Below are 57,671 nucleotides of genomic sequence, written 5' to 3' on the forward strand. Positions count from 1 at the left end.
GCCAAAATAACGGCCATTGGCTATGGCCATCTGTAATAGCCTGCCCTTCCATTCCCAGTCGCTGCCATTGCACAGGACTTCCTTTTTATTGTATTGAAAAAACCCTTTCAGGATATGCCAGAAATAATTGAAGGCCGGTCCGAAGACACTTTTGGATTGTGCCATGGATTGCACCACTTCGGCCCCAAGCCCAACCCCCGCTATATTGATAAAGTAGCGGGTTTCCCGGGTCTGATGTAGGATTATTTTTCCGAGGTCTGTTTTTTGGATGCTTTTAGATTTAATCATTCCCATAAGGTCTTCAATGGAATTTGTGATCCGGGCTGTCCTCGCAAAATCATTCCCTGAGCCACAGGGTAGCAGCCCCAGGGTTGGATATAAATTTGAGGGCAGGTTGCTTTGAAAAACCCCATTGATAACCTCGTGCAGGGTGCCGTCGCCCCCAACGGCAATGAGGTAATCGCAGTTGTTTTCAGCAGCCTGTTTGGCAAGTTGGATAGCGTGTTTTTTGCGCAGTGTTAACAAAAATTGCGCGCTGCCCGGGCTCACTTTTTGGCAATACAGTTCCACCCTCCTGAGATAGGCCATGCGGTTTTTCCTGTTGTTGACTATAAAGACAATCTTCATTGCGGACGGAGAATTGTGGAACCGGATCTCAATTTATCAGATAGCTGCCCTCAAGCAGGTTTTTTCAATTCACCCTGTATGATTTGAAGAACTCTTTTAACTTCTTCAAGGCTATCCTCAATTGATTGGTTATACCAATTCCTGGAATTCTTAATAGTGCGTAACCAACTATAGTAAATCTCATCCTCCATTAAAAGTTCAGAATCAAATGGTGCAAAATCGAAACCATTCTCCCTGAGAAAGTATTTCTGGCGTAACCTGACCAATTCCATGTTGAATTCCATGATTCTGGCCTTTCTGGCCAGGGGCAATTGAACCGTCTCCTCAAAAAGATAGATAATTTCCTTCCTCAGCTCCTTGTTAAGGATAATCTCAACCCCTGCCTGTTTTAAGGACTCATACCCGACAAAAGAGATCATGCTGCCGGGGTCTTCCACAGCCAGGGACCAACCGAAGTGCTTGTTAAGCGAATCGTTATAGGGCAGTTTGTTTTCTATGGTATTGATTACAATATCACTAGCTCTTTCACAATATTCATTCGCATCTATATGGACCTGCATTTTCTGAATGGTAGCCTCCAGGCTTTCGGCCATATTTTGCAAGATTTCTTTCTCAACAATCCTTTCCTTGCGGTACTCATTCCAATTATTAATACTCAAAGCAATCAAAATCCCGATAACCACTAATATTATCTCCCCAACCGCATACAGCAGGTATTTATTGAATTTATTGTCGGTTAGCAGACGGTGTCGGAGTTGGCGGAAGAAGCGAAGCATGGGGTTTGGTTGGTAAACTACCCTTAAATATAGAACATAAAGTCATACAGTCCTGGCAAAGGCCTTGAAGGCTGCTTTCCTCTAGAAACTCCGGATGATGGTTTGGGTAAGGGCAGGACGCTTCATTGAAGGGTTTAGACTACGCTCAATAAAGAGAATACTTAATACAAGGTTCTTTATTGCTGTAATAAACGTAATCCACTGAAAATAAATAAAATAAAGCCTTCGAATGGTTAAATATTGAGTACCTTTTAAGGAACAACAACCTAAAACCAATAATTATGAAACGAATTTTATGTGCACTGGTATCAGTGCTGGTATTCGGGTCCGCTTTCGGACAAACAAATCCCAATTGGGAGTATTACCGGACCATGCGCTGGAAGGCCAAACCCGGACAGGCAGAAAACTTTAAAAAAGCCGCAGCCAAGAAAACCAAGATGTTCAACAACACGCCGGAGACAGCCATGGTAACCTACCAGATCATGACCGGCTCGGACCAGGGGAAATTTGAGCGGGTATACGTTAACAAAACCCTCGCCCAACTGTATAGTGAGAACCCCCAGGAATTGGAGTATTGGGGTAAAAACGTTTCGCAATACGCGGAAGAACCCAGCGGCGCCAAAGTTTGGTGGCGGATAAAGGGCTGGAGTGTTAATTGGGACCCTACTACAGCCACTCCTAGCAAGTACATGGACGTACAATCCCTGGTCATTAAAGATGGGCATGGGGCTGACTTCAGACGGGCTATGAACCGGAGGATGTCGATTATGAAGGAGCACAGTACCCGCCAAATGGCAGTTTTCAAATTGAGCTCGGGGGGGCAGTCTATGGAATTCAGGATCATTACCTTTTTTGATGACCCTATGAAGGCCATGGGGGAATGGAAATCAGAAGATTTTAATTACCAGGATGCCTATAACGAAAAATATGGATATGATGCCCGCGATACAGACAGGGCAGCCTTTTCCAATGCCATTGAAATTTATGGAAATGCGATAGAGACCCACAAACTGGTGCCTGAGATGTCTTTTATGGGCAACTAAGTGCCTTTAATATTCTAAAGAAAACCCGCCAAAAAGCGGGTTTTCGTGTTTAGGTGAACCGGTATACTGCAAACGCAACCTATTATTAGAACCCGTTTTTGAGACAATTGTGTCAGGCCCGGGGTTTTGCCAGTCCATAACTTATTTTTTTCCAGATATACTCCAGCGGCCCCTGGGAATGCCTTTTTAACCATAGATAACTCAAGCCTGTTTGAAAAACAAACAGCAACAGGGCTATCAGGAAGGTTTGCCCCCGGGTCACTTTCCCGAATAATTGGAGGAAGGGGGTACAGTGGTAAAACAAAGTCACGTAAAAAACCGATTGCAGGATGTAGTTGCTCAGGGCAGTCCTCCCCACGGGTTTAAAAAACCGCAAGACCTTTTTGATTTTGGGGTGTTGGTAGGAGCGGATAAACAGGCTGATATAAAACAGGCTGTGCAGGACCATGCCGCCGGCAAGTACGAAGGGCACCCAAAGCAGAGGAAGGTCCAGTTCAATTTCCCCAACCATTATTTTGTGGTAGAAATAGCTGGCCAGTAATCCGATAGTCCCACCAAGAATGATAAAATAGAATGATAGTTTGCGGGCTTTTTTGGAAAGCCGGAAGAAATCCAGCTTGCCCAGCAGTAGCCCCACCAGCATATTGCCGAAGGTAAAGACGAAAGTAATAGGGATGTCTTTCAGGAAATTGCTCCAGGGGTTCATGGTGTAATTAATGCTCAGGTACCTGAGGAAGGAGGGGGTAATGGGGTACTCCGCATCCAGGGCGTAGTCGTAGTCGTAGATGCGCCATCCCAGGGCGTCGTTTCCTATAAAAAAGATACCGGTTAGCAGTACATTGAAAACAATGGCGAGGATAAACAATTTCTTTACGGACCAATGGCGAACCAACAACAGGAATACACCTCCCAGGGCATAGGTCATAATGATATCCCCGTTCCAGATGCCATAGGAGTGGATCAGCCCGATTAGGAAGAGCAACCCCATGCGGACCAGGAAATAACTCCTGAAGTTGATCTTTTTTTCTTCCGCCCGGGAGAGTTGTATATAAAAGCCGAAACCAAATAGAATTGAAAAGGCTGTAATGAATTTCTGGGAGATCAGGAAATGGGATAAAAAGGTCAATAGCTCATCCCAGTGTCCTGTTATGGTATCCGGCCCGGCAACCGGGATGTTGGCCAACAATACCCCCAGCAATGCGAATCCCCTCAGGGCATCCACAGCTTCTATTCGGGCCCCTTTAGATATAGGTTGTAGTTTCATAATCGTATGGTTTAAAGATTCTTTTAAACAATGACGTAATGATACAAAGGCTGCTACAGTAAGGAAGCGGTTTTGATGTCCTGAAAACAGGATTCAGGACATTACTCATGCCGAAAATTTCCCGGGCTGCTCCCAGTGTGTTTTTTGAAGGCTGCATACATGGCAGAACGCGACTTGAATCCGGACTCCATCCCAATACCCTCCACTGAGAGGTGGTTGAAGGCGGGATCCTTTAACATGGATAGGGCAGCCTCTACCCTGAAGTTGTTTATCCATTCGGCAAAATTATTCCCGATGTTTTGGTTGATACACCTGGAGACCAGACGGGGCGAAACATCCATGGCCCTGGCCAGGTCGTACAAAGTGAGGTCCTGACGCAGGAAAATCTTACTGGAGGCTACATAGGAAGTCAGTTCCTTTTCCAGTTCCGTATCAGGATGGGGTACTGATGGTTCAGCGATTGAATCTGTTTTGTTTGCCCCGGTTGGTCCCGCGATATATTCCAGCAGATTCTTTTGCTGATATGCCTTGAAGCTGATGTAGTAAATAAAGGCAATTATGAAAATCCAGGTAAGGGAGGCAAATACAGATGGCCCTTTACCGCCCGCGGCAATCCGGGTCAATTCCAGCCCCCAGAGCAGCACAACAGGAATGATACCCAGTACAAAATGCCAGAGCCAGCGTATTTGCAACATATCCAAATCGGAATAGTTGTTTTTGACCAGGGCTTTGTATTTCCCGATTTCACGTATGGAGATTGTAATAGACGCAATAGTCAGAAAGAAGGCATAGTACTGCATGATCATAAAAACAAGCTCAATGCTATGGAAATCAAATGCCTCATGAAGGTTTTTGCCTTTAAAAAGAAAAAGAAGCACACTGAAAGGCGTAATACAGAGAAAACCAAATGCAAGCAGATAATGGACCTTCAGAAAGCGATGGTAGCGGGTGGATTGCCCCAGTTTCTCCAGCACATAGTGTAAAAAGAGAACCGGTAGCAGCAGTTTTGCCTCGGGCAGGGTGAAGTAGCCGTTTGTGGAGTATCCGCCAAGGTCCTTCAAAGGCACATTGGTAAATGCCTCCACCACAAAAGCGAACATAAAAACCCCAAGCAGGTTATTGGCTGGGCTGCTTCGTTTCCGGGAAAAAATAAAAAGGGACCCCAGCAGTACCCCCTGCAGGATAACGGCCCAAATTAGGGTGTTTACAATTAGCTCCATGAAATGGGAAGTCACATCTTAAAAATACCAGCAGCCCTCATCAAATACAAATTTGATTGGAATGTAAAGATCATGAATATTTTTTAAGCGGTTCAGCCCTAAAATCCTCAGGTAGTTTTGTGGCGAGTCCTCAGGGGGTTGATGAGGTTTTGCCTTAAAACGACATCCAATTACCAGATTGGCAAACGGCAGGGTATGATTGCGAAGCGGATTTTAGTATCTTGGCTATAGGATGGACTTTAAAAATTATTTTGAGGAGCTCAAAAGGCGGAAGGTTATCAAGGCAGCTATTGCCTACGGGGCCGTGGCATGGGTGCTTATTGAAGTAGCCTCGGCCGTGTTGCCCGCTTTTGATGCGCCCCCGGTGGTGCTCAAAGCACTGATCATCCTGCTGGCTCTTGGGTTTTTTGTTATGCTGGTTTTTTCCTGGGTGTATGATGTAACCCCGGAAGGGATCCGAAAAACTGATGATCTGGACGATGGCCATGAAATGTCCCGCATCAAAAACAGACGGCTCAACTGGGTGTTGATTACATTCTTGTCTGTTGCAGTTATCCTCTTGCTCTACAACCAATTCAGGCGATCAACTAATCATAATCCTGATACTTCCGGGGAAGTAGCCCTCGCGGAACCCACTTCGGCCTCCATTGCCGTCCTCCCCTTTAAGAACTGGAGCGGGGACCCTTCCCTGGAATATGTGAGCGATGGGATGGCGGATGAGATCTCCACCAAGCTGGAACGTATAGATGCAGTGGAAAAAGTGATCCCCTTTGTGGATATGCTGAAATTTAAGACAATGGATATCAGCCTCCGCTCCCTTTGCGATACCCTGGGGGTACAATATGTTTTGGATGGAAGTGTACAGATCTCGGGCGACCAGATACGGGTTCGGGTACAATTGCTGAACGGGCAGGCCAATGACTATGTATGGTCCGATGATTTCACGGGTAACTGGAACACCAATGACCTTTTTAGTATACAGGCTAAAGTTGCTGAGAATGTGCTCAGGAGGCTTACCGACAACCTGGATGCGGAGGAGCAAACCTACCTGGATTATATGTCCACGGATAATATGGAGGCCTATACCTATTATTTAAAAGGGGTCCACCAGGCCAACAAAGCTTCGGCAGATGGGATCAGGCAGGCAATAGCCAACTTACAGACCGCGGTAGAGCAGGATCCGGGTTTTGTGGAGGCCTGGATCAACCTTGGGTCGGTTTGGATGAACAGCGGCCTGTATTTTGGGATTTACCCGGAGCAGGAAGCCTGGCAGAACGCAAAAAAAGCCTATCAGCAGGTTATAGAAAGGGCCTCGGGCAAAACAGAATACCTTAAAGTCTTTGTGGAGGGCAACCTGTTATGGTATTCTTATTTGTATGACTGGAACTTTATGGGGGTTGAGCAAGCGTACAAAACAGAAGTGGAAGACGAATCCCTGAAGACCTTGTTTGAGGTACAAACCGGCCGCTATGAGGAGGCCCTTGAGACCAATAAAAGGATTACCAAATATTTTACAGACCGGGGGGACATCCCTTTTGGACGCACGGTGGGCTATCGGGCCATGACGCTTTATTACCTGGGCCGCTATGGGGAGGCAAAAGATAAACTCGAGGAATACGCAGATTTGCTCTGGGACGACCCTACCTACCTGATGGAGTCTGCCAAATGGTATTATTACCTGGGGGCTTACCCGGAATCCCGTAAATCCCTGGAGCATCTGAGAGAAGACTTTAAAGACGAATCCCCTATTGTCTGGTTCCTGACTGCCGCTTATGCCCACGACGCTTCTGACGAACAACAACTCCAGACAGCCCTAACCGAACTACAACAAAAATACGAAGCCCAGAAATCCGGCTCCCCGGCCTGGAACCTTGCCCTTTACTACGCCCATGTCGGGGATTACAATACCTGCCTGGATTGGCTGCAGCGCTCCTATGATCGACACGAGATCGAAATGATCTGGCTGCGGGCCGAACCCTTGCTGGCCCCTATCCGCAACAACCCCCGCTACCTTGCCATGTATAAGGGGGTAGAGTATCCTGTGCCGCCATTGGGGGTTCCGGAAGGAGAGGCAAGAAAGATAAACTAGTTTCCCGGGTTATTTCTTCAGTAATACGAATTTTCAAAAAGGCATTTACAACTTCACCCTGCTGATCTCTACCCCCTGTGGCATGGAAACGCCGGCTTCGGCCTCGGCGGTAATAAAGAATTCAGTGCCTTTAAAGGAGGTAACGGTTTCCAGTTCGGAGTCTTCCCCGTTTTCGTTGTAGAGGGCGCCCAGGTTTTTGATACCGTTCTCCTCGGTCACTAACCAAACCACAAAGGCCGTGGCATCGCTTTTAACCCGCTCCGGGCTGGCCAGATATTTGGCTTTAACAGAAATCTCGTTGTTGTCATTGTTATTGGTCTTCTGCTTTACCTTGATTTCCGCAGCGGGCACAATATCCGATACTGGGAAAGTTTTGGTTGTGGCGCATGAGGCCAGGAATATAAAAAGGAGTAGTAAAATTGCTTTAGGTTTCATTTTCAATTGCATTTAATCGTTCTTCTAATAAGATAAAGAAATTTTGGAAGAGAGGATTTTAGAACTATCTGAAAACAGTAGTGGCTACTATTTCTTGTGATATGTGAGCTCCCTCAACATCTCCACCGTCTCCCCCTTGATGATCCAGGAAACCCCAAAGGGGATCAGGGCCATTACTTCCATCCAGAAAACAAAGTTCCGGATGTTTGCCCCTGTAATGAAGTAGAGGAACAAAGTCCCGACAGCCACCCAGGTAATGATACCGCAGCTGCGGTATAGTTTTACCTGCCAGCAGTCCTTGTTGGGGATGTCCCGGGTAAATTTGTAGAAAGACATCCAGCCCATAAGTGCTACAAAGATCCCGGCTGCGACCAGGTGAATCGTATCGGCTGTGTTGTTTAAATGCCCGCTTAAAGGGAAGAGGCCGCTGCGGCAGATGGCATCAATATCGCCATTCCCGCTCCCGTTACAGGCGGTGGGGACCAGCACCAAGGCTAACACCGCCAGGCCGGCGAAGTTGGTAAGCCAGTCGTCATTGATGTAGTCTTTTTCCCCGAAGGCCCTGGCCGAAAACCCCTTATAGGAGATCAGGAAGAGCCCCAGGGATGAGAGGACGATTATAAAATACAAAGAAGGGGCCGTGAGGTAGTAATAATGACTGATGGAAGAAAGCACTTCGCCTCCGGTGAGGGCCGGCAACACAAAGGGGATGGAGATCCCCAGGAAGCCGATCAGCTTGCGGATGCGGAAGTCGGAATGCCGGAGTTGGTCGGACACAGCTTGCTTTTTTAGTTATAAAAAGATATGTAAGAGATATCCATAAGATAATGATAACTTATGTTTTGCGGCTATATAAAAACCATAGGATCATTAAGGTTCCTCCACAGTAGCAGAGGCAACGCCTTCAAGTCCGTCCAATGGCAAAAAAAACCAGGCTGTAAGGAGCCATCCATTGTGGTTCCCAACATCCTGGTTCTTAAAATGCAGTGCTTACTGCAGGGAAGCTGTTACTCCTTCAGGTATACCAGGCGCTCCAGCCTTTTCAGCTCCTTGTCGTCCACATACTTGCCAATTTCGGTTCGGAACTGTGCCATACTGGTGTAAGGGCGGTATTCTTCAAATTCGTGGGCCATACGGTCGCCTACACCCGGCAGCGCCTTGATGTCTGCCTCCGTAGCCGAATTGAGTTCCACGGGGACAAAGACGTAGTTTTCGTATCGCGCTACCTCGTCCTCGTCCACATATTTCCCGATTTCCCTTCTGAATTGCTGTATGCTGCTATAGGGCCGGTACTCCTCAAATTCGTGGGCCATACGGTCGCCTACCCCGGGAATCATTTTAAAGTCTGCCTCAGGGGTGGTGTTGAGGTTGAAGGGGACAAATACCTTTTTGTAGAGTTCAGACTTGTTTTCGATCTCGCCCAAAATGGAATCCAATTCGTTCATACTTAGAAAAGGGCGGGCGCTCAAAATTTGAGTTACGGTTTCGGCAGTCAGCCCAATCCCGCCCAGTTCGGCTTCAGTGGCCAGGTTAGCATTCAGCACGGCAGGGGACCCCATGCTTTCCGGGGTGGCCGCAGCTTCTGTGGCCGTTTTTTCAGTGGTTTCTGCTTCGCTTTCTTTTTCTTTGGTTTCCTTACAGCCAACAACGGCCAGGCCTAAGAAGGCACATAACAGCAATAGGGTACTTGATTTTCTCATGTTCTTGGTTTTAATAGTAGTATATATGAATATCCGATTAATGCCAGTACAATCATGCTGGCCGGAGCCAGGGCCGGCAGGGCGCCCGACAAACTTTCTATAAACAGATCCCAGGGCCTGGCCCCGGGGGTCATTTCCTGTTCAAATTCATAGTTGGCCACCAGGTGCAAATAAGTGCCGTAGATCCCGCTAATAGCCATCAGGCCGAGGACTGATTTTAAAATTCCCAGGATGAGGCGCGTCTGATTAAAAAATAGGACCAACACCAGCAAGATTGCGGCTGCTATGCAGAAGATGGGAATCAGTTGTTGGGTGTCTTCGTAATGCCCCAGCAGGTACAGCTCCATCAGGATGCCGCAGGTCATAAAGAAAAATGCCGTCGTGATGACGCCCTTTAACGGAAGACCTTTCGCGTTGCTCATTTTACCTGCATTGGAGACCAAAAATAATCAGGCAGGGCGGATAATAAAAATTATTTAGAAAAATTCTAAATAGAATTTAAAAGGTATTAGAACAATCAATGAGACGTCCATTTTAATAAGTATTTTAACTTAGAAAAGATAAGTTGGGGATATCCAACAGATAAGTAAACCTTATCTTTTCGCTTATAAAAAACCAAAGAAGTCCTTGGGTTTTCCTGCCATTTCGCAACCCAGGCCCTTCTCCTTTATCTAATTAAAAAAACTTCATGAAAAAGCTGGTTACAGTACTGTTTGTCCTTTCAAGCCTGGTCTATTCCTGTTCTAATTCCATTGACCCACTGCAGGTGGAAACCTGGCGCCTTGCCAGCACTTTTGCCTATATGACCGGGACAGAGGCAAGTGCTGAAGAACTGGGTATTGACGAACAGATCTACTTTGAAGAGGGGGGACGTTTTATAAAATCTCGCGAACGCGATAATGAAACCAACAGCGTTGAAGGGGTCTGGCAGGAAATGAGCCGAAACGGGCAAAACGGCCTTTTGGTGAACTATCCGGAAAACAGCCCGCTGGTCTTTAATTGCTTCGGCAGCCCGGAAGAATTCTATTTTGTACGGGAGGGGATACTGATACAGGATGGGGCCACCCCCTGTGACGGGCCGGAGTACCGTTATCTTGCCGTGGACTAAGTTTTGGCAAAAGACAAAACAAAAAAAGCCCGGCACTAAGGCCAGGCTTTATGATTAAGTGGTCTCGGGAGCCCGCTTAATAAACAATATATCCTTCACCCGCATTGGAATAAGTGCCTGCGCCTGTAGATGGATCAAAGAAAAATGCTGTAGTAGCCAGGTTAAATTCCCCTGAAGCACCTTCAAAGCGCCCGGAGCCTCCGGTTACAACGTAATCTACGGAAGGTCCGTTAAAGGAAGTGGACTCGAAGTCAATTTCATCACCATTGGCAGCTGTTATGGTACCGGCAATAAAATTAACCGGGCTGGCCAGGTCTGCATCCACGTTGGTACACCAGACTAGAGAAACCTCGAAAAGGCCTATATGGGAAGCATTTCCAATACCGGAAAGTAATATCCCAATGGGTTTATCTTCATCGGGGCAATTTTCGGCAGATGGGCCGATAGCCTGAAACGCTCCTGAACTGTTGATTTTCCAGGGCCGTTGCTGACTGTTTTTTACCGAAACTGCATTGAGTTCTTCTCCCTGAATAAGCTCATCAGACAAATTTTCCTGTGTACAGGAAAAAAATAGCAAAAGCACACCCGCAAGGGCCATGGTGCCAACTGCTCTGATGGTTGATAGAATACTGGTTTTCATATTATATTGGTTTAAAGATTACGCGCTATTGGGGAAACTCGGATAGCACCAACAAGGCATTGCTTCAAATGCATTGAGATATAGGAGGGGAACAAAATTGCGGATTGATTTCAGGGAAGAAAAAGGTACAATTATTATTTGATATTCAAGGGGTTGCGACAAATTATTTTGGGATTGGCTTTTTGTTTGCAGAGGGAAATGTTTCGTAAGAATAATAAGACTACTTAGTAAGTAAGGCAACACCTGCAAGACATGATAGAAACCTCTTAAAAACTGAATAATCTTGTATCCCTGAAAAAAATATACCCGGCCTTTTGGCCGGGTATTGATTTTAAGGTGATGGGCGAACTACTCTTAATAGGTGATTTCTCCGACCAGCTCCCAGAAAGATCCGTCCGGGCCAAAAGTGGCGTCTACGAAATCCATATGACCCGATGCCCCGGCAAACCTGCCGGTTCCCCCATCGATGGTTATGGCGTGTTCAAACCCGGCTGATCCTCCAAAGTTTCCGGTGGTGTAGTCTATTTGGGTAACGCCATCCTCGTCTACAAAGGTGTTGGGGAAGTTAATGGTCACCTGTTCGGTGGTTTCAAAATAGTCCCCGTTGGCCGCCACATAAAATACCTTATAAACCGTAAAGAGTTGGTTAAAGGTTTCCAGGTTGATTTCACAGCTTATAGGCACGCCAAAGCTGCCCGAAAGCCGTTCTCCGGTAACCGGATCTGAAATACCTTCCTGCAGGCTTCCCAGATGGGTCATATGGCCACTGATCGTATTACGGGTAAGCGGGAATTGAAATTCCTGGGGAAAACAGATCAGCGTCTCTTCGGGGAGTTCGTTTGGATCCGGAAAGTTGACTAACCGGCCGGAGATTTTCTTGGTAACCTTTTTGGCCTGGCTTGCTTTGGCCGCCTGTAGGTTCAGGTTATCCGCCTCGTTCAGGTCTGAATTCACGGACTCCTGTGTACAGGAAAAAAAGAGTGCCAGCAGGCCCATTAGTGCCAGCCCGCACAGTGTTTTAAATTGGTGTGGTTTCATTGTTTTCATGCTATTGTGGTTTAATGGGTTACGCTTTAACGGGGGAACCCAGATAGCAGAAAACACGGTATCCTATTAAGATGCGTTGAATTAAGGGGGGATTATATCAGGATATGGTATTGAATCATTTTAAGATACGATTATTAATTGATAACCAGCCAATTAAAGGGAGTTCTTTTTAATTAGCATCAGAATCATCCCTTTTCTGCAAATCGCACCAGTTGCCAATAGGGAGGCACATAGCCCTGTTCCCTTTCAAAAGCTGCCGCCCTTAAAGCCGTTTGTTCTTTTAGTTGTTGAAACCGGGAAACAAAATCATTGTTTTTTAAAGCCGTAACCGCACTCATTCCTTCCGGGATAATCCCTTCTTTCCCGAAAGTTGTCTGTAAAAAGGAATAGGCCTTCAATACCCTGGCTACCGGGAGCAGCCAGATGTTGTAATCGATTTGTTCCCCTGAATTGGCCCGCTCGATCAGCGCATCCATTACGGCATTGTCCAGGTGGTCTTTAAAAAGGGTCTGCTGGTCGCGCCATTCGGCTACCACGCTAAGCATAGGGTCATACTCCAGATCTGAGGGCATCTGTGTTACAAAATGTTCCACCCCAAAGCTGTGCAGCCAGTTAATGATCCCGTCAGAAGATATGGTTGACGGGTACTCCCACAGGGGCATTCCGAATTGCTTATAGGCAAAGGACCCCACCTCTGAGCAGAACATGGCGGAAGGATCAAAATAATCCATTTTAAAATCATAGGGGATATGCCGGGAACGGGATTCTTCATACATATAGGCGGCAGCCTGGTGCGGGAGCATCGGGTTAGCCCTGAGTGCTTCCAGGTTGGCTCTGGGGCGCATCACCATAAACCGCAGTTTTTTGTCTTTTAAGTATTGTTCTTTGCTGGCAATGGCAACCCCTTTTTCAATATGCGCTTCCACGAAGGCGGGTTCCCCGCTATCAGCATCTATATAGACCAGGGCAACATGTGAAAAATTACCCGGGTAATCATTTCCCCTTGAGATAAATGCAGATACCTCCGCCCCCCCACGGCTTACCAGCAAGTCCCCGCTGTGGACCTCAATCCCGAGGATATTTGCAGATGGGGTAACCGAAGGCTCTTTGGAGACATACTGGGTGGCATTAAACTCTTCTGGCGTAGATTGCAGCATAATTTCTTCCACCCCGGCTCGAACGCCATACAGCACCCTATAGGCCTGCTGCCGGGCTGCTGCCTGGCCCATATCCCAGTTTTGGGAATCGGATTTGAGTTTTTTGCGCAATCGGTTATAGAAGCCGATATACCAATCAGATTTGTGCTGCTGTGCAGCTATAAGCGGTGCGACCCGGAAAAAGCGATCCAGTACCAGGGGATAAAAGGGGTCTTTCGGGGCCATTGTTTCATGGGAATGGTTATTAACGATACTGTCCAATTCGAGAGTCATTTGGGTTACCAGGGTATCCAGATCCGCACTGTCCATATTCCTGCCCCTGACAAAGGTTTCTTCCAGCTGCTCCCAAAGGGCATCCTGATCCCATACAAACGGGGATTCAGCAGCCAGTTGCAATTCGTCCTCAGCTTCAGGAAAGGGGATCAGGAGCAGGCAATAGAGCCCTGCCAGTGCAAGGATAATCTTCAACAGTTTTTTCATTTCGGGTAGTTGGCCGGGCAAGCGCCCATTACTGCAAGATAGGGATACTTCCGCTGTCTTGTATTCTCACCTTAATATATTGGCCGGGCCGAAAGGTAAATGTAATTGAAATCCCTCATAACCAAAACATTACAGATAAATTTTGTAACTTACAGGAAAGCCAATAGCCTTATGAAAACTACCTTTCCATTACTTTTGGCCGGCGCTTTTATTTGCCTCACTGCCTGCCGTGAAAAACCCAAAGATATCCCGGAAGCCAACCCTGAACCAGTAAACAGGCTCAGTGCTGCCGACTACGCCCAAATGGGCCAAAAGAAACTGTACATAGACTGGGAATACGAAGCCGCCAAAGAAGCCCTTCTAAAGGCTGTGGAATTAAACCCTGAGGATGCCCTTTCCCATGCTAACCTTGCCTGGTACTGGATGCTCGAAGGCAAAAAAGAGGCTTCCCTTGACGAAATCCAAAAAGCCCGGGAGGCTGCACCTGATAACCCGCTCTGGGCACAGTGGCATGGTTGGCTCTGCTATTTTTACGATGACTTTGAATGCGCAGAAAGGGAACTGAAAGCCTCCATTGCCATGCAACCTCAGCAGCGGGACGCCTATTTTACGCTTGGGCGGATGCATTACCGGAACGGCAATACCAAAGAAGCCCTTAAATGGCTGGACCGGGCCGCAGAGGATTCCACCGGGCGGGTAGCCCGCGCCATGTACTGGATCATCAGCGGAGACAGCCTGAAGGCAAGGAAACTGGTAAATGAAATTAAAGCCAATCCTGAGAGCTTTGAGCGGATGGTACTGGTCCCTTTGCAAAATATGCTGGGCCAGCGGGATTCCGCCCTGGCCTGGCTGGAACAAAACTACAAACTCCGCCAGCCGCTTTTACCCTGGCTCCGTTTTATGCCGATTATGCGCCCCTTCCATGGAGATGCTCGTTTTGAAGCACTGGTAGAAAAGATCGGGAAGCCCTGAATCTATTCGATTATCACAAACCCGTCCAGCAGGGTGCGGTATTTAGCCAGGCAGGTACTATCCTTCCCAACCATAACCCAGCGGTTTTCGGCAGGGGCACTTCTAATCAGCACTTCCCCCGGAGCAAGGATGTTTATCCCGGCAATATTTTCTGCTTCAAAATTCCAGTATATTTCCCGGGGTTCTTCGGTACTGTTGTAAACGAGATTCCAGAAAAGGAATGGGTGAATGCTATCAGTAGGATTCCCTGGCGCATCACAGGGCATCAGAAGGCTTTGTTTTAACCCGAAATTTTCCAAATCCGGGATCAACTCTGCGAACCCCTTCCCTTCATTGATTTGTTTAAGCTCCGCCCAGATCAGTATCTGTAACATCTGGAAGCGGGCAGTCTGCCCGCTGAAATCGTGCTGGTACCTCCTGAAAATCTGCAGGCGGTTCCTATAGGCCGTATTGGTGTAATAGAAACTTTTCCGGGCCTCCCAGGCCGTTGAATCTACCTCGAAAAGCCAGTTGTATTCAGCTAAATCCTCCAGGTTCTGTTGTTCCAGCGCTTCCAATTTCGAGGCTCCTGTAACCAGGAAGGCATCCCGGATGGATTTCAGGGTTCGGATGCGCTGCAATACCTTTTTGTAACGCTCCGGGAAAATGCGCTCCTGGTCCAGGATGGCCTGTATGCTTTCATCCCAGTAGAAACCTGTGAAATCCACAAACGATAATGGGTTGGTAACCCGGGAAGGGCCGGCAACCTCCGGAATATTTTTGTCCAGGATGTAATTCTGGATGCTGTCCCTGTTAAGATAGGGGTCCAGCAGGAACCCGTAACTATCAAAGCGATTTTCAATCGAAGCTGCAAGGTCCTGCATTACCCTGAGGGCTTCCTGTTCCCGTACCCGCTGCTCATTCCAATTGTTTACTTGCAGTGCGATCAAAATCCCGATCACCACCAGCAGGATTTCGCCAATGGCGTACAAAAAGTATTTGCTAAGCTGGTTGTTGTTCATAAGTTGTCTTCTGAAGTTGCGTAAAACAGGAATCATAGGGTTAGTCCAGGTAAGGGGTTAATCCGTCAATTACGGAGCGGATCTGCAGTTGCATCCTCTCCAGGCGGCCCACTTCCCGGCTATACATCACATTGTAGGCACCGAGGACAACAGCCACCCGGGGTACAAAATGGTCAGGATCAATGTTTTTCCAGTTGGCATTAAAAAGGTAGCTATCCCTGTAATTGGGGTCGTGTATCCGCCCGATGATGTTGTAGTGCTGTACAAATTCATCAAGGTGGGTGCGGTATTGGTCCGTGTGTAGGGCGGCCATTTTTTGGTAGTCGACAATAGTAGTGTAGTAATCAGATAAGCTTGCCTTTAAGCCAGGGGGTAAAATTTCAAAAGCCCCCGTGGATTTAAGGTTCTCAAAAGTGTTTTGATTAAAGGGCAGACTGGAAATCCAGTATATGGGAAAATCCTCTTTCATGATCTTCACCAGTGTATCCAGGGTGGTTTCACTGGCATAGGCTTTTCGGAGGAGAGTTTGATTAAATTGGGATCGTTCCCTGAGCGGGGGCAGATTATCATGGATCAACAGGCTATCCTGAACAATATCGTTATGAATGGACTGTAAAGCCACCCTCAATTGTTTGGCCTCTTTCCGATCCTCATTCCAGGTATTTACCTGCAGGGCCAGCAAAATCCCGATCACTACCAGAAGGATTTCTCCCAGGGCGTATAGCAGGTACTTCCCGCCCTTGTTTTCTAGGAGCAAGCCTTGCCTTATTTTTTGTAAAAATCTAATCATCGGCCAGTTCTTTTTGGACCAGGGCGCTAAGGCTTTCCAACTTTTCCGGCATGGGTTGCAGTAAGCGTAGCGTAAACCGAATACGGTCTGAAATATCATCGAGTAGTAACAAAAAAGCTTCCTGTTCCAGCAAGTCCCCTGGCAACTCCCGGGTAACCCGGTAGGTGTTGTTTACCATTCTTATTTCCGAGGGACCAGTTCTTAGATTACTTAACTGTTCTACCTGATCAGTATAATTTCGCTCTGCCCATTCTACAAGGTCGCGATTGCGGAGGATGGTAAAATCATAAAAGGAAATCAGCCTGTTTCTCAATGTTTTGTTCGATAGCCGGTCTAACCCACTTGCTTTTATGGCCTCGTAGGGCCCTGGATTAAACTCGTACTGAATACCTGTAAAGAGCCAGTTATAAGTAAATTTAAGTTCATCTGAAAAGACGCTGTCATGGGCAATGGCCTGGAAGAATTTCTGGGCAGTGCTATCGGCATTTTGAAGGCGCCTGATCATACGGTTAAAATAGGCCTGGTCTGCTTCCAGAGCACTTTGTACCTCTGACAACATTTCCTTTTCAAAGGCCCTGTCCTTTTCAGATTCGTTCCAGTTATTAATTTGCAGGGCGATCAGGATTCCGATCACCACCAATAATATTTCCCCTGTGGCGTATAACAGGTAGCGGCTGGCATTGTTTTTACCCAGCTGGCTTTGCCGGAGGTTGCGGAATAAGCGGATCATTCTATGTTGCTAGTTTGTGATGCACAGTATATTGGATTGACAATTTTTAATCAATTTTGGTAAAATAGAGATTTCGGTTGTTGCAGGCGGCATATTCCAGGGAGATACCGGTAGAATCCCTGTGCACGAGATGCATAAACCATCCTGTTGGGGATATTACCGATTTGGAATCCAATACCACCCATTCAATCTTCTGATCTCCCTCCACGTTTTTTTGTTGGGCCGGATCAAAGGTGCTATATGTAAATAACCTTCCGTTATCCTCAAAAAGGATATATTTTCCCATATCCAAGGTGTCGCTGTTAAAAGCTCCTGCCTTACTCCACACCTGATACGTGCCTGTAATTTCGGAAAGATCAAACCTGAATTCCTCCGGGGCCTGATAACTGAAAGTTTCGTTTGGAGACAGATAAGCTGAAACGGACTCTAAATAAGCGATCATAGCTTGTCGAAGGATGATTAAGTCCGGTACCGAATTCCGTGCCATGGAATTCCAGTATTGGCCCAATTGATTCTTAAACCTCGGGTTCTCGAATATGTACTCCAGAATCAACTCATTAAGTTGGGGATCTTTTTCCGGAGACCAGTTCCATAGTTTATGCAACCAACTAATATTTTTAGCCCTGTAATCTATCTCAGTCCTGGAAATTTCCGCAAGCCTATTATTATTGTCGGTTATTTCGTCATAATTGGAGTCCAGATTTCTTAGTTCATCCTTCATACTCGTTAAGGCTTCGGGTAAATTTTCGAGGTTTGTGAGAATTTTATCCAGTATTTCCCGGGCTGGCGGAAAAGCCAAATGATTGACACCAATGTAAAAGTGCCCTGCAAACTGATTGTTTATATCTTCCTTTGAGATGGCATTGCAAAGGTGCAGACGGATCAAACGATCTTTTATTTTGTATTGCTGCAATACCCTGTGAGATTGAATTAGGTTGGACTCCAATTCCAATCTCAACTCTGACAGCATCTGCTCCATCTCTGCCTCCTGCTTTTTTTGGGCATTGTAATTATCCAATTGCAGGGCAATCATAATCCCCACAACTATCAAAATGATTTCCCCAATGGCATACAACAAATACCGGCTGAAGTTGCTTTCAGGGAGCAATCGCTTTCTTACGTTGCGGAAAAAGCGGATCATATGTGGTTCTGGTTGGTTATGGACAAGTTAAGGATTTTGTAGCATGTTGAGCTCTCCTTCAATATCACTCAAAAGAGAAATTAAGGCCTTTCGGTTCCTTTCGTAAAAGGAGATGGCCTCGTCGTATTCATAAGCGAGGTGTGACACAAAGTTCAAAAATTGATGATCCTCTTTAAATGCCAGGGAGTCGGTGGGGTATTTGGTAAATAAGTTGTCGCGCGTCTCCAGGCGTTCCCATAAATCAGGGTTGGAATCCACCAGCATATCAAATTGAACCTGTATATAGTCGTCCGTTCGCTTGTACTCATAGTCATAGAGGTTTACAATGCTTTGGCGCAATGCCTCATTCTGGATAATATCGATGCCGGCCACCTTTAAGGATTCATAGGCAAACCGCTGGGGGTTGAAGAAATAGACCCGGTTGATGCCTCCCAGCAGGTTGTAGACCAGGGTTCCATTTTTCCGGACCTTTGTGGCCCCTGCCAGGTTGCCAGCGCGCAGGTACGCCAGCAGGTCTTTATTATTGGCAGACACAAAAGAATCCACCATTATTTTCCGGCTCAGGTTCGCCAAATCTGTATTCAGGTCTTCCTTCAGGCTCTTGAGGATGCGGATCTCTGTATCCAGGTTCTTGTTTTGTTCGCTCCAATCATTTACCTGCAGGGCAAGCAGAATCCCGATCACGACCAGTAAAATTTCCCCAATAGCGTAGAGGAGGTAGCGGCTAAGCTTGTTTTCAGCGAGCAGGTTCTGGCGGAGTTGGCGGAAAAATCGAAGCATATGCTAGTTTGTGTTTAACTCTATTACAAGGTCTTCGGCTTCCTTAAGGATATTTTCATAAACGATATTCCGGGTATACAGCGTGGAAAGCCTCCGGGTGAGGATCCGGCTAAAAGAGGAATCAGTAACGATGGCCAGGTAGGCTTGCTCAATCAAATCCGTATCTGGGGGGGGAGCCTCGCAGGGAGCGAAATCCTGTATGTCCAAAACGCTGATCGTATAGCAGGAATCCCACATATATTCCTGCAGGGACATTGGGATTATGCTCCTTATAAAGTTCCTGTATTCCATTGTGCCCCCTGTTAACTCCCCTAATTGCAGGGGCCATTCCGTATAATAGCGCTGCAGGGAATTTAAAAGTTCCGGTCGCCCCAGTAATTCCAGGATATCCGGGTTTTGGGCTTCATTATAAGTAGCGGAAAGTTGTGTAAAATTCCAGATCTGGCTCACGTGGAAGGAATACACCAGGAACTGCCAGTGATCTTCTTTTGTTAGGGCTTCCCGATTTTTCAATTCGTTTTGTACCAGATATCCGAAATCTATCGCACTGCGGAAAAAATCGAGGCGTGTTTGGATATTTTCAATATCCCTGGATACGCTTTCCGTAAGAAGCCTCCTGAACTCCTTTGCCTGGGTTTTATTGTTCCTGGACTCATTCCAGTTGTCTACCTGGAGGGCCATTAAAATACCGATGATCACAATAAATATCTCCACCACTACATACAGCAGGTACTTGCTGAATTTATTTTCAGCGAGCAGGTTCTGGCGGAGTTGTCTGAAAAAGCGGATCATGGGTTTTGATTTTGGTCTATTTCTTCTTCAATTCGACTTAAAAGCATGGCGGTCCTTTTATAGACTGAATAGGGCTGATAATAAAGCTCTTCCAATAAACTAGTAGTTAGTTTTAAATAATTTTCAGTTGCCGTGATCAGCTGGTCCGCGGAGACCATTCTTTCCTTTATGTCCGCAAAATTGTCCTCGCTGAACGAACTGATAAAATTATCGGACAGGGCGTAGCGATAAGTCTTCTGCACTTCCATTACAATTACATTCTGGAATCGGTCTGTTTCCTTTACATCCGGATAATGGTATTGTAATGAAGTCTTCAGGGAATCATTGGACAGGATATTAATTTTCCCGGTACTGAGCAATTCCTGGAAGGTAATGTCCGTTGGAGAAAAGTGAGCTATTGCCAGGACGATAAAAAACTTTCGTCCCATGCTCAGCGTATCGGGAAGCGGATTTAACTGGTAATTTTTGACGGCAGTATTAAAATGATCCCATTTCCTGATAATGGAGCCGTTGTTTTTCCCCAGGGAATCCAAGAGCTCAAGCCCTACAATCAGTCGGGTCTCATAATTCTCACGGATTCTTTCCAGCCTTTCTATATCCCGTGTCAGGTCCAGACTCAGACGTTTCAGGTATTTTTGTTCCTCAATTTTGCTAATGCGCTCTTCGTTCCAGGTATTGATTTGCAATGCCAGTAAAATTCCAATGACCACAAGAAGGATTTCTCCAATGGCATATAGCAGATACTTGCTGAATTTGTTTTCAGTGAGCAATCTTTGTCGCAGGCTGCGGAAGAAGCGGATCATTGGTTTGGTTAACTATGCCTAAGTTAAGCAATTAAGAGCTTTGAAGCGCCAGGCGTTTTTCCATTGCTCCCAAAAGAGAAATCAGGGCGTTCCTGCGGAGCTTTGAACCGGCCTCCGGCCTCAAAGCCCAAAATAGCAGGCTAACGGGATCAGGCTTTACTCATGCCAAAACTCCAGGATTTCTTTAAAAGCCGCTGTCTTGATATAGGGGGTGAAAATAGGATCGTTATGAAAAGTGCTATTGGTGTAACGCTTTCCGGCAGCCACTGCTTTTTTAAGGTAATCCATGGATTGCTTCTCCTCCCCGGTGGTGGCATAAAATTGCGCCAGGGCATAATCGATATCCCCGAATTGATACCCGGATCTTTGCTCGTTTAGGGCTTGTAGCTGTTCGCTGCCGCCGCTTTCTTTCCCATTTTTATAGAGTGTAGCAGCGAAATAAGCCCTTTCCGAGGCACTTAGGGAGGTTTCCTTCAAAAGCTGGCTGTACCATTTTTCGGACCTGGCATAATCTTGCTTGTAAAAAGCGGCTTCAGCACGGATTTTCTTCTGATAGTTTTTGAGGGGCGCCGGTTGTTCGGCGTAGAAGCCGATCAGGGCATCAAAATAGGCATTTGCTTCAGCTGTGTTGCCAACTTTTAGAAATTCCATTCCTGTAACCAGCATATTTTGTTCCCAGTAATCGGAATCCCCCACTAATTTTACGTATTCCAGGACTTTTTTGGCAGCTTCCGTATCTCCTTCCTGCACATAGGCTTTGAGCAAGGCCCTTTTTATCCATTCCAAACCTTCGGACCGGGCAAAAGGCTCTAATAACGCTATAGTTTCCCGGGCCCTGCCCAGTTCGATATTGCTCATGCCTTTGATAAAATATCGGTACTCACATTGTATACAGTTCCCCAAATCCATATCCTTCATGTCCATAGCCTCGAAAATAGGATCCACATCCTGTGGCCGGTTTACGAATTGCAGGGCCAGGACCATCAGACTGCTGTTGAGCTCCAGGTCCATTGGCGCATTGTTATATTCTTCCCGATAGGTTCTGTAGGCCGTCTTGTTATCGCCTTTCAGACAGGCTTCCAAATGTTTCAGCATGTTGAGCTGCTGTTTGTTGGTGCCAATTTCTGTAGATAAAACCCGTACCAGCGAATCTGCCACGGCAAACCTGTCCCGGTTGTAATAGTAAAGTACCCGGTCCAGTTTGGGTTTAAAGTAACTGCTGTCTGCAGCAATGGCAGCGTTGATCAGGTCTAAGTAGTTGGGTTGTTCCAGGGCTTCCTCTGCCTCCAGCCAAAGCTGATATGCACTGAAACTCGGAGGGGTATCTTCCAGCATAATTTGGGTATCCCCCCGGGAGCGGAAATAGCCAAGGATTTCCTGTTTAAGAGCCTCTATACATACCAGTGGGCTGTCGGCCTTACATTCGGTTACTTCGAAGGAAATTAATGTGGTATTCATGTTTCCGTCCAGGATAGAACACTGTAAGAGCAGCCGGTCTTTGTCCAGGTAATAAGACCCGCTAATTACTTTGGATGGTTTTAAATAGGTTTTCAGAACCCCATTATCTCCAGTAGGCAGGATGGAAGCCTTTAAAATATTGGAATAGTTCTCCACTATTTTGGGCGAAATTACCTGCCCCAGCTTATTTTCGGTAATGCCGTGCATAATCCAGTCTACAGCCATCTTCCCGACAATATCCAGGGAGGCATCGGCTGTATTATTGTCAAAGGTCAGGACGGCAATTTTATCGTTTCCCTCTGCCTCTGAAAGGGGGTCTTGAGGTATTGATAATGTTTCGTTATTCTGCTTGATAACCAAAAGGACAACACTAATGCCGAGCAGGCCAATCACACTCAGGAAGGAGAAGTACAATTGTTCAAAGCCTGTTTTTACAAATTTGCCGGGCACCACATCCCCATCAGGGCTTTTAAGGGGTTTTTTGCGGATCTTATGACGTAATTCAAAATGCCATAATAAATAAAGGTATACCGGAAAACCGACTAAAAGGATAATCAGGAGGTAGGTAAGGGTAGCTTTGGGCAGGTTAAGGGGTTCGGCAACAAGGTCTGCTACCTGTAGGAGTACCCAGGCCGAAACCACATAAATAGAGAGGTTTTTAAAAACATCATTCTCACGACACTCGGCAATGAATTTTTTGAACTTCATAATTATTGGGCCCTGGACAGCAGTCCTGGTTTGGCGGTTTGGATTTAGAAGGGATCAATCCCTGGAGATCTCCCCTAAAAATAAAATGGGTAGCCCAGATCTAAATGCCTTGGTTCGAATTTAAAACAAAATTTGGTCTGCGGGAACATTTCATGCCCCGTAATATGACAGGGAGCCAAAACCATTTTTGTCCTGAGCTGTTTTGTCGGGACTACTCTTTTACCACCCGAAACCCTGTATGACCTCCTTCCGACTGACTTTCAGGGTTAGCGGGGTCCACAAAATCATAGGCGCTGTAGTCATAGGTTTTGAGGTGCTCCCCATCCGTGTAGTATTCCGCGGCATTGCCTCCCAGGTCAAAGACAAAAACGTCTTCACTTAGTTTGACCATGGGGTGGCTGCCTGTGTTTTTGATAAGGGGCAGGGTAACGGCCTGCAGTTTGGTTTTCAGATCAGGCACATCCAAAGCGGTAAGCTCATAACCCGCCCAATGGTTGAGGTTGTTCTGTTCTTTGAAGTTTTTACGGGCAGTTTTGTGCAATTTTTTGGCTTCTGCGGCATTGGGCAGGCGATAGGTTTCGCCGGTTTCACTGCTCAGCCAATTTAAATAGCCGGCAATAGCTGCCTTTGAGAGCCCGGTAACCGGCTGGTTGGCGCGAAGCCGGTCATAGGCTTCTCCGCTGTAGGTATGGTATTGGGCCAGGGTGACTTCGTGGGTGCCAATGGCAACGCTGTCTTTTCCCAGGGAAACCGTGGCAGGTATGAGTTTGCCATCCTTCATTTGGCCAAGCAAGCCGCCCTCAGCTGTATTTTGCTGCATTTTGAGCAGGGAAGCCAGGGGGCTGTCTTTCTTAAAGGCTTCGTTTTCCACCTCTTTATCTTTAAAAAGGTAGGTCTCAAACCAGGCGATCTCCTCCTTCATCTTGCGCAGCTGGTGGGTAATTTTCTGCAAGCCGTGGGGCTGGCCGGGGAACCAAAGGAACTTCACAGGGGCCTGGCCTACTTGCTGCAAACCGCGGTAGTATTCCCAGCCCTGATCCCTGGGAACGGCCCGGTCTTCACTACCATGGAAGATGATGGTCGGCGTTTTGATCTTTTCAATCTCAAAAATGGGGGAGTATTTGATGTACCACTCATTGTAGTGTTTGCCATTGGTATCGTCCCAGGGCGCTCCGCCGAAATAGCTCTGGTCAAAAGAGACCCCAAACCGGCAGGTGCCGTAATCCGAGGTCCAGTTTACGTCACCGGCCCCCGGGGCTGCTACCTTGAACATATCCGGATACTTCAGGGTCATCCAGGTGGTAAGGATGGCCCCGTTGGACCAGCCCATTATCCCCAGTTTATCCATATCAATCATCCCCTTTTCCTTCAGGTGCTCTATCCCATTGTAAAGGTCTACCTCCTCCAGGGAATAGTAGTTTCCATTCTTGATTGATTCTACAAAGGCCTGGCCGTGGTCACTGGAGCCATGGTAATTGGGCTTTAAAACAAAGGCTCCCTTGTCCGTAAAGATCTGCGGGTAGGTAGACCAGCGTTCTGACCACTGATCCTGGTCCACCCCGGAAGGACCACCATGTATACTTAAAACAAGGGGGTATTTTTTTCCTGCCTCGTAGCCTTTTGGGTAATAAAGGATTCCGTTTACCTGTTCCTCTTTTGCCCCTTCCCAGTAAATAATTTCGGATTTGGCGATGGGCTTCTTTTTAAGCTTGTCATTCAGGGAAGTCAGCATCTGGGGGATGGTAAGGCCCACGGTTTTGCGCCCGACAGCCAGTTGGGCCAGGGTGTATTCCGGCAGGGAGGAGGCAGTGGAGTAACGGGTGATGATCTTCCCGCTTTGCCGGTTAAAGGCCAGCACGGCCGTATGCTCCTTCTTTTCTCCCAATTCCCAGTCTTTCCAGTTCCAGTTGTCCCCCTTTTTCTCATAATAGCGAAGTTTTCGCAGCGGGCCATTGGCCAGTTGTACAATGAGGGCGTTACTGTTGAGGAAATACTCCCCGTCCAGGCCATTTTCCCATTCCAGCGGTACTTTCTGATAGGAATTGTTTCCCATGGAGAAATAGTATAATTCGCGTATCCCGGCCCCGTTCCACTGGGGATCAGAAGAGGTCTCTGCCGAAAAGTAAAAGCCTTTCCCGTCTGGTGTGAATTTAAAACCAGCAGGGCTTTGCAAGCCTTTCAGGATGGGTTGGCTTTGCATGGTTTTTAGGTTTAGCAGCACATAATTGGGTTTGGGGTTGGCGTCTGTCCCGTAGTCCGGGCTGGTGATTTCCTGGTAGACCAACATATTCCCATCTTCCGAAACGCCATAACTGCTGATGCGATATTGGTTTTCCGTTAGTCGTTTGACTTCCTTGCTTTTCAGGTTAAAGGCATACAACCTTCGGGGGTTCCAGTGCAGGGTATCTTCGACAATATCAGTATTGTCCTTTTCATAAGTAATGTCGTAGAGGGTTTTGCCTTCTTCTCCTATAAATATCAGGCTGTGGTCTGCCCATCTCTGAAGGGATTGTATGCCATTTTCAAAGGTCTGTACTTCCTCTGGTTCTCCGCCCAGGAGGCTGAGCTTCCAGAGTTTCTTGCCTTTTTCCCGTGAAGACAGGAAATAAAGGCTTTCCCCGTCTGCGCTGAAAACCGGGTTGGATTCGCTGGATTCGGAGCGGGTAAGCTGCACTACTTTGGGTTTGTTGTCCTCCAGAATATCCAGGTGTGCCAGGTACAGATGGTTTACGAATTTGTCTTCCTTGGGGAGCCCTTTGCGCTGGCCCCAGACCACCTTTTTCCCATCCTTTGAGAATTCTGGGCTGCCCACATAAACGGTGTTGATGATTTCTTCCGGGGTCCATTTGTCGTTTTGGGAAAAGCTTGTAAAGGGCACTAACAAGAGCAGTAGCAAAGCAAAAGGTTTCATAGAACCGTGTTTATTAAGTTTTAATAATATGACAAGATAAGCAATACTCGATGTTATTTACGGGGGGATGTTTTTCTTAAAATTTTCCCGGCTTTAATCTCTTGAAACGCACCTTCTTTAACCGCTGCTTTCCCATTTATAAACACATAGTAAATTCCTTCCGGATACTGATGGGGTTCTTCAAAAGTGGCCTTATCCGCAATGGTTTCCGGATCGAATATTACCAGGTCAGCTTTCATCCCTGCTTTAAGCAGACCGCGGTCAGAAAGGCCCATTGCCAGTGCGGGCAGGCCGGTCATTTTATGGACGGCTTCCGCCAGGGGCAGCACCTGCTTTTCGCGCACGTATTCCCCCAGGACCCTCGGGAAGGTACCATACCAGCGCGGGTGTGGGTGGCCCATCCCCGGGGCCACCAGCCGCCCGTCTGAGGCGATCATGGTTTGCGGGTGTTTCATGATCTGGATAACGTCCCCTTCATCCATGGCAAAAAAGACACAGGAGGCCCCGCCGTTCAATTGGGCTTCAATGACCAGCTCGGCCCCGTTTTCGATGCTGGGTTCCATCCCTTTTATAGCACACCAGTCTGCCAGGGTCTGTCCTTCCAGCTGCGGCATCCAGGATACTTTGGCAAACTGAACCCGGCTGAGGTCGTCTCCACCGCGGTCATTGATGATGTTAAAGACAATTCCATCCTTGATGCTGTCGCGAAGGACCGGGTTTGCGATCCGTTCCCGGAAGGCCTCGTTCCCGCCGGCGCGGGCCCAGGCCGGAATCAGGATGGAAATGCCTGTATAACTGGCATTGTAGGGGTATTGGTCTATTTTGATGTCCAGGCCTGCAGTACGTGCCGAATCTACCAGGGCCAGGGTGCGGCTGCTCTGCCCCCACATGGGTTTGCCAACCACCTTATGGTGGGTCAGGATAACCGGGATATCAGCCCCTGCCGAAATTTCAATGGCTTCCTGAACGGCATCGATCAGGCCCAGGCCTTCCTCCCTCAGGTGGGAGGTGTAAATTCCGCCATAAGCTGCCGCCTCCCTGGAGAGGGCGATTACCTCATCTACTTTGGAAAAGGCGCCCGGCAAATATTTTAGCCCGGTTGAAATCCCGAAGGCTCCTTCTTCCATGGCCTGGCGGACCTGTGCCTGCATTTCGGCCAGTTCTTCCCCGGTCGGGGCCCGGTTATCCAGGCCCATTACATTGCGCCGTACTGTATTGTGCCCTAACAGGTAGCCCACATTCATGCCGATCCCTATTGCCTCCAGGCTATCCAGATAGGATGCGTATGGCCAGGGGCTCCTGCCGTCCGGCCCCCCAAGGGCCGTGGTGACCCCCTGCCGGATATGGCTTTCGCAATCCGACAATTCCAGGATGGGATCCAGGTGGGTATGTATATCGATAAACCCGGGGCTTGCGACATCCCCCTCCGCATCAATAACCATATCCGCTTTGGCTCCGGCCAAATCGCCTATTGCGGCAATGGTATCGGCCCGGATGCCGATGTCCCCCGAAAAAGCCTCCGCACCTGATCCATCCAGGATACGGGCATTTTGGATAAGCACATCAAAAGACTCGGGATTCCCGCAATTGATCAGCAACAGGAAGAAAAGATAAAGGGGAGATAAGCTTTTCATAAGTTTAGTTTAATTGAGCATTACTATTCAGTTCGGGTCAGGGAAATTATTTCTGTGGCCAGGGCTTCTGCTTTTTCCAGTTGTATAATAAGGTTTTGCTGGAGGTATAGGGAATTATCCAGGTAGTTTTCGAAAACCAGGGACTGGAATAGTTCCATTTTCCGGTTTGCCAGCCGGCTTTTCCCGGTCCAGGAGTAATCCCCCTGCGCATCCATTTCTTTAAAGGAAATATATTCAGCCATCATGGGCAGCATGATGTTGTTGGTCCATTCATCCCCGAATTGCTCCCTTTGTTTTACCTGGTCCAATAAAGCTTCCCACTGATAGAGGGCGTTAATAAGCATTTTGTTGGTAATCAGGTTCATTTTCCCTGACTGTATCACGTTTTGCAGGGAGGTGCCCGAGGTGGACAGGTCAAGAGCAGGAAGGAAATGGAACAGGAGGCTGTCTGTATTCTGGCTGCGGACTATAGCCTCTTCGGCCCCGATCAGGTTCATCAGGGCCTGCCCGTTTGCCAGGATTTCCCTCACCCCGTTCATGTTTTCCCCTATCATTGCCTTATTCTGAAGGAATTCTTCGTGCAGGTTAGACAGGATTTGCTGTTCCTCTTTTCGTTCCAGCCGCTGCTGGTTCCAGCTGTCTACCTGCAGGGCTATCAGGATCCCGATGACCACCAACAGGATCTCCCCAATGGTATAAAATAAATACCGGCTTATGTTGTTGTTAACAAGGAGTCGTTGCCGAATCTGTCGAAAAAAACGAATCATGACTGACAGCTAATATTAAGGGATTAAGGTACATAAATAATTTATGGAGTGGGGGATTGCCTCAGTCATTGGACAGGGCTTTCAATTCTTTGTCGATGCTCCCAATCAGATGCTGCAGGTCCTTCTCCAGGGATTGGTTGATGACTATGCTGTAGTTCCTGAGGGAGATAATTTCGGCGAGTAGATTTTTATAGGCCTCATTGCTCAGCAGGCTTTGGTAGTCTACAGGTTTGGCGAATTCGTCTTCAAACACCTGCCAGGATTCCGGATAATATTTTCTGAATAGTTTTACGTGCATGGGATATATGGTGGAACTGAGTAATTCCGAATCCCAGACTTCCACCTCGGATTTGATCACATCAAATTTGTAATCAAACATATCAGTAAGCTCCCGCCTCAGTTCCGGGTTGGAGATCAGTTCCAGCCCCCGCACTTTTAATTCATCGTATGCAGAAGTGGTAAGCTGTAAGGTGGATGACCAGAAATATGAACCGAAACAGGGGTCCAGGCTCTCGTCGTAAGGCTTTTGCTGATCCAGGTATTCCAGGATCTTATAATTGCAGGCCCTCCAGCGCAGGTCCTCCTCAATAGACCGCAAAACTTCTTCCCGTGTATTTACCAGACCGGTCCGGATTTCTTTAAGGATGTCTTCTTCGTATTCCCGAAGCTTCTGTTTTTCGTTCCAGTTGTTGATTGCGAGGGCTATCAGGATTCCAATGACCACAAGGACTATTTCCCCTATGGCATAGAAAAGGTATTTACGAACCAGGTTTTGTGAAAGTAGCTTTTGCCGTAGCAGGCGGAAGAATCTGAGCATGGTTTAGCGTGGGTTACAATATTTAAATATAAAAAATGTGTGAATTATAGATCCAGCCAGTCTGAGGTCCGGTACTTCGGCCAAAAGGTCAGGGGGTGATTCCACCAATGGTTCGCTTCTGTTCAAACCATCTTACTTTTTTTGTAAATTCCGGGGGATGAAACAACACCTTTCCTTGTTTGCGGCTGCGCTGCTGTTATTTCTCTGCGGGAATGGATGGGCACAGCAACTGCGGCTCCCAGGTTCCGGAAGACTGATCCTGGGACCCTATACAGAGCGAACTGCCTCTGTTTCCAGTGGGGATTTGGATGGTGACGGGGATACGGACCTGGTAGTTGCCAATGGACGCCACTGGCCCGGCCAGAACAGGATTTTTTTTAATAACGGCCGGGGGATTTTTACTGTTGAATTGCAGCTGGGAACCCTGCGGGCTACTTCCTACGCCACCGAACTTGCAGACCTTGACCAGGATGGGGACCTGGATATTGCCGTCGGAAATGATATGGCCCCAAATGAATTGTTTTTCAATGTGGGTAACGGAACCTTTACTCCAGGGCCCTCATTTGGACAGGCATATGCCCCAACCCGGAACCTCACCCTGGCCGACCTGGACGGGGACGGGGATGTGGATATCCTGATAACCAACCGGGGACGCCCCAATGAGATTTGCCTGAATGCAGGAGATGGCAGCTTCCCCAAAACCCTCGAATTTGGCAGTAGTGAAGATGCTACCATTGATGTGGAAGCGGCAGATATGGATGGGGACGGGGATACAGACCTGATCCTGGCCAACCGGAACGCCCAGCCCAATTTTGTATATCTCAATGACGGGGCGATGGGATTTACGCAAAAGATACCCTTTGGAACCGGAAGTGACAATACCCGCTCGATAAGCGTTGCGGATGTAGATGGCGATGGCTATAAGGACATACTGCTGGCGAACATCGGGGAACCCAATACCATTTATTTCGGTGATGACAAGCTGGTGTTTTCAAGAAGTGTTGCCTTTGATGCGACGGCTGCCAGGAGTTTTGCTATTGCCGTGGCGGATCTGGACCAGGATGGGGATATGGATATCGCCATAGGGAATGCAGGAAGTCCCAACCATGTTTTTTTAAACAGTGGAAAGGGCCGGATCTGGGAAGCGTTACCACTGGCAGAAGAGGAATTCCTGACCTATGACATTATCGCTGTCGATATTAATGCGGACGGATGGCCCGACCTGATTGAGGCCAATTCCGATGCCGTAAACCGCTATTACCTGAACCGAACACAGAAATAACACACAAACCATATTATTATGACAATCTCGCACCACTTGCAAATAGCTGCCAGCGCAGTGTTTTTCCTTTTTACTTTCTTAACGGGAGGGCAGTCATTTGCGCAGGACACCCCCCTGGAATTAACCTATCTGGGTACGGCCGGCTGGAAAATCACCGATGGGGATTTTACAGTTTTGGTAGACCCCTATATCTCGCGCGTTAAGCTTGGGACCGGCCCCGGCATTAGTCCGGATGACACCCGCCAAACCGTAATGCGATCAGACTATTTTGTTTCGGATACCCTGCTCATTGACAGCCTGATTACCAAAGCCGATTTTATTTTGGTGCACCATGCCCACTTTGACCACCTCTCCGATGTGCCTTATATAGCTAAAAAAACCGGGGCCAAGGTAGTAGGGACGGAAACCACCTGCAATATCCTGAGGGGGTATGGAATCCCGGATGAACAGCTTTATCCGGTACGAGGGGGGGAGGACTATCAGTTTGAAAAGTTCTCGGTCCGGGTGATTCCATCCATTCATTCTGCCCTGAATGATAAGCATTACCTGGATTCCCGTACCTATACTGAGGTGCCAAGGGTGCCGCTTCGGGTTTCGGAATTTATTGAAGGGGGCTCCCTGATGTTTCTGGCCCGTTTTTCAAATCACAAGGTGCTTACCATGGGGTCTATGAATTTTGTGGAACGCGAACTGCAGGGTATTGAACCGGATATTTTACTGGCAGGGGTCAACCAATCCCAATTGGGATTATACAACTACAATGAGCGCCTGCTGAAGGTTACGGGAAACCCCAAAGTAATCATTCCAACGCATTGGGATAATTTTCGCTTGCCTTACGGGTTTTCACAGGAAAGTTCTGTAAACCTTAAATTACTACCCTTTAAAGAAGATGTTGCCCGGCTTTCGCCCGAAACCGAAGTGATAATCCCAAAGCACCTCGGGACTATTCGAATCGAGTAAAGGAGACAGAGCCCCGGTTTATCGGGAAAGGTATCCACTGGCAGCTGTAAATGCTTCCGGGTCTTTCATTAGCAAAACTTCCTGAAGTGCTGCTGGTTTGTCGGCGGCCTGCTCGTAATAGGCCGAACAGATTTTATAGCCCATGGCATAGCCCAGCAGTTTGGGGTGTTCTTCCTGCTCAATGGAATCCCATAACCAATATCCCTTCTCCTGTTGGGCAAGGTCTTCGGCAAACCTTTGTTTTAACTGATTTTCGTTTTGATGAATAAACTCCAGTGCTTTGTTTTGGGTGATTACTCCCAGCACTAATGATGTAATGAATTCTGCCCCGCCTTCCCGCAGGCAAAGCCCGAGCATGTTGTTGGGAGCCGAATAAAGAGCCTGGTATTGTTGCCCGCCCATGGCCATGGCCTGTTGAAAATGGGACAGTTCATGGACCATTAACTGACGGAATTTTTCAGGCTTGTCCAGTACACGGGTAACCGTTATCAGCTGCCCGGCCTGGGAGGCCTGCCCTATCCCCCGGTTTGCCCCTACCAGTAAATAGGTGGGAGGGTACATGGCATTGGGCATTACTTCACTGAACTGGCTCATGAGCGCTGCATAATCCGCCTCCGTGGCATTGATCTTTTCCATAAAAGCAGGTAGCAGTGCGTAACGCTCCGGGGCTTTGGCGAGGGCATCCTTAAGGAGTTCAGGGGTTAACTGGTGCCGCTGCACAAATTCTTTAAGGCCGGGAGAGCCCTTCTCGAAATACAGGGTTTGCAAAACCGCGACAGTATCCTGGCTGGTTTGCAATGCCCGATAGGCGTCCATAAAATGTTCCAGGTCGCTGTATACCAGTTTTGCCTGCTCCGGGGTCCTCGGAAAGTCAGGCTGCCCGAAACTGTGAATGCTGGCCAGCAGGCATATTCCCAGATAAAAAACCCGCCTTGGGCTAAAAAGGCTTGTAAGAGACATCTTAACAGAATGGGTTGGTTCGTCTATCTTAAAGAAGACTAACTCAGGAAATTGTTACACCGGGAATATCCTCAGACATGCCAAAAGGACGATAACACCTCCTTGAATTCCTTCAGCCGGGCGGGGGAAGAGTGATTTTTTAGCTTTTTAATTTTGAAGTAGCATTGTAGGGTTTTTCTATCCAAACACTTTATATTCTATTATATCTTGATTGAAAGTTGGCAGCCCAGATAGCGTACCAAATACCAAAAGCGAGCAAACCGGCTCCGGTAAGTAAGGTCAATGCGGTAGCCACTTTTGAAGGTCGCTTTCTCCAGAGATATGCCTTTTCAATTTGGTCCGCGGGAAGGGAAAAAAATTTGGTTTTAACCTGTAATGTATCCCATGGATGGTATCCTGTTTCTTAAGAAGCTTTACCCCCCTGTAAACCTTACCGTGTTCTGTATAAATCTTATACCGGTCTTTTGGATTCGGATCTTCCGGCAGCCCAATTTCCTGCTTCTGATAGATGGTACAGCTTTGGAAAACGAGCAGCAGGGCCAGCATAGGATTTATTAGGGAAGATCTGATAGTTTTCATTGTCTAAGGTTATTCCGTGGAGAGGGTTGTAAACTCCTGTATGGGTCCGGCATCCCCTCCCAGGTTCATGGAATAGTAAGGGCGTATATAATATTTCGTTCCGGGTTCCAGATTTTCCAGGAGCAGTTCAAAGGAGAGCGACAACGACTCCCAGGCATCTAAACCGTTGGTACGGTCCAGTTCTGGGGTTGTGCCATACCAGACCCCGGACCCAAAATTGTAGTTTAGTTCTGCGCAATCTTTCGGCACCACATATCCCGAGACAACTACAGAAGTTGCGGTGAGCTCGGAAAACGTAAGGGGGCTGAATTTTTTGGCGCCTGAACAATCGTCGCTATTGCTGCAAGCTGTGAGCAGCACAATGCTGCAAAAGATCGAGTACTTAAGACCTTTTTTAATATGGGTTAGGAGACTTTTTTGTTTAAAACGGTTTTTGGATTCCATAGTGAATTGATTTGATCCTGAAATTAAATAGGTTATTCCCTTTATATATCCCAAAAATTGCTGGTGGCAGGATCCAGGACATCCCGGGAGAGGGACCAGAAAAAGTGTATAAATACTTTAAATAGGCCGATTCAGGTAATTAGTTAAAAAAGCCCTGCTGCAGCTCGTATTCCATCAGCGCTGTCATGGCCCCGGCCAGGACCAGTCTCAATTCCGCACCCAGATCCGGCCGGAGCCAGACCTTGTTTTTATTCAAACCAAATGCTCCGCCCCCGTAATACTGAACTGCTGCGAGGGATTCTCCTTTTGAAAAAAACTCATAACCCATAGCAGTGATGTTTCGGGAACCTTTTCCGTTCGATGGGGAGGATACCGGAACGATTTGAATGGTCTGCTCCCCATTGCTCATTTCGCTGATAATTTCTTCTCCGTAATCTTCCCGCCAGGATCGGACAAGCAACAGCAGCCAGCCAGGGGGTGCCCCATTGTCAAGGCTCATGCGCGCCTCGAAATAATCGGTGGCCGATTGCAGGCCCTCCTCGCCTATGGAAAGCCATTCGAATATTTGGGATGCCCGCAGCTCTTCCATGCTGCTTCGCGAAGCGGCCCTCACAAAAACGGAGTCATTTTCCCCATTGCTCAGGGCAAACGTAAAAGCCACTTCGGCCCTGCTACTCGCTTTCCGGCTAAAGGGTTTCTGGGTGTAAGTACTGGTGGCCATTCCCTGTTTGCTGTCTGCCACTGCATAATCCCCAAAGCGGTATTTGGAGATTTTCCCGGGCCAGGCCGCCCCTATTTTTACGTTCCATTCCGGGGCTGTGTCCTGAAGGAGTTCATCTATTTCGATTCCCTGTGCCAGGACCTGCGTGCAACTGTAAAGCAGGGCGGCAGTGAAAGAGAGGAGTTGAAGTGGCTTTCTCATATCTTATCTCAGATTTATACTGTGAGTTCCGGGAGTTTGCATTTCAGGATGAAAAGTAGTTCTGTTCCCGGCAAAGCGACTCCTGTTTCTTGCCTGGAGCATAAAACAGGACATGGCATGATTTTATTCGGAACGGTTCAGCTGGGCCTTAATGGAACTGGTGAGATTGGCCACCGCCTTCTGCATGGTTACACATCGACCCTTGCTTGAATTGCGTACAATCATTACATCGGCCAAATGATCTGAAAGGGCAGGAATACTATTCAGGCGAGCTTTAAGGAGAGTGGGGTCAATAGCACTTTTTAATTGGATAAGGTTGCCGCTTTCAGCATGGACGATCAGGTTTTGGTGGATACCCAATCGGGTATCAGCAGGGATTATATCGGTAAGAAGGTTACGGAACAAGAGGTTATAGGAATTCCACTCCTCCGTGTACCCCTGATATATTGTAATATCCCTGTACAATTTCCCAACTTCTGTTTTGAGGTTCTGATCTTCTATGAGGGATAAACTCCCTGTGGACTGTAGTTCCTTCCAGATAGTACTTTCAAAAATATTCAGCGGTTCTGCCCAGCGGATATGTTCCAGGGCATATAGTATGGTTTCGTTATTCTCAGGTAAGTATTCTTCCTTTAGGAAGTCTAAAATGATCTTGGCATTTTCTATCTGGAATCCTGCAAAATCCTCCTGGCGGATAGCAATTCGCTTGTTGGTTTCCAGTTCAATGAGGAGGCGTTCTAAATAGGAAGCTTCGGTTTCCCGGTCTTTCCTGTATTCGCTCCAATTATTGATTTGAAGCGCAATGAGGATCCCTATGACCACTAAAAGGATTTCTCCAAAAGCATAGAAAAAGTATTTGCGGATTTTTTGATCGCCAAGCATTTGCTGGCGAATGTTCCTGAAAAATTTCATGGGCTATTTATGAATGAGTTCATCATCGATGATTTCCACTACCGAATCAATATAATTGAGTACCCCTTCAGATTGGGTATTGATAAGCGAAATCCAACTTATAACAAAGGCCAGGTAATTTTCGAATTCAACGGATTGTTGCAGTACGCTCACGTCCACGGGTTTATTTGAAAAGCCAATTTCCCTGTTTACCTCTTCCGGGGAGGAGAGCAGTATGGGGTTTATCACCTTGTTTCTTATGCGGCTATTGATAATATTACGGCTGTTGTACTGCTTGTAAAGGAACGGCCGGAAGAAGTTGTGGTTGTAAGCATTGTACATGTTTTCGTCCTCCTTGAAATCCTCAATCATGGAATTCCAGCTCGAAAGCTTGTTATTGAGCGCCTCATTTTTGATGAGGGTAAGCTTATCTGTTGAAGTAAGTTGATTCAGTACCCCAAGGGAAGGGTCAAACGTATAGACGGGCAGGGCAAGGGCCAGCAGACTGTCTACCTGTTCAGACTGCTTATATTCAGATGTTCCGTCGGCAAAGCGTATCAATTCCCTTGCCGCCGATAGAGCCTTTTGCCGCATCATTATTTTATCCACCATTTGTTCCCTGTTGACCAGGAATTCATTTTTTAAACGGGTCAGGAACAGGTGGGCCTCTTCCTTGTTCTCTTGCTCCGTATTCCATTTATCTACCTGCAGGGCCATCAGTATCCCGAGTATCACAATTATTACTTCGCTGATTACATAAAAGAGGTACTTGCTGAATTTGTTATCGGCAATTAATTTCTGGCGAAGTTTGCGGAAGAATGAGATCATATTGTCATGGCTTATAGGGATGGAAGGGTTAGCTGATTTCCTGGTCAATTAAGGCAATCAGTTCTTCAATTTCTTCCAGGGCCCTGTGATATACTTGATCTTTTTCCAGGATGATCCTGAGGGCAATTGTAAAATAGTTTTCAAATGAGGAGATGTATAATTTATCCTCGTTTATGGCAAGGTGTGTATCCAGGTTAACAGCCGTTATAAGCTCAGGAATCATTTCAGCAATAGCGTTGTAATGAATGGTCTCCATCCGGTTCACATAGATGTAGGTTTCTTCCAGGGCCCTTAGGCGTTTTTTGATGTCCTCACTTTTCATGAGTTTGATTTCACCGCTACTCACAAGTGTTTGATAAATAGTACCCTGTCGGTCAAAATCCGAGTAATCTACAAGCCTGGAGGTAATGGCACTGAGGCTATCCTTCAGGGATCTTGCGTTGTTGCGGATAAGCTTTTTGGCGTATTGGAACTGTTCCGTATACCTGCTGTTATAATTTATCTGCCCCTGAATATTTCTACTGTCCTCCAGCAATTGCTGTCGAGTATTTGAATAGGAAATCCTGGCTTCCTCCCGATTTAACCGCCCTTCATTCCAGTTATCCACCTGTAGTGCCAATAGTATCCCAATGATAACAATAATGATTTCACTTATCACATAAAAGAGGTACTTGCTGAATTTGTTGTCCGCAAGGAGTTTTTTGCGAATACGGCTTAAAAAGCGGATCACGATTCTGTTTTTAGTATTAACCAAGGGGGGACTTACCCCATCGCTGCATGAAAGCACAAGGGCTACAGAAAGTTAAGGAATTATTTAATGCGAGCGGGTATGTATACCCGTTTACCTTAGATCAAAAGACTTCACATTCCCAATGTTATAATGGGTAAACGCCCAACGGTACAGATTTCAAGGCAAAATGCAATTATTTAAAAAGCCCAACGTTCTTAAGTAAGAAAATTCTCATTTTCATTGAGGTGAATAACAGGCAGGTTTTTATATTTTACAACCTAAACGGAAAAAATTTTAAATGGGAATTGCTTTCAAAAGGCTTAATGAAGGCTATAAAAGGAGGCAGGAACTGTTAAATATGCGTATTATGCTCAAGAGAATAATTAGCCTCTGTTACAATCATCTGGATTTCTTAACCGATGATCGTCTTTATATTTTTTCGACCTCAGCTTATCTAATTTTCCAGCGCTTGGACCGCCGCATTAAAATTATATTATCACCTTTTAGTTTTTAACATAGACAATCATAACAAAAACAGTTTTATGAAACGCAGAAGTTCCCTGATAAAAAGTGCTTTGATCCTTTTGATTTGCTGCCTGAGTACCCCATTAAGTGCTCAGTGCGAATTGTTTAAAAGTGAAATAACAGATGTTAAAAGCTACATTGATGAGGTAAGCCATTTTACGGATTCCATGCAAACCTATGCAGAATCTGCAGCCTTTGCAGCCAAATTTTCTGAAGCCCGGACCGATGCCAGAAAAGTAGAAGTGCTTGCCGGGGAAGCCCTTGCGGCAGCCTACGAAGCGGTTAAGCTTGCTTCTGAAGCTCAGTATTATTCAGAGATTTGCGGGATAGACGCAGTGGTAAGCTTTTCAATAGATGCAGAGAGCCTGGCAATCGATGCCCGGGACTATGCAGATGAGGCTTTTACCAACGCCAAAAAGGCCAATACTGCACGTAACCTGGGAGATATCCGATTCTTTATGCGTAAGTCGCTGGAGGCGGGAAAAGAGGCACGAAAATCTGCCGAAGCAGCTGCCTATGCAGCATCAGATGCGCACTATAGCTGTACTCACAGCGACCTTACGGCCAGTGGACAAAACTAATACGACCCGATTCTTAAAGTTGAAAAGCCCTGTAGCACCTGCTACGGGGCTTTTCTGTTTTTAGAGTCTCATTCAGGTCCTTCTTCCTCGTATAGTTTTTCCTTAAACCGATTATAGAGATAAGACACCAGTAGCAACAATATCCCAAGGGAAACAAAGACCACAGTTTTGGAAAGGGTGTTCAGGTGGGCTATATCGTAAAAGAAGAGTTTTAAAAGCGTGAAGGCAAACAGGGCAATTGCCGCAACCCTCAGATGCTTTTTTCGATTCCAGATACCCAGGCCCACCAGTAGCAGGGCATAGACTCCCCAGAGGATAGAAACCCAAAGCTTGTAGACATTTGCTGCCCCATAGATGTCCAGCCAATGCAGCAATTCACTGGTTGCAATCCAGACTGCGCTAAGGGCCAAAACAAGGTCAAAACTTCCATTGGACAACAGGTAGGGAGCGTAGCGTTTCAGGTTTGTATGTGCTGTATAAAATAGCAGGCCCAGTAGTGCCAATACCAGGTAGCGAATCCCCAATGGGAACCCGGCACTGAGGAAATCGGGTTGTGTTACGCCCGCCAGAAAGGCCTCGCGGAGCTCACTTAAGGAATACAGCCCCGCGGTTAGGAATAGTAATAAAGCTATCCCCTGAAGTACGAGGGAGGCCGCTCCCAAAGACCGGCTATTCAGTCGGGAGAAATTGTACAGGCACAGCCCACTGAGGAAGGCAAAGCTGTAGATCAGCATCCAAACAGCCTTGAAAGATTCGGTGAGCCCCCTGATGAACCAGGGCCAGGGCTGGATGCCAGAGTTCTCGGTAGCGTAAATCCTGTTCCAGTAATTGGATATTTCGACTGCAAAGCTGGCGAATAATACCAGTAATAAAAGACCCGCAAGGCTGTAGCCAATTAAGGGCCTGAGGGAATCGGAACCCTCTGAATCAGATGCTTCAGGAACCCGGTGGAATAAGTAGTTCATATAGGCCAGGGCAGTTGCACATAACAGGGAGCTTAGTAAAAGCACATTGAAAAAAGGAGTATACTCAAGTGCCTCAGGCAGGTTTTTTGATGCCTGGGATGCCACTGCCCAGTCCTGATTAAGACTCAGCAGGGCAAGGACGATTAGCGGGTAGGCCATTTGTTCGTAAATAACAGCTTGCCTGTTTCTTCCTATCCAGAAAAGCAGGGTGGCCTCACCCATCCAGAGAAGGGTAACCCAGTTCCCGTCCAGTTGAACCGGGATACTGATGGTCAGAAATATCAGCGCCAGGCCGCTTAACAGGTAAAATACATTCTGGTCTGCCAATTTCCGGCGATAAATTAGCAAGCCCACAAGGCCATGCAGCAATCCATTGAGGAAGGTAAAACTTCCAAGATAGGTGCTGGTGTCCGGGCTGCTTTCCAACAGGTCGTATCCGAAGCCGAAGAAAATAAAGGCATTACCCAAGAGCAAAGCCACATCCAGCCAATTGAAAGTTTCTTTTTTCAGCAGTTTATAGGCCAGGAAGCTGCAATAAAATATGGAAAAGAACAGTATTAAAAACAGCCAGGTCAGGCTCCAGTGCTGTTCCATTTCATAGGCGCTCACATACCAGGTAAAAAAGATGAGCCAGGTTAGGCCAAAAGAGAAAACCGATAACAGTTTCCAGTATTTGCGAAGTGCAAGGAAAAGTATCCCCAGGTTGATGATGGTTATATAACTGAAAAGTATCATTGCCTGCCCGCGGCCTTCACTGAGTAAAAAGGGGACAGCATAAGCCCCTACCATCCCTATGTGTGCGATGATCTGTTGATCGTATTTCAGGGCAGCATAGACCGTGCCAATGGTAAAGAGCACCATCAGGGCAAAGGCCGCGGTCTGAGGCCATAAATCGTAATATGCATAGGCGACGTAGGTCACAAAGTAGAAAAGCGCCATGGCACCACTTACCAGGACAGCACTGAACTTTTCATAGCTGGCCCGTAAGCGGACCCCGGCCAATAAAAGCAGGCTGGCGGTCAGATAACCAAGAATAACCCGGACCAGGGGGCTGATCAGCCCTTTTTCTATGGAGTATTTGGCACCGATCCCAAACCCGATAATCAGGATCACCACCCCAATTTTACTGATAAGGCTTTCGCCTATATATTTTTCCAGATTAAAGGCAGGTCGGCCCGGAGGTGAATCAAAAACGTGTGTTGGTTGTTCTTCAGCTTGCGATTTAGAAACGGAGGATGCCTCAGAATCCTTTGGGGTTTCGGCAGGGGCAGAAGCTTGCCTGGGAGCAGAGATGGGAGAGGATGGAACAATAATCCACATGGCCAGGTATACTACAACCCCTATGCAAAAGGCCAGCCCGAAAAGCACCCAAATCAGCCGCATCAGGGCCAGGTTTATTCCCGTATATTCCGAGAGGCCGGCACAGACACCCCCCAGAATTTGCTTTGAAGGCAGGCGGTAGAACTTTCGCGATGCTTTTAGTGGAGTGGCTGCTGTGGTTTTTGGAGCGGGAGGTTTCTGAACCTGTTTGGCAGTCTGAGAAGACTTTGCCTTAAAACGCAAATCGGCCAGAGCCTTTTGTAACTCCTCAATTTCTTCTGTGAATTTCGCCTGCTGCTTTACCAGTAGATTGAGTCTTTCCTCCAGTTGTTTGAGTTCTTTCTCCTGCGAATTCATTTGTGCTGGGTTCGGGCGGGCGTTTGAATATTAGGCCAAGGTTAAAGCTAAGATAGGGTTTTCAACAATACTTTGGGTTCCACTAGTCATCTTAACAGCAAAAGAAGAAAGGGGAATGCAATTTCGGCTTCAGGTATGAGGAGGCAGGGGGCTTATTTCTGCATTTTAAGATAGTAATCCACAGAGTGTTTCCCTGAGCCGTAAAGCAAGAAGAAAAGGCATACCAGTAAGACAGCAAAGGCAAGGAAAAACTCCCCTGAATGCCATTCCCCTAAGAAATTAACCATAACAGCACCCAAAAGAATAGGTATCTGCAAGGCCGCGGCCCAGCGGGTAAGCAAGCCGATGATGATAAAAATTCCGCCAACAAAGTGAGCCCCCACAATGTAATGCATGATAATCCAGCTCCCCGGCCAATTTTGAAAAGGCCTGATTACTTCTGAAAAGGCCTGCTGATCGGACATAAAAATGGCCATCTTATAGATAAGGAATGCACCGAGCAGGATCCTGAGCAGATCCAGGGCATAATACGTATGTGCATTGGCCCATTTGTTAAGTGTTTTAATCCGTCCCATCTATCCGTATATCACACCTTTTAAGTTACTGAAAATAAGCGAGATAATGAAAAATTTAACATCATGTTCTCTTTCGGCATCATATTTATTGGGAGAAGAGCTGCCAAAAACGCTGCTTATAATGTCTCTTTCCCCTAAGAGATGGCAATGCGAATCGATACGGATTCTGTGAAATTCACAGTATAACACTGATTTTATTGCTAATAATCAGATTGTTTCATATTTTACGGCTAAAATTAATATTCACCATGGGAAAATTTGAAATCAAGAAAGACAAAGCCGGAAAATTCAGGTTTAATCTTAAATCGGGGAATGGACAAGTCATCCTGAGTAGCGAAGCTTATAATACCAAGGCGGCCTGTGAGAACGGCATTGCCTCAGTTAAGAAAAATGCCAGCGATGATAACCGCTACGAGCGTAAAGAAGGGAAAAATGGGGCACCATTTTTCAATCTGAAAGCAGCCAATAGTCAGGTAATCGGTTCCAGTGAGATGTATTCTTCCACTTCCGCAATGGAGAATGGGATAGCTTCGGTTAAGAAAAATGCCCCTGATGCAAGTGTAGAGGATATTTCCTAAACAGTAAGCTGAAAAATTTTATCAATTAGAAGGGCAGTTCTTATAACTGTCCTTTTTTTATGGCTTAACTTTCGATTAAGCAAGCCTTAATCAGAACTTAATTAAACCTTATCTAAAACAAGCCTGAAAAATGGCCAAGCCTATTGCTGACCTGCACTGTCACCCGTCTCTGAAACCGGCCAACAATAGCAGTATTCCCGGTTTATGGCCAGGGGTCCGCAATATAACAACCGGGAGGTTATTTAACGGCTTACGGCTGGCGAGCCTGCTTCGCAAATGGGCTATTGGATTGTTTTTGAAAAACACAGCCAAGTACACCCAAAGCAACCTGGATGCCTGCTACAAAGGGAATAACCGCTTGCTTTGCCTTGCCCTGTACCCGCCGGAGCGCCCTTTTCTCAGGCCGGATCGTCCATTTAATAATGCAACAAATAAACAGCGCTTACTATTGCGCTCTCTCTTTGGGAACCTTGGCGTGGATCGAAAGATTATTCAGGCGTTAACGGGTTTTTCAAAAGCTCAAACTCTGGCTTATCTGGACTCGGTTTATAATCAGGAGGAGGTTAACTACTTTAAAGACCTGATACGGGAATACAACACCGTTTTGCAAGCGCATGAAAGCCGTTCTTTACTCCCGGATTTTCGTCAGGCACCGGTATTCAGACTGATAAAGGATGCCCTGGAACTGGAGGGCCTCGGGCAAAATGAAATGGCCGGGATTTTATCCTTAGAAGGCTTACATGGTCTGGGGGTATATCCGCGTGAGGCGCTCTTTGAGGCTGAAACCCTGGAGGATCTCAGTGAGACAGAGCAGGCAGCTGTGAAACAAGCCTTTATCAATAATATTGAACGCTTGAAAGATGGAAACCAGATGCCTTTCACCCCTTTTTTCATCACTCTTTCCCATCATTTCAATAACCTGCTTGCGGGTCATGCCAAGAGTTTTGCTGATGCCCCCAACCGAACCGTTCCGGGTTTTTCGAATGTATTCAATCAATCCAAGGGCCTGGACAGGGGGATCTCATCTTTTGGGCGAAAGCTGATCAGTGAAGAGCTGCTTTCCAGGCACAATGGCCGGCGCATCCTGATCGATACGAAACACATGTCACTGAAGGCCCGGGATGATTACGCCGAAATGGTGAGGAACTTTTGGGTGGAAGCAGGAGATCGGGTCCCCATCATTTGTAGTCATGCGGCCATCAATGGGATTCCCAGCCGTGAGGCTGCCAGGAATTATGCCAATATAAACAGGAATAACCCGGATGCTTTTGTGAGCCGCTGGGATATTAACCTCACTGATCAGGATATACGCGAGGTTTTTGATTCGGATGGGATTATAGGGCTTTGCCTGCATGATGGCCGTATGCCCGGGGGCCGGTTTAAAAAATTATTGCAAGTGGAATCAAGGGCTATGGGGAGTTCTGAAGAAATCCGGCGGATGCATACCCAAATATTCCTGTCCAATGTTTTTCATGTGGTCCGGATCAACCTGGAGCATCTTCGCTCTCAGAACCTGGAGCGGGCACAAATCCCCGAAAGCGATTCCTGGAAGACGGTTTGCCTGGGCTCTGACTACGATGGCATAGTGGACCCTTTTGACCATTTTGATACCGCAGCAGATTTTAAGGATTTCAGGCATTATTGCCGGGAGGGGATACGGTATAATTTTTCCCTCCTGGAAGTACGCAAAAAACGGCGGGTATTAAAAATAGATGAAAGGAGGGCCCGCCCCTATACCCCGGAAGAATTCAATGAATTGCTGATGGGCCAAAGCCCGGAAGAAATCGTGGATGCCATCTTTTCGGATAACCTGATGAATTTTTTAAAGAAATATTATCGGGAGGGATACCTGAAGGCCTGAACCTGCAGGCTCATCTTAGAAGAAAAACCAGTTAATCCAGCAAGGCCGTATAGTGCTGGTAACGGTCAAATATCTGATTAACGTAGCGATACGGTTCAATCCCTCTCACATATCCGTGTTCGACCACCTCATGGTAATAGTTCTTGGGATAGCTCAGGGCCAGGATCATACTGTCTACATTACCGTCCCAGCAGTATTCATTGAGCCCCTTCACAGCAGCCAGCTTTTGGGCATCTTTAACGTGGTTATACCCGCAGTTGTAGGAGGCAAGGGCAAATTTGATACGTTGGATGGAATCCGGGACTGTGGCAAAGGCTTCAACCAGACGGCTTAGGTATTTAGTTCCCCCGTCTATGCTTTGTACGGGGTCTGAACGATCCTCAACCCCCAGTTCTTCGGCTGTGGCCGGCATAAGTTGCATCAGGCCCTGTGCTCCTGTCCAGGAGGTCGCTTCCGGATTGAAGCGGGATTCCTGGTAAACCAGCGAAGCCAGAAGGCGCCAATCCCAGCCAAGTTCCCGGGCCTCTTTCTTGATCAGGGTATCATAGGCACTGATCTGGTCTTTATTAAGGCTGTAAAACTCGCTTTTGATACGCCGGTTAAAACTTCGGCTGTTTTTAAAGTATTTGTTGTAGATCACGTAGAAATCGGTTTGCCGCTTTTCGGAGGCGATCCAATCATTGGTAGCCTCCAGCAATTTATCTGCCCCTTTGGGCAGCGCCCAGGCGATCCGTTGGGAAAAACTGACCGGTACGCTGATATCCAGAATCGGATAATTGGAAGCATTGATACGGGCCAGGTTGCGGTCGGCCACGGTGTATTTGATTTTTTTATCTACCACCTGTTTGATGATTTCATCGGTGGAAAGGTTGCCTTCAAGGGTATCGATAATGATGCTGCCTCCAATTTCACGGGAAAGGTTTTCCAGCCTTCTCAGGTAGGAGGAATTCTTGCGTACACTAACCGTATCCCCTATAAGCTGTACCGGGTCCTGAACGAGATAATCTAAGGTCTGGTCTCGGGTAAGGCTCCGCCAGTTTACCGGCTTACGCTGTACCAGTACTTGTTTGGTGAGGTATAAATAGTCTGCAAAGGCCACTTCTTTCTTTCGCTCCTGGGTAATGGCCAGACCGTGGGCGACAATATCGACTTGCCCCTTTTGAAGGATTTCAAGCATTTGATCCAGGTCACGGGCGACCCGTATTTCCAGTTCCAGTTCAAGATGGTTGGCGAGCCTCCGCAGCAGCTCGTATTCATAACCCATGGTTTGACCTTTGTAGAGGAAGTAACTGGTTGCACTATATGCGATCAGGGCTCGGAGCTTCCCGTCTTCACGGATTTGATCCAGATCCCGGGAAGGGCGCTGCGGAATGGAAGCTTCCCGTCCAGACTCCGAACCGCTCAAGAGGCAGGAATTGGCTACTACAAGGAGCAGCAAACAACTGATAAGCCTTAAAAACATAAGATATCTGCGGATGATCCGGTAAAAGATAAGAAAGAATTTTATTATAGCTAATAAATCGCCTGTGTGCGAAAGGGAAATAGCCCGTTAACGCTGTGCAAGGGATCCGCTATATTCATTGAAGGAGGTAGCCAGTCGGTGGGCTGTTTCTTCAAAAAGGCCAGCATTGATTTCCTGGTATACCAGCATGGAAAGGGTGAGCAAAAGCAATCCCAGAAGGGCTGCCCCGATTCGTCCTACGATTAATTTGGTTTCAGGATTCATGGAATGTGCGGATTGGTTGTTCCCAACAAATTACGCTATTTCCATGAAATTAACAAAAAATTAAGAAATTAAAACAGCCTGAAAGAAAACGTCTCTCTTTAAAACTAAGCAGTAAATTGATTTCGTCTGCCTAAAACAGCTTGTACTGCGGGGGAACAATTCCCTGAAGCCTCAGGTAAACGGCTGCTTGCCCGCGATGGTGATTCAGATGCTCTTTTGCCTTGTGCACCCATCCGATACGCGTTACTTTAAAAGGTCCGCGCTCCACTATCTCTTCAAAAGTGGCCGGATCCATGTTCTGAATAGCTGCAATGGCAAAATCAAAACTCTCGGTCACCAGACGCTTCACCTCAGCTTTTGTCTGAAAGGAGGGGTCTTTCTCCAGATTTTGCCCGGCATAAATAGGTGTGGCCCCGGTCCCATTGGCTGTAAGGCCAATAGTACCTTGCGAACTGTGTAGAAATTGTTCGGCATAGGAACGGCTGCCTTCTGCAGGCTTGAACCCAAATGCCTCTTCAGGCATGGCATCAATATAGGCGAGGGACATGGTTTTCCCTCTTTCAAAATCGGCAACCAGGGCCTCAATAGTTGCATCCTGCGCATGCGTCACAAGACCGCTGATCAGACAGAGAACAAAAAGTGCATTTTTCATGATGTTTGAATTAAAAGGTTGTTTGTTTTTAAAGCTATGCACTATAGGTCTGGATATCAGTCAAATAGTTACAACAAAAACGTTAAAATTCAAATACGAATCAATTCAGGATTAAGGCCATAATGTGCATCATTGCTTTTCCAGAATATAATAGCCTGAAACCTCATCAATGACAATGCCTGTGTCCGTAAATTTCAGCATATCATTTCCATCCATCCAGGTGCTGTTGCCCACATAAACGGTAAGGGTGTCTTTTTCTGCCCGCCCGGCTTCGCCTACGATGAGTCCTTCCGGGCTTAATTCAACCTCTAGTTGCAAGACTCGCCCCCTCACCTGTCCTTTGTACGCTCCGGCAAGGGTCTCAGCAGCTACTTCAGGAGTTTGAGAGGCATATTTCTCCTTTTCCAGCAGTTGCCAGGATAATTCATTGGCCAGGTATCCTGCCCCTACAGGGCCGGTTGTGTTGACCAGGCAAATGATATATAATTTTTCTTCTGGATAGTATAGAGTCTGAGACAGGAAGCCGTTTATCCCGCCCCCGTGTCCGATCCTCAGTTGCCCGTAATCTTTAAAAACGGAAAGGCCTTTCGCATACCGGAGTTGGGTTCCATCATTGAGCCGGGCAGGTTCTATCAGGGATTCATAGAGGGAATCACTGAAAAACCCGCCTTCGTGAACGGCTTTTAACCATTTTAGCTGGTCTGAAGCGCTCGAACAAAGAGACCCCGCTGCATACGGCCAGGTATGGTCCAGATAGGGCTTTTGCATCAGGCCATCCTCCGTATAGTTGTACCCGTATACTTTGTCGGGTATCACTGTGGAAGTACTGCAGTAGTAAGTGTTATCCATGCCCAGCGGATCAAATATGGTTTCCCTGAGGTATTCCTCGTACGTTTTGCCACTTACTTTTTCAATAATCAGCCCCAGGATGAAATAGGCGGTATTGTTGTAGATCATGCGCTCACCCGGTTCAAAGAGGAAAGGCTCTTTTTCAACCAGCCGCAGCAGGCTGTCTCTGGGATATGTTCTCATAGACATTTCCCAGAATTCAGGGATTTCCGTGTAGCTGGGAATACCGGAGGTATGGTCCAGCAATGCACTGATGGGAATTTCACGCCCCCCCGTATCATAAGGGACGTAATCCCTAAAATCGTCTTCCAGGGATAGTTTCCCATCTTCAGCAAGCTTCAGGATGGCGGCCGCCGTAAACTGTTTTGTAACCGAACCGATTTCGAAGGAGGCCTCCTCCGGTACCGGCACCTGTAGTTCCAGGCTGGCGTACCCGTAGGTTTTGTTCAGGAGTGTTTCGCCATTCTGGTGTATCAGAACTGCTGCGCCGGCAATCCGCGAACTGTCTACAGCCTCCTGTATAAGGGAGTCTGCGAATATAGTTACCTTATTTTCGGTGGCGGTTTCAGTTGTTTTTTTGCAACTTGTAACCAAAAGGGCGAAGCTTAAGATGAACAATAAATGTTTTCGGTTCATTTTCTATTTTTTACAGAATGTTTACTCATTATTTTTTGTCCCATTTTCAAAAGATTTATCCGGATAAGGCGGCGGTGGGGGTACTTTTCTCGGGTCTTTACGGATTTGTTCCTCCAAATGGCTGATGGCCCTTTGGAGCTGGGCATCCTCTCCTTTAAAGGTCGCATGCGGGAGGTTGTCTACAACAATGTCGGGTTCAAAGCCGTGCCCTTCAATCAGCCATTCCCCGTTTTCTCCATAAACCCCATTCATAGGGGCTCTGGCAAGGCCCCCGTCACTGAGGCGGTTACTGCTGTTAAGCCAGATTTCACCTCCCCAGGTACGGGTTCCGATGGTTGTACCCAGTTCGAGTTTTTTAAACCCGTCTGCAAATGCTTCCCCATCGGAATACGTATTTTCGTTTACCAGGACCACAATGTGCCCGCGGAAGGCGTACTGCATGTTCCAGTAAGGCTTCCCATTTCGGCTGGCCCAGTACATCCAGGCCTTTCGCAATAGTTTCTCAAGGATGAAGCTGTCTATGTTCCCGCCAAAATTATAGCGCACATCAATAATCAGTCCCGGGCGGTCAAAAACCGGGTAGAATTCTCTGTAAAACTGGCTGATATCATTGCTTCCCATGGCCCTCAGATGAAGATACCCTACCTTGTTTTCCGTAGCTTTTTCAACACTAAGCCGGTTGGAATATTCCCAGTCCCGGTAGCGCAGGTTATAGGGGTTCCCGATGGGGGTTACGATAATATCCTTCTTTCCGGTACCCTGTTTGAGGCTTAACCGAACCTGTTCACCTGTCTGGTTTCGTATTAATTCACCTATATCCAGTGCAGTCAGTGCTGCTTTCCCATTTACATGTGTGATGATATCCCCTTCAGAAATGTTCAGATAAGGATCGTCCAGGGGGGATTTTTCATCCGGATAGTCAGGGTCTGCCCGGTAAATACGTTCAATCCTGAAACCTCCGTCGGCCTCGGACCGGCTAAAGATTCCCCCCAGGCTTGCAACGGAAATATTACTGGCGTCTTCCCTTGTATCCCCACCCCGTACGCTGGTATGCAGGGCGGAAAGTTCCCCTACGAACCGACCGATCAGATCTGAAAGCTCCTCCCGGGTGGTAACCCGGGATACGAGGGGTAAGTATTTGGCGTGCATGGCATCCCAGTCTACTCCATGCATGTTTTCGTCGTAAAAATAATCCCGCTCCATTCGCCAGGCATCCGTAAACATTTGTTTCCATTCTTCCTGAGGGATGATTGGGATCTTCCAGTTGGCCAGGGATATTTTGTTTTTGCTGAGGTCGCTTATTGGGGAGCTGCCCGCATCTGCCATATAGAGGTTTTGTCCTTTGCGGATCAGGAGTTTTTTTCCATTGCCACTGAGCATATAATCCGTGATATCCTCCGTAAGGGTTGTTAACTTAACCTCTTCGTTGGTGATTTTGATCGCGCTTAGATCGGTTTTGGCGTTAAGGCCTGTCCCCGAAGACTTGATAAATAGTGTCTCATCATTAAGACTCAGGTCTGAGTAATTCCCGGCCGGTACCGGAACCTCTTCCATTCGCTGTTGCAGGCCGGTCACCTCAATAAGTACCTTCGGGGTATTGTTCTCTTTTTTGGTGTCTTCTGAAGGGCTGAAGAGTTCGTCAGCGGGGCGGAAAGGGGACCGATTCCCCTTTTGCAGGGCCGTGTGATAAACCTTGAATTTGGCATCAAAATAGGGCTCCGGTTGCCTACTTCCCCAGGGGCTGCGAACCAGGGATGTGAAACTCCTGTCCGAAAGAAAATATATGAATTTCCCATCAGTGCTCCAGACCGGGCTTGTACTATTTGCACGGTCAGTGGTAAGTGGAATATTTTGCCTGGTGTCGGTATTGTATAACAGGATCTGCAACATATTGTTATCTGCCGCCTGCTCGAATGCAAGCCATTTACTATCCGGAGACCAGGAAGCTTTTCCCACATAGTTGTCGTTAGAAGAAATCTGAGTGCTGACACCAGAATTCAGCTCCAAAACGTACATGCGCTCGTGCAGGTCTTTATAGGCCAAATATTTCCCGTCAGAAGAAGGGACTCCACCAAAGCGTAACACTTTTCCGTCTTTTGTTATCGCAGATTCGCTGCCAATTCCATCTGCAGGGATTCGGACAAATTCAAATTCCGAACTTTCATCTGAAAGGGCCAGAATATTTTTACCGTCATGTGAAAAGACGGCGTCCCGGTACCGCACATCGCTTTTATCAGTAAAGGCCACGCTTCTGCCGCTTTTTACAGGAACTACAAAAACCCTGCCCCTGGCAGTGATCACTACTTTTTCACCCTTGGGATCCGGGGCCAAATGCGTTATATATTTTGCCGGTTCATCTTCCCATTTTTCACGTAACTGGTCCAGGTCAGAAGAAAGTCGGATATCAATTTTTTTATAGGTGTCTGAAGCAATATTATACAGCCAAAGGTCTGCCTGCCACTGGTAGACAATGTTTCCGTCCGATAGCCGGGCATAGCGAACATCGAAGCCGGTGTGTTCAGTGTGTTGCTGCAGATCTGACCCCCCTTCATTTACGGACCAGATATTCATTGTGCCATCCCGGTCGGTAATAAAGTAAACCCTTCCCTCGTACCACATGGGATGGTGGCTTTCCCCTGTGTAATCCGAGGTTAGTTTAACAGCTTCAGGCATTCCTTTTGTAAATTTCCAAAGCTGGCGTGCAGTCCCTCCCTTATAACGCTTGGTAACATTACGGTGATAGGCGGGACGTACAAAAAACAGGGTCTTCCCGCTATCGTCATAACAGCCTTCACTGGCCTGGCTCAACGGGATGCGCTCCTTTTCTTTTGTCCGGGGATCTATTGAGACCAGCTGATAGTCTGGAACCCCGGAGTATGCCCGGGTTTGGTACAAAACTTTTCCGTCAGGAGTCCAGCCATTTACCACGGAAAGGTCTGATTCGTAGGTCCATCGTGTTGGCAAGCCGCCTTCTGCTGGCATAGTGTAGACTTCGATCGGGCCTTCATAGCTCGCTGAAAACGCAATGGTTTTTCCATCCGGGGAAAATGCGGGATACATTTCTTCTTCGGCGTGGGAGGTGAGGCGGCTGGCCAGCCCCCCTGTAATGGGAACCTGCCATAAGTCCCCTTCGGCAGCAAAAACCAGTTGGTCCTTATGTATGTCAGGATAACGGTAATATCCCTCGAAACCCTGGCCAAAAGCACAGGGTCCCGAAAGCGTCAGGGCACAGATCAGCAAGCTGATATTTATAAAAAGGGATGAATTCAGCATTCTCATAATTACAGTTTGGTTTAACAGGGCGCAGTGTTTAGCAGGCAGAATGTACTTAAAATATTTCAAAAAGGGCAGCTGTGAATTTGTTCACTAATAAGTAGTGAAGACAAAAAGCCAACAAATGCTGTTGGCTTTTCTGTTTCTGATTACTTCCGGAATTATTCAAGGCTGCCGGATAATGTGCTTGCAGGGACCCTTTTGCGGTCTGATTTCAGACTAAACCAATCCCTGATGCGCAACCCCAGGAAGCCTGCGACCACAACCATACAGAAGTACACCAGCACATCCCCGATTTGAGAATAGAAGGTATTTACTCCTTTTACAGGTACGGATGCCATCAGCAGGTGGTCTTCATCGCTGAAGTAATCATCGCTGCCAAGTACCCTTCCATAAGGATCCGAAATAATGGAGGTGGCACGGGAAACGGGACGGACAACGGAAACCCCGTTTTCTATCCCCCGTAAGCGCGCCATAAATGGGTGGTAAGGATCTATCGCTTTCCAATCCCCAGAAGGAACCAGGAGGATATCGGCACCATTTTTCCCGGCTTGTTTCATAAAATGGGGGAAATCCGCATCGTAACAAATAACGGGAGACAGACCGCCATATGGAGTTTCAATCAGGGGGATAATGTCGTCTGAACCGTAATCCTGTTCCGCGAAGGGGACTGGGTTACTTTTCAGGTATTCATTTAGGATTTGCCCCTCCGGACCTATCGCAACGGTTTTGTTAATTAACAGCAGCCTGTCAGCTGTAACCGGGCCTGGCTGAACTACCCCCAGGGCAATCAATAAATATACTTTTTCTTCCCGCGCCAGTTCAGTGGCCTTTTGCAGCAATGAGTCCTCTTTGGAATCTATGATCAGGCCAATTGCCTCTGACCAGACGATTATCCGGGCCCCTTTCTTAGCCGCTACCCTGCTCTGTTCCAGTAGATGATTTAGATTATCGTCCATTACTTTACGGGTAAGGGCAAAGGTTTCGCTGTCCGGGTTTTCAATAAACGGTACCATTGCTTTATTTGCTTCCTGCAATATGGGGGAGGTTTGGGAAGCATCTGCCGGAATATGTATCGTTTTTTCAAACACGTCATAGTATAATTGTTCCATGATGCTGGTATTGTTCATGGTTATTCCTGCAACTTGTACTTTTTCAACATCCCTTTCCGGACCCATTGTAATCCGGAATGTTCCATATCCAAGAGCCAAAATGTAAACCCCGGTTGCCAGCAACAGACTTTTCCTATGGGCTTTCCAGTCCCAATTGGTGTCTGCCATCCAGTTCATCAGGGAAGCAAACCAGCCGATTAAAAACGTAATCCCCCATATCCCAAAAACAGCAGCTATTTGCTGTAAGGGGAGAAAATCGTATTGTGTATTGGCAACCGAACTCCATACATCCCCTCTGTCCAGGGTATTGACATATTCCATCACGACCAGGGTGGCAGGGAAGATGAGGGTTCCTGCAAAACCTCTTTTCGCGGCACCAGTCCATTTGTCGAGAAGATAAGGGATAAGACTTATGATAGTGACAATAATGAGAATGATGAGCAGGATCGGCAGTGGAGCCGGAAAGACCTCAAAAAGGCCAATAAAACCCGAAATGAAAAATACTGCAAAGGCAAATAAATAGGCTTTCCAGCCAGATACTTTACGGAAGAAGTAAAGGATAAAAGGAATTCCGATCCACGGGCCGATAAAGACAGTCCATTTGGGGGAACCCAGCAGATTAAAGGAAAGACCCAGCATCAGTGCCAGGTAAGGATTCGTTAAATAATTCTTTAAAGTTTTCATGACCAAATTGTTTTATTACCCCAAAGGAATGGTATAAACAGTCACGGATCGACCGGATACAGAAAGTCGTACGGATTAAATGGGTTCGGATGGATGGCCTGAAAGTCGAACCTTGTAAAGAGTCAGGAAATACGGTTCTTGTAAGCGGTAGGGGTAAGCCCGGTATATTTTTTAAAGGCAGTATTAAAACTCGATTTGGAATTAAACCCGACTTCATACATTACTTCCAGTACAGTAAGCCCCGGGTCTGTAGATTCTTTAAGGACACGTTTGGCCTCTTCAATCCGGTAATTGTTGATAAGGTCAAAAAAAGATTTTCCCATGCCCTTGTTTATCAATGCGGAAAGTTGCCGGGGGGAGGCATGCATTTGCTTGGCCAGTTGCCCCAAAGACAATTCGGGGTCCAGATAGGGTTTATTCTCCAAAAGGTGTTGCTTGAGTTTCTGTAGCAGGTTTTTATCGGAATCTCCGGATGCATCATTTGTTTCAGAATCCCAGGATACCCCTAAGAACAGTTTGTTCTGATGCAAGCCTTTGAGCAAAATACTATTGATAAAGTAAAAGGTCCCGGCCAGCGCAAAAACGAGGACCCAACCATTAAAGCCATCCGTTTGACTGTGCCTCAGGATACTGGAAAGCGCACTCGCCAGAAAGGAAATTATAAATATGTTGACCAGGTAACTCAGCCAGTTCAGGTTGATCTCCGCAAGATTGGAAAAGTGCTCTTTTAATTTTTTTCTGTAATTGTATATCAGCATTTTGATGCTGATCAGATAGACTAGCTCATAAACAAACCCTACAAGGCTGATAACAATGGTAGTGGTAGCCTGCCCCTTTACCACTTCTTCCATGATAAATTCCCTTGTTGATGAGGTTTGGTTGTAATAGAATTGCAAAAGCAGGCCAAGGGCCAGCAAAAAAGGAATGGCATGGAATAGATGCACCCAGCGTAGGCGAAAGCGCGGGTTGGTAAGCGATTGTGTATACAGCAACAACAAAGGAGCATGTAAAATGGCAAGGCTGTTCAGGAAAAAGACGTATTGGGAATGGTGTTGGTAATAGCCATTAACCAGAAGGTAGAAATCCACCAGGCCTGCCCCGAGGCAGAAAAAGAAGCATCCCAGCAGGCGATTGCTCAGTTTTCTTCCTTTGCCCGCCCCCATAAGAAAGAGACCGATAAAAAACGTCTGGAAGATGACAATCAAATAAAGGATCTGGATGATGGTGGACATTTGCAAGGATTTATTCCACTTTTTAAAATTCTGCTTATTGGGGTTTAAAAACTGATGATTCTCTCTCTAAGGTACGGTTTACACAAGAAAACACAAGCTATCTGATCATTACGGTCAAACTTTCTATTCACATCTATTGTTAAAGTAACCTTCCATTTAGTTAAGGCTGCCGGGATGGATCTGAACTTATGGGATATAGCCCCTTATCTCTTCCAGCATGCGCGCGCACAATTTTCGTTGCTCAAGGATGGTGTCTTCGCCCACTTTAATACTGGACATATAAAAATTGAGATCTGCTATCAATTCCGGATCACTGGCTAATTTCCGAAGTACTTTTTGAATTCTTTCGGGATCGGCCCCTGGGGAACAGGAAGTAAGGATTTGAAGATCCCCATTTGTTATATGGCAGTGTTCCCATAAGTAGTTCTGGATATCATGAGGGATCTGTCCCCTTGCATTTTTGCGGTATGGGGGGTTTATTCCTACTGTTTGCTGGTAGCGGATCTGCCCACCACCGTAGTAGAATGACATCTTATTCCGCAACTCCGTGCTTTGGATTAGGGACAACTCGCCGGAACTCTTGAGTTCTTCGTAGGTAGATGCTGAAGCAATAACAGGCCAGATCTGGCTGGCATGGAAAAAAGAAACAAGGACTTCCCAATCTGAGGTGCTGTTTTTTTGAATGCCATTGGAATAATCAAGGGCCACCTGTCCGTAATCAAAGACCTGGGCGTAAAACGCGAGGTTTAAATCAAGTATCTCCAGGTCTGTATTGAGATTTTCTTCCAACCGCTGTAAATAGGAAATTTCCCGTTTGCGCTCTTTTTGCTCTTCATTCCAGTTGTCGATTTGCAGGGCAATCAGGATTCCAATCACTACCAGGGCTATCTCACCTATGGCATATAACAGGTAGCGGGATAACAGATTTTTCTCTAATAGGCTATGCCGGATTTTACGGAAGAATGAAATCATTTTTCGAATACAATTTAGAATACCTCAAGTTCCTTTTCGGTCAATTGGATGACCTGGTCTAATTCATTTTGTAAATCCTGTCGTATCGAAAGCACTTCATTCGACAGTACCAGCTTCATAACAAGCAGGTTGCGGATGTTCTGCTTTTGAAAGAGGTCCATATAATTGTTTTCAGATTCTCCCTTCAGGTCAACCTCGATCTTTGTGGAGGGGGAGTTGAGATATCTTACAAAATTAATTTCATTTTCTGCAATGCCGTCTATGCGTATTTGCTGAACCGTAAGACGGTCTTTAACAGCAGTATTCAAACGGTTTAACGATAATTCCAGGCTCGTGAATTTTTCCCTGATCCGGGCATTGGAGATGATATTGGCTTTTCCGGTATTCTTTATTTCTATTAAGGAATTGATGACCGGGACATTGGATTCGAAATTCCATAATATTTCCAGAATGTTGTCTTCCTTAAGGGAAGAAGGAGAAAAGGTAAGGCCTTTGGGGTGGACCCCCAACAGAAGAACCAGGTTATTTACCAGTTTTTCTTCACTAGATATAAATACGGCTGATTGCTGAGCTGCTGATTCCAGGTCCTTTAGAAGGTTCGCGAGCAAAACCTGCTCCTCCTGTTTCTGTTTGCGTTCTTCGTTCCAGTTGTTGACCTGCAGTGCCAGCAGGATCCCGATCATTACCAGGGCAATTTCCCCAATGGCATAAAGCAGGTATCTCGAAAGGTGGTTTTTGAATATCAGCTGCTGTCGTATCCGACGAAAAAAAGCAATCATGCAGGTTGGTTTAGCTCCTTCCAAGATAGTTAATTATCTTTAGGTCCGGCCAGTAGGGAGGGGAGACAAATCGGGAAAAGTTTCTGCCTAAGAATTCTCAAAGGGGAGAGACCCTATCCCCAAAATGTAACAAAAGTCACAATATAGTTAGGGGGCATCCGCTAACTTTGTGCATCTAATTCGGCACTATGCTTGGAAAAGGCAGTAAGTTATTCAGCATTCTTTTTCTAAAATGTCCCCGCTGTCATGAGGGCGCTTTTCTGCAGGGCAACCCCTATGAGCTCAGTAAATTTAACAAGGTGCGGGAGCATTGCCCCAAATGTGAGCTTAAATATAAAATTGAACCCAGTTTTTACTACGGCTCCATGTATGTATCCTATGGGGTAGGCGTTGCCGTTGCCATTGCCGTTTACATGCTTATTCTGATTTTTGGACTGGAACTGAGCCTGGTTGGTATTTTCGGTTCTATAGTGGTTACCCTGGTCTTATTGATGCCCTACATTGGTGCGGTTTCCAAAAGCATCTGGGCAAATTTCTTTTTTAAATACGACAAGCAAATTGCGGAAAAAGTAAGGTAGAAACGTATGATACAGGAACTGAAAGCAAGTTATGGAAGGGTCTTCGAAGATGCACTGATTGCTGAAATTGCACAGGTAGGCACTTTTAAGGAAGTTCCGGCCGGCCATAAGCTTATGGAAATCGGGGATTACATAAAAGGCATGCCGCTACTGATTTCAGGGGTTATCAAAATACTCCGGGAAGATGCGGACGGGGATGAACTGCTATTGTATTATCTGGAGCAGGGAGACACCTGCTCAATGACCATGAGTTGCTGCATGGGTCAAACCAAAAGCGAAATCCGCGCTATTGCCGAGACAGACGCCAAACTGATTATGATTCCCATTCGCAAAATGGAAGAGTGGACGGCAAAATACAGGAGTTGGAGGAACTTTGTGTTTGAAAGCTACAACAGCAGATTAAATGAAATGCTCCAAACCATAGACAGCATTGCTTTCCTAAACATGGATGAACGCCTGGTAAATTACCTCAGGGAAAAAGCTCGGGTAAACCAGGATGCCATTATCCGCAATACACATCAGGAAATCGCTTACGATTTGCACAGTTCCCGGGTGGTTATTTCCCGTCTGCTGAAGAAGCTGGAACAAATGGGAAAAATAGAATTACACCGGAACTATATACGAATAAAAAATCTCGATTAAGCTTTTCCCGGACAAGGGCTAAAGTGAACCAAACCGTTATGCTTAAAAAATTCTTTCCCATTCTCAGCTGGCTTCCGGGGTACCGAAAAGAATACCTTTCCGGTGATGTCTCGGCAGGAGTAACCGTAGGCATAATGCTTATCCCACAGGGTATGGCCTACGCCATGATAGCAGGATTGCCCCCTGTTTTTGGATTGTACGCTGCCATGATTCCTCAAATAATATACGCTCTGATGGGGACCTCCAGGCAGTTGGCCGTAGGTCCGGTAGCCATGGATTCGCTGCTTGTCGCTTCCGGATTAGGGGCTTTATCCCTTTCGGGGATAGAGGAGTACCTGGCCATGGCTATTTTCCTCGCCTTATTTATGGGGGTGCTTCAAACGGTATTCGGACTGTTGCGAATGGGGTTTCTGGTCAATTTTCTCTCCCGGCCGGTGATCAGCGGTTTTACCTCTGCCGCTGCCATCATAATAGGCCTGAGTCAGTTAAAACATCTTTTGGGGACCGATATTGAAGGAAGCAACCAAATCCAGATATTATTGCTCAATGCGGCAAAAACCCTTCCGGATACCCATCTGACAACTCTTGTTATTGGTATCTCGGCTATTGTGCTAATAAAGATAATGAAAAAAGTGAGTCCCAGGCTTCCCGGAGCCTTACTGGCCGTATTTTTGGGAGTACTAGCGGTATATTTGCTCGGCTTGGACGCTTCAGGAGTGCGGATCGTTGGGGAAGTCCCCGGCGGACTGCCTGGTTTTGTAGTTCCGGAGGTACAATGGGAACGGGTATCCCAATTGTTTCCGATAGCGCTCACCCTGGCACTGATAGCTTTTATGGAAGCCATCTCTGTTGCCAAGGCGGTGGAGGAAAAACGAGGAGAAAACTCGGTTGATGCCAACCAGGAACTCGTTGCCCTGGGGATGTCCAACATTGTTGGATCTTTTTTTCAGTCTTACCCTACTACCGGGGGATTCTCAAGAACAGCGGTAAATGACCAGGCAGGGGCACATTCCGGGCTTGCCTCCCTTATCAGTAGTGTGGTTGTGGGGCTTACCTTGCTCTTCCTCACGCCCGTATTTTATTACCTGCCCAATACCATTTTGGCAGCCATTATCATGGTTGCCGTTTTCGGACTGATAGATTTAAAATACCCGGTACAGCTCTGGAAAAACCGCAAGGATGAATTTTTATTATTACTGGCGACCTTTTTGCTAACGTTAAGCCTGGGTATTAAGGAAGGGATCTTATTAGGGGTTCTTTTTTCCCTTTTATTGCTGGTTTACCGTAT

The 57,671-nt window shown here is 46.9% G+C and carries 53 protein-coding genes (2 of these 53 cut by a window edge); 12 read left to right on the forward strand and 41 right to left on the reverse strand.

All coding sequences use genetic code 11. The features are described 5' to 3' along the window. Positions 1-627 carry the 5' portion of a diacylglycerol/lipid kinase family protein gene (locus ACT6NV_RS06690; protein ID WP_445386482.1) on the reverse strand. The gene continues 288 nt to the left of window position 1, outside the view, so 627 of the gene's 915 nt are visible here — the first part of the coding sequence; it begins with the start codon at positions 625-627; its stop codon lies beyond the left edge, outside the window. A 50-nt stretch (positions 628-677) separates the two neighbouring features. Further along, entirely contained in the window at positions 678-1,403 is a 726-nt protein-coding gene (locus ACT6NV_RS06695; protein WP_445386483.1) for a DUF6090 family protein, read from the reverse strand. Between the two features lie 281 nt (positions 1,404-1,684). Here ACT6NV_RS06695 and ACT6NV_RS06700 point away from each other — a divergent pair, with 281 nt between their 5' ends. Beyond that, positions 1,685-2,446, forward strand: a complete 762-nt coding sequence (locus ACT6NV_RS06700; protein ID WP_445386484.1) for a hypothetical protein — start codon at positions 1,685-1,687, stop codon at positions 2,444-2,446. Between the two features lie 112 nt (positions 2,447-2,558). Here the strand turns inward: ACT6NV_RS06700 and ACT6NV_RS06705 are convergent, their stop codons facing one another. After that, entirely contained in the window at positions 2,559-3,710 is a 1,152-nt protein-coding gene (locus ACT6NV_RS06705; RefSeq protein WP_445386485.1) for a DUF418 domain-containing protein, read from the reverse strand. A 101-nt stretch (positions 3,711-3,811) separates the two neighbouring features. After that, positions 3,812-4,930 (reverse strand): helix-turn-helix domain-containing protein, encoded by a 1,119-nt coding sequence (locus ACT6NV_RS06710; RefSeq protein ID WP_445386486.1) that lies wholly within the window; start codon positions 4,928-4,930, stop codon positions 3,812-3,814. Positions 4,931-5,162: 232 nt separating this feature from the next. On the opposite strand from ACT6NV_RS06710, the gene ACT6NV_RS06715 reads away from it, so the two are divergent. After that, positions 5,163-7,019 (forward strand): TPR end-of-group domain-containing protein, encoded by a 1,857-nt coding sequence (locus ACT6NV_RS06715; RefSeq protein ID WP_445386487.1) that lies wholly within the window; start codon positions 5,163-5,165, stop codon positions 7,017-7,019. A 45-nt stretch (positions 7,020-7,064) separates the two neighbouring features. Here the strand turns inward: ACT6NV_RS06715 and ACT6NV_RS06720 are convergent, their stop codons facing one another. The 4 genes from ACT6NV_RS06720 to ACT6NV_RS06735 form a co-directional block, all read right to left on the reverse strand. Continuing rightward, positions 7,065-7,454, reverse strand: coding sequence for a hypothetical protein (locus ACT6NV_RS06720; protein WP_445386488.1), 390 nt, complete (start codon positions 7,452-7,454; stop codon positions 7,065-7,067). Between the two features lie 87 nt (positions 7,455-7,541). Next, positions 7,542-8,231, reverse strand: a complete 690-nt coding sequence (locus ACT6NV_RS06725) for a hypothetical protein (RefSeq protein WP_445386489.1) — start codon at positions 8,229-8,231, stop codon at positions 7,542-7,544. Between the two features lie 230 nt (positions 8,232-8,461). Further along, the gene (locus ACT6NV_RS06730) at positions 8,462-9,154 is read right to left on the reverse strand and encodes a hypothetical protein (RefSeq protein WP_445386490.1); all 693 of its coding nucleotides are present in this window, start codon (positions 9,152-9,154) and stop codon (positions 8,462-8,464) included. Beyond that, positions 9,151-9,576, reverse strand: coding sequence for a hypothetical protein (locus ACT6NV_RS06735; protein WP_445386491.1), 426 nt, complete (start codon positions 9,574-9,576; stop codon positions 9,151-9,153). Before ACT6NV_RS06735 ends, ACT6NV_RS06730 begins: the two co-directional genes overlap by 4 nt. A 266-nt stretch (positions 9,577-9,842) precedes the next feature. On the opposite strand from ACT6NV_RS06735, the gene ACT6NV_RS06740 reads away from it, so the two are divergent. Next, a complete protein-coding gene (locus tag ACT6NV_RS06740; protein ID WP_445386492.1) occupies positions 9,843-10,262 on the forward strand; it encodes a hypothetical protein in 420 nt (139 codons plus the stop codon). Positions 10,263-10,338: 76 nt separating this feature from the next. Here the strand turns inward: ACT6NV_RS06740 and ACT6NV_RS06745 are convergent, their stop codons facing one another. The 3 genes from ACT6NV_RS06745 to ACT6NV_RS06755 all read right to left on the reverse strand — a co-directional run bounded on the left by ACT6NV_RS06745 (position 10,339) and on the right by ACT6NV_RS06755 (position 13,586). After that, the gene (locus tag ACT6NV_RS06745; RefSeq protein WP_445386493.1) at positions 10,339-10,902 is read right to left on the reverse strand and encodes a hypothetical protein; all 564 of its coding nucleotides are present in this window, start codon (positions 10,900-10,902) and stop codon (positions 10,339-10,341) included. 354 nt (positions 10,903-11,256) lie between these two features. After that, complete coding sequence (locus ACT6NV_RS06750; RefSeq protein WP_445386494.1) at positions 11,257-11,949, reverse strand: hypothetical protein; 693 nt, start codon at positions 11,947-11,949, stop codon at positions 11,257-11,259. 185 nt (positions 11,950-12,134) lie between these two features. Beyond that, on the reverse strand, positions 12,135-13,586 hold the full coding sequence (locus ACT6NV_RS06755) for a YiiX/YebB-like N1pC/P60 family cysteine hydrolase (RefSeq protein ID WP_445386495.1): 1,452 nt from the start codon (positions 13,584-13,586) through the stop codon (positions 12,135-12,137). Between the two features lie 171 nt (positions 13,587-13,757). Between ACT6NV_RS06755 and ACT6NV_RS06760 the strand changes: the two genes are divergently transcribed. Next, positions 13,758-14,558 (forward strand): tetratricopeptide repeat protein, encoded by an 801-nt coding sequence (locus ACT6NV_RS06760; protein ID WP_445386496.1) that lies wholly within the window; start codon positions 13,758-13,760, stop codon positions 14,556-14,558. 2 nt (positions 14,559-14,560) lie between these two features. On the opposite strand, the gene ACT6NV_RS06765 is transcribed toward ACT6NV_RS06760, so the two are convergent. The 12 genes from ACT6NV_RS06765 to ACT6NV_RS06820 form a co-directional block, all read right to left on the reverse strand. Beyond that, positions 14,561-15,595 carry a DUF6090 family protein gene (locus ACT6NV_RS06765; protein WP_445386497.1) on the reverse strand — a complete coding sequence of 345 codons (1,035 nt, stop codon included), beginning with the start codon at positions 15,593-15,595 and terminating at the stop codon, positions 14,561-14,563. A 4-nt stretch (positions 15,596-15,599) separates the two neighbouring features. Then, positions 15,600-16,316 (reverse strand): DUF6090 family protein, encoded by a 717-nt coding sequence (locus ACT6NV_RS06770; protein WP_445386498.1) that lies wholly within the window; start codon positions 16,314-16,316, stop codon positions 15,600-15,602. Positions 16,317-16,341: 25 nt separating this feature from the next. Next, the gene (locus ACT6NV_RS06775) at positions 16,342-17,079 is read right to left on the reverse strand and encodes a DUF6090 family protein (protein ID WP_445386499.1); all 738 of its coding nucleotides are present in this window, start codon (positions 17,077-17,079) and stop codon (positions 16,342-16,344) included. 46 nt (positions 17,080-17,125) lie between these two features. Beyond that, positions 17,126-18,220, reverse strand: coding sequence for a DUF6090 family protein (locus ACT6NV_RS06780; protein WP_445386500.1), 1,095 nt, complete (start codon positions 18,218-18,220; stop codon positions 17,126-17,128). A 27-nt stretch (positions 18,221-18,247) separates the two neighbouring features. Then, entirely contained in the window at positions 18,248-19,000 is a 753-nt protein-coding gene (locus tag ACT6NV_RS06785) for a DUF6090 family protein (protein ID WP_445386501.1), read from the reverse strand. Between the two features lie 3 nt (positions 19,001-19,003). Continuing rightward, positions 19,004-19,792 carry a hypothetical protein gene (locus tag ACT6NV_RS06790; protein ID WP_445386502.1) on the reverse strand — a complete coding sequence of 263 codons (789 nt, stop codon included), beginning with the start codon at positions 19,790-19,792 and terminating at the stop codon, positions 19,004-19,006. Continuing rightward, positions 19,789-20,595, reverse strand: coding sequence for a DUF6090 family protein (locus ACT6NV_RS06795; RefSeq protein ID WP_445386503.1), 807 nt, complete (start codon positions 20,593-20,595; stop codon positions 19,789-19,791). The genes ACT6NV_RS06790 and ACT6NV_RS06795 overlap by 4 nt, the downstream gene beginning before the upstream one ends. Positions 20,596-20,751: 156 nt before the next feature. Further along, positions 20,752-22,761 (reverse strand): tetratricopeptide repeat protein, encoded by a 2,010-nt coding sequence (locus ACT6NV_RS06800; protein WP_445386504.1) that lies wholly within the window; start codon positions 22,759-22,761, stop codon positions 20,752-20,754. Between the two features lie 211 nt (positions 22,762-22,972). Beyond that, complete coding sequence (locus ACT6NV_RS06805) at positions 22,973-25,672, reverse strand: prolyl oligopeptidase family serine peptidase (protein WP_445386505.1); 2,700 nt, start codon at positions 25,670-25,672, stop codon at positions 22,973-22,975. Positions 25,673-25,725: 53 nt separating this feature from the next. Further along, a complete protein-coding gene (locus ACT6NV_RS06810) occupies positions 25,726-27,306 on the reverse strand; it encodes an N-acyl-D-amino-acid deacylase family protein (protein ID WP_445386506.1) in 1,581 nt (526 codons plus the stop codon). Positions 27,307-27,329: 23 nt separating this feature from the next. After that, positions 27,330-28,073, reverse strand: a complete 744-nt coding sequence (locus ACT6NV_RS06815; protein WP_445386507.1) for a hypothetical protein — start codon at positions 28,071-28,073, stop codon at positions 27,330-27,332. A gap of 61 nt (positions 28,074-28,134) precedes the next feature. Next, positions 28,135-28,890, reverse strand: coding sequence for a DUF6090 family protein (locus ACT6NV_RS06820; protein WP_445386508.1), 756 nt, complete (start codon positions 28,888-28,890; stop codon positions 28,135-28,137). A gap of 157 nt (positions 28,891-29,047) precedes the next feature. On the opposite strand from ACT6NV_RS06820, the gene ACT6NV_RS06825 reads away from it, so the two are divergent. Together ACT6NV_RS06825 and ACT6NV_RS06830 are read left to right on the forward strand one after the other, a co-directional pair. Further along, positions 29,048-30,172, forward strand: a complete 1,125-nt coding sequence (locus ACT6NV_RS06825) for an FG-GAP repeat domain-containing protein (protein ID WP_445386509.1) — start codon at positions 29,048-29,050, stop codon at positions 30,170-30,172. Between the two features lie 18 nt (positions 30,173-30,190). Continuing rightward, positions 30,191-31,132, forward strand: a complete 942-nt coding sequence (locus tag ACT6NV_RS06830) for an MBL fold metallo-hydrolase (RefSeq protein WP_445386510.1) — start codon at positions 30,191-30,193, stop codon at positions 31,130-31,132. An 18-nt stretch (positions 31,133-31,150) separates the two neighbouring features. On the opposite strand, the gene ACT6NV_RS06835 is transcribed toward ACT6NV_RS06830, so the two are convergent. From ACT6NV_RS06835 to ACT6NV_RS06865, 7 genes are all read right to left on the reverse strand, one after another. Then, complete coding sequence (locus ACT6NV_RS06835; protein ID WP_445386511.1) at positions 31,151-32,092, reverse strand: DUF2268 domain-containing putative Zn-dependent protease; 942 nt, start codon at positions 32,090-32,092, stop codon at positions 31,151-31,153. 279 nt (positions 32,093-32,371) lie between these two features. Beyond that, positions 32,372-32,671: a hypothetical protein gene (locus tag ACT6NV_RS06840; RefSeq protein ID WP_445386512.1), complete on the reverse strand. Its 300-nt coding sequence runs from the start codon at positions 32,669-32,671 to the stop codon at positions 32,372-32,374. Positions 32,672-32,680: 9 nt separating this feature from the next. Continuing rightward, positions 32,681-33,115: a hypothetical protein gene (locus tag ACT6NV_RS06845; protein ID WP_445386513.1), complete on the reverse strand. Its 435-nt coding sequence runs from the start codon at positions 33,113-33,115 to the stop codon at positions 32,681-32,683. 139 nt (positions 33,116-33,254) lie between these two features. After that, entirely contained in the window at positions 33,255-34,037 is a 783-nt protein-coding gene (locus tag ACT6NV_RS06850; protein ID WP_445386514.1) for a hypothetical protein, read from the reverse strand. A 123-nt stretch (positions 34,038-34,160) separates the two neighbouring features. After that, positions 34,161-34,949 (reverse strand): DUF6090 family protein, encoded by a 789-nt coding sequence (locus tag ACT6NV_RS06855; RefSeq protein ID WP_445386515.1) that lies wholly within the window; start codon positions 34,947-34,949, stop codon positions 34,161-34,163. A gap of 3 nt (positions 34,950-34,952) precedes the next feature. Next, entirely contained in the window at positions 34,953-35,756 is an 804-nt protein-coding gene (locus ACT6NV_RS06860; protein ID WP_445386516.1) for a DUF6090 family protein, read from the reverse strand. Positions 35,757-35,784: 28 nt separating this feature from the next. After that, complete coding sequence (locus tag ACT6NV_RS06865; RefSeq protein WP_445386517.1) at positions 35,785-36,486, reverse strand: DUF6090 family protein; 702 nt, start codon at positions 36,484-36,486, stop codon at positions 35,785-35,787. A gap of 542 nt (positions 36,487-37,028) precedes the next feature. On the opposite strand from ACT6NV_RS06865, the gene ACT6NV_RS06870 reads away from it, so the two are divergent. Then, a complete protein-coding gene (locus tag ACT6NV_RS06870) occupies positions 37,029-37,592 on the forward strand; it encodes a hypothetical protein (protein WP_445386518.1) in 564 nt (187 codons plus the stop codon). A 68-nt stretch (positions 37,593-37,660) separates the two neighbouring features. Here ACT6NV_RS06870 and ACT6NV_RS06875 read toward each other — a convergent pair whose 3' ends face one another. After that, on the reverse strand, positions 37,661-40,234 hold the full coding sequence (locus ACT6NV_RS06875; protein WP_445386519.1) for a DUF2339 domain-containing protein: 2,574 nt from the start codon (positions 40,232-40,234) through the stop codon (positions 37,661-37,663). Positions 40,235-40,386: 152 nt separating this feature from the next. Beyond that, the gene (locus tag ACT6NV_RS06880) at positions 40,387-40,809 is read right to left on the reverse strand and encodes a DoxX family protein (protein WP_445386520.1); all 423 of its coding nucleotides are present in this window, start codon (positions 40,807-40,809) and stop codon (positions 40,387-40,389) included. A gap of 248 nt (positions 40,810-41,057) precedes the next feature. Between ACT6NV_RS06880 and ACT6NV_RS06885 the strand changes: the two genes are divergently transcribed. After that, positions 41,058-41,387, forward strand: coding sequence for a YegP family protein (locus ACT6NV_RS06885; protein WP_445386521.1), 330 nt, complete (start codon positions 41,058-41,060; stop codon positions 41,385-41,387). 130 nt (positions 41,388-41,517) lie between these two features. Beyond that, a complete protein-coding gene (locus tag ACT6NV_RS06890; RefSeq protein ID WP_445386522.1) occupies positions 41,518-43,248 on the forward strand; it encodes a hypothetical protein in 1,731 nt (576 codons plus the stop codon). Between the two features lie 31 nt (positions 43,249-43,279). On the opposite strand, the gene ACT6NV_RS06895 is transcribed toward ACT6NV_RS06890, so the two are convergent. The 9 genes from ACT6NV_RS06895 to ACT6NV_RS06935 all read right to left on the reverse strand — a co-directional run bounded on the left by ACT6NV_RS06895 (position 43,280) and on the right by ACT6NV_RS06935 (position 55,163). Further along, a complete protein-coding gene (locus ACT6NV_RS06895) occupies positions 43,280-44,653 on the reverse strand; it encodes a transglycosylase SLT domain-containing protein (protein ID WP_445386523.1) in 1,374 nt (457 codons plus the stop codon). A gap of 144 nt (positions 44,654-44,797) precedes the next feature. Further along, positions 44,798-44,974 carry a hypothetical protein gene (locus tag ACT6NV_RS06900; RefSeq protein ID WP_445386524.1) on the reverse strand — a complete coding sequence of 59 codons (177 nt, stop codon included), beginning with the start codon at positions 44,972-44,974 and terminating at the stop codon, positions 44,798-44,800. Positions 44,975-45,104: 130 nt separating this feature from the next. Next, the gene (locus ACT6NV_RS06905; RefSeq protein ID WP_445386525.1) at positions 45,105-45,626 is read right to left on the reverse strand and encodes a DinB family protein; all 522 of its coding nucleotides are present in this window, start codon (positions 45,624-45,626) and stop codon (positions 45,105-45,107) included. 129 nt (positions 45,627-45,755) lie between these two features. Next, the gene (locus tag ACT6NV_RS06910) at positions 45,756-47,111 is read right to left on the reverse strand and encodes a serine hydrolase domain-containing protein (RefSeq protein ID WP_445386526.1); all 1,356 of its coding nucleotides are present in this window, start codon (positions 47,109-47,111) and stop codon (positions 45,756-45,758) included. Positions 47,112-47,132: 21 nt separating this feature from the next. Further along, positions 47,133-50,390: a S41 family peptidase gene (locus ACT6NV_RS06915; protein ID WP_445386527.1), complete on the reverse strand. Its 3,258-nt coding sequence runs from the start codon at positions 50,388-50,390 to the stop codon at positions 47,133-47,135. 155 nt (positions 50,391-50,545) lie between these two features. After that, positions 50,546-52,180 (reverse strand): nitrilase-related carbon-nitrogen hydrolase, encoded by a 1,635-nt coding sequence (locus tag ACT6NV_RS06920; protein WP_445386528.1) that lies wholly within the window; start codon positions 52,178-52,180, stop codon positions 50,546-50,548. Positions 52,181-52,302: 122 nt separating this feature from the next. Next, on the reverse strand, positions 52,303-53,412 hold the full coding sequence (locus tag ACT6NV_RS06925) for a helix-turn-helix domain-containing protein (protein WP_445386529.1): 1,110 nt from the start codon (positions 53,410-53,412) through the stop codon (positions 52,303-52,305). 186 nt (positions 53,413-53,598) lie between these two features. Beyond that, positions 53,599-54,384, reverse strand: a complete 786-nt coding sequence (locus ACT6NV_RS06930) for a DUF6090 family protein (protein ID WP_445386530.1) — start codon at positions 54,382-54,384, stop codon at positions 53,599-53,601. A gap of 14 nt (positions 54,385-54,398) precedes the next feature. Beyond that, complete coding sequence (locus ACT6NV_RS06935) at positions 54,399-55,163, reverse strand: DUF6090 family protein (RefSeq protein ID WP_445386531.1); 765 nt, start codon at positions 55,161-55,163, stop codon at positions 54,399-54,401. Between the two features lie 188 nt (positions 55,164-55,351). On the opposite strand from ACT6NV_RS06935, the gene ACT6NV_RS06940 reads away from it, so the two are divergent. The 3 genes in view from ACT6NV_RS06940 to ACT6NV_RS06950 are tightly spaced (at most 38 nt apart) and all read left to right on the forward strand, a layout consistent with a single transcriptional unit that may run on beyond the window. Next, complete coding sequence (locus ACT6NV_RS06940) at positions 55,352-55,741, forward strand: DUF983 domain-containing protein (protein ID WP_445386532.1); 390 nt, start codon at positions 55,352-55,354, stop codon at positions 55,739-55,741. Between the two features lie 6 nt (positions 55,742-55,747). Continuing rightward, positions 55,748-56,383 carry a Crp/Fnr family transcriptional regulator gene (locus tag ACT6NV_RS06945; RefSeq protein WP_445386533.1) on the forward strand — a complete coding sequence of 212 codons (636 nt, stop codon included), beginning with the start codon at positions 55,748-55,750 and terminating at the stop codon, positions 56,381-56,383. Positions 56,384-56,421: 38 nt separating this feature from the next. After that, positions 56,422-57,671, forward strand: the 5' portion of a protein-coding gene (locus tag ACT6NV_RS06950; RefSeq protein WP_445386534.1) for a SulP family inorganic anion transporter. Its footprint extends 484 nt past the window's final position; only the first 1,250 of its 1,734 coding nucleotides appear in the window; the start codon lies at positions 56,422-56,424; its stop codon lies beyond the right edge, outside the window.

Source organism: Robiginitalea insularis, from assembly GCF_052497835.1.

Bases quoted from the DNA above. Each gene is read 5' to 3' on its own strand.
- ACT6NV_RS06695 (WP_445386483.1), bottom strand. From the start codon at position 1,403: ATGCTTCGCTTCTTCCGCCAACTCCGACACCGTCTGCTAACCGACAAT.
- ACT6NV_RS06700 (WP_445386484.1), top strand. From the start codon at position 1,685: ATGAAACGAATTTTATGTGCACTGGTATCAGTGCTGGTATTCGGGTCC.
- ACT6NV_RS06705 (WP_445386485.1), bottom strand. From the start codon at position 3,710: ATGAAACTACAACCTATATCTAAAGGGGCCCGAATAGAAGCTGTGGAT.
- ACT6NV_RS06710 (WP_445386486.1), bottom strand. From the start codon at position 4,930: ATGGAGCTAATTGTAAACACCCTAATTTGGGCCGTTATCCTGCAGGGG.
- ACT6NV_RS06715 (WP_445386487.1), top strand. From the start codon at position 5,163: ATGGACTTTAAAAATTATTTTGAGGAGCTCAAAAGGCGGAAGGTTATC.
- ACT6NV_RS06720 (WP_445386488.1), bottom strand. From the start codon at position 7,454: ATGAAACCTAAAGCAATTTTACTACTCCTTTTTATATTCCTGGCCTCA.
- ACT6NV_RS06730 (WP_445386490.1), bottom strand. From the start codon at position 9,154: ATGAGAAAATCAAGTACCCTATTGCTGTTATGTGCCTTCTTAGGCCTG.
- ACT6NV_RS06735 (WP_445386491.1), bottom strand. From the start codon at position 9,576: ATGAGCAACGCGAAAGGTCTTCCGTTAAAGGGCGTCATCACGACGGCA.
- ACT6NV_RS06740 (WP_445386492.1), top strand. From the start codon at position 9,843: ATGAAAAAGCTGGTTACAGTACTGTTTGTCCTTTCAAGCCTGGTCTAT.
- ACT6NV_RS06745 (WP_445386493.1), bottom strand. From the start codon at position 10,902: ATGAAAACCAGTATTCTATCAACCATCAGAGCAGTTGGCACCATGGCC.
- ACT6NV_RS06750 (WP_445386494.1), bottom strand. From the start codon at position 11,949: ATGAAAACAATGAAACCACACCAATTTAAAACACTGTGCGGGCTGGCA.
- ACT6NV_RS06755 (WP_445386495.1), bottom strand. From the start codon at position 13,586: ATGAAAAAACTGTTGAAGATTATCCTTGCACTGGCAGGGCTCTATTGC.
- ACT6NV_RS06760 (WP_445386496.1), top strand. From the start codon at position 13,758: ATGAAAACTACCTTTCCATTACTTTTGGCCGGCGCTTTTATTTGCCTC.
- ACT6NV_RS06765 (WP_445386497.1), bottom strand. From the start codon at position 15,595: ATGATTCCTGTTTTACGCAACTTCAGAAGACAACTTATGAACAACAAC.
- ACT6NV_RS06775 (WP_445386499.1), bottom strand. From the start codon at position 17,079: ATGATCCGCTTATTCCGCAACCTCCGGCAAAGCCAGCTGGGTAAAAAC.
- ACT6NV_RS06780 (WP_445386500.1), bottom strand. From the start codon at position 18,220: ATGATCCGCTTTTTCCGCAACGTAAGAAAGCGATTGCTCCCTGAAAGC.
- ACT6NV_RS06785 (WP_445386501.1), bottom strand. From the start codon at position 19,000: ATGCTTCGATTTTTCCGCCAACTCCGCCAGAACCTGCTCGCTGAAAAC.
- ACT6NV_RS06790 (WP_445386502.1), bottom strand. From the start codon at position 19,792: ATGATCCGCTTTTTCAGACAACTCCGCCAGAACCTGCTCGCTGAAAAT.
- ACT6NV_RS06795 (WP_445386503.1), bottom strand. From the start codon at position 20,595: ATGATCCGCTTCTTCCGCAGCCTGCGACAAAGATTGCTCACTGAAAAC.
- ACT6NV_RS06800 (WP_445386504.1), bottom strand. From the start codon at position 22,761: ATGAAGTTCAAAAAATTCATTGCCGAGTGTCGTGAGAATGATGTTTTT.
- ACT6NV_RS06805 (WP_445386505.1), bottom strand. From the start codon at position 25,672: ATGAAACCTTTTGCTTTGCTACTGCTCTTGTTAGTGCCCTTTACAAGC.
- ACT6NV_RS06810 (WP_445386506.1), bottom strand. From the start codon at position 27,306: ATGAAAAGCTTATCTCCCCTTTATCTTTTCTTCCTGTTGCTGATCAAT.
- ACT6NV_RS06815 (WP_445386507.1), bottom strand. From the start codon at position 28,073: ATGATTCGTTTTTTTCGACAGATTCGGCAACGACTCCTTGTTAACAAC.
- ACT6NV_RS06820 (WP_445386508.1), bottom strand. From the start codon at position 28,890: ATGCTCAGATTCTTCCGCCTGCTACGGCAAAAGCTACTTTCACAAAAC.
- ACT6NV_RS06825 (WP_445386509.1), top strand. From the start codon at position 29,048: ATGAAACAACACCTTTCCTTGTTTGCGGCTGCGCTGCTGTTATTTCTC.
- ACT6NV_RS06830 (WP_445386510.1), top strand. From the start codon at position 30,191: ATGACAATCTCGCACCACTTGCAAATAGCTGCCAGCGCAGTGTTTTTC.
- ACT6NV_RS06835 (WP_445386511.1), bottom strand. From the start codon at position 32,092: ATGTCTCTTACAAGCCTTTTTAGCCCAAGGCGGGTTTTTTATCTGGGA.
- ACT6NV_RS06840 (WP_445386512.1), bottom strand. From the start codon at position 32,671: ATGAAAACTATCAGATCTTCCCTAATAAATCCTATGCTGGCCCTGCTG.
- ACT6NV_RS06845 (WP_445386513.1), bottom strand. From the start codon at position 33,115: ATGGAATCCAAAAACCGTTTTAAACAAAAAAGTCTCCTAACCCATATT.
- ACT6NV_RS06850 (WP_445386514.1), bottom strand. From the start codon at position 34,037: ATGAGAAAGCCACTTCAACTCCTCTCTTTCACTGCCGCCCTGCTTTAC.
- ACT6NV_RS06855 (WP_445386515.1), bottom strand. From the start codon at position 34,949: ATGAAATTTTTCAGGAACATTCGCCAGCAAATGCTTGGCGATCAAAAA.
- ACT6NV_RS06860 (WP_445386516.1), bottom strand. From the start codon at position 35,756: ATGATCTCATTCTTCCGCAAACTTCGCCAGAAATTAATTGCCGATAAC.
- ACT6NV_RS06870 (WP_445386518.1), top strand. From the start codon at position 37,029: ATGAAACGCAGAAGTTCCCTGATAAAAAGTGCTTTGATCCTTTTGATT.
- ACT6NV_RS06875 (WP_445386519.1), bottom strand. From the start codon at position 40,234: ATGAATTCGCAGGAGAAAGAACTCAAACAACTGGAGGAAAGACTCAAT.
- ACT6NV_RS06880 (WP_445386520.1), bottom strand. From the start codon at position 40,809: ATGGGACGGATTAAAACACTTAACAAATGGGCCAATGCACATACGTAT.
- ACT6NV_RS06885 (WP_445386521.1), top strand. From the start codon at position 41,058: ATGGGAAAATTTGAAATCAAGAAAGACAAAGCCGGAAAATTCAGGTTT.
- ACT6NV_RS06890 (WP_445386522.1), top strand. From the start codon at position 41,518: ATGGCCAAGCCTATTGCTGACCTGCACTGTCACCCGTCTCTGAAACCG.
- ACT6NV_RS06900 (WP_445386524.1), bottom strand. From the start codon at position 44,974: ATGAATCCTGAAACCAAATTAATCGTAGGACGAATCGGGGCAGCCCTT.
- ACT6NV_RS06905 (WP_445386525.1), bottom strand. From the start codon at position 45,626: ATGAAAAATGCACTTTTTGTTCTCTGTCTGATCAGCGGTCTTGTGACG.
- ACT6NV_RS06910 (WP_445386526.1), bottom strand. From the start codon at position 47,111: ATGAACCGAAAACATTTATTGTTCATCTTAAGCTTCGCCCTTTTGGTT.
- ACT6NV_RS06915 (WP_445386527.1), bottom strand. From the start codon at position 50,390: ATGAGAATGCTGAATTCATCCCTTTTTATAAATATCAGCTTGCTGATC.
- ACT6NV_RS06920 (WP_445386528.1), bottom strand. From the start codon at position 52,180: ATGAAAACTTTAAAGAATTATTTAACGAATCCTTACCTGGCACTGATG.
- ACT6NV_RS06925 (WP_445386529.1), bottom strand. From the start codon at position 53,412: ATGTCCACCATCATCCAGATCCTTTATTTGATTGTCATCTTCCAGACG.
- ACT6NV_RS06930 (WP_445386530.1), bottom strand. From the start codon at position 54,384: ATGATTTCATTCTTCCGTAAAATCCGGCATAGCCTATTAGAGAAAAAT.
- ACT6NV_RS06935 (WP_445386531.1), bottom strand. From the start codon at position 55,163: ATGATTGCTTTTTTTCGTCGGATACGACAGCAGCTGATATTCAAAAAC.
- ACT6NV_RS06940 (WP_445386532.1), top strand. From the start codon at position 55,352: ATGCTTGGAAAAGGCAGTAAGTTATTCAGCATTCTTTTTCTAAAATGT.
- ACT6NV_RS06945 (WP_445386533.1), top strand. From the start codon at position 55,748: ATGATACAGGAACTGAAAGCAAGTTATGGAAGGGTCTTCGAAGATGCA.